This is a genomic window from Anaerolineaceae bacterium oral taxon 439, assembly GCA_001717545.1.
Classification (GTDB): domain Bacteria; phylum Chloroflexota; class Anaerolineae; order Anaerolineales; family Anaerolineaceae; genus Flexilinea.
In genome coordinates, this window is sequence record CP017039.1 from 2,131,320 (window position 1) to 2,188,990 (window position 57,671).

General features: G+C 56.5%; 45 protein-coding genes (2 of these 45 cut by a window edge). 31 read left to right on the forward strand and 14 right to left on the reverse strand.

Translation table 11 applies throughout. From position 1 onward, the window contains the following. The 23 genes from BEQ56_09500 to BEQ56_09610 form a co-directional block, all read left to right on the forward strand. A protein-coding gene (locus BEQ56_09500) for a trigger factor (GenBank protein ID AOH43687.1) crosses the window boundary here: on the forward strand, positions 1–1,236 show its 3' portion. It extends 204 nt beyond the left edge of the window; the window shows 1,236 of its 1,440 coding nt (coding positions 205–1,440); its start codon lies off the left edge, out of view; it ends in the stop codon at positions 1,234–1,236. A gap of 220 nt (positions 1,237–1,456) precedes the next feature. Further along, positions 1,457–2,059, forward strand: coding sequence for an ATP-dependent Clp protease proteolytic subunit (locus tag BEQ56_09505; protein AOH43688.1), 603 nt, complete (start codon positions 1,457–1,459; stop codon positions 2,057–2,059). A gap of 187 nt (positions 2,060–2,246) precedes the next feature. Further along, positions 2,247–3,056, forward strand: coding sequence for a hypothetical protein (locus tag BEQ56_09510; protein AOH43689.1), 810 nt, complete (start codon positions 2,247–2,249; stop codon positions 3,054–3,056). Positions 3,057–3,089: 33 nt separating this feature from the next. Then, entirely contained in the window at positions 3,090–4,130 is a 1,041-nt protein-coding gene (locus BEQ56_09515) for a 23S rRNA (adenine(2503)-C(2))-methyltransferase (protein AOH43690.1), read from the forward strand. A 32-nt stretch (positions 4,131–4,162) separates the two neighbouring features. After that, positions 4,163–5,080: a signal recognition particle-docking protein FtsY gene (locus tag BEQ56_09520; protein AOH43691.1), complete on the forward strand. Its 918-nt coding sequence runs from the start codon at positions 4,163–4,165 to the stop codon at positions 5,078–5,080. 20 nt (positions 5,081–5,100) lie between these two features. Further along, a complete protein-coding gene (locus BEQ56_09525) occupies positions 5,101–6,189 on the forward strand; it encodes a peptide chain release factor 2 (GenBank protein AOH43692.1) in 1,089 nt (362 codons plus the stop codon). 88 nt (positions 6,190–6,277) lie between these two features. After that, on the forward strand, positions 6,278–6,715 hold the full coding sequence (locus tag BEQ56_09530) for a large-conductance mechanosensitive channel protein (protein ID AOH43693.1): 438 nt from the start codon (positions 6,278–6,280) through the stop codon (positions 6,713–6,715). Positions 6,716–6,808: 93 nt separating this feature from the next. After that, the gene (locus tag BEQ56_09535) at positions 6,809–7,210 is read left to right on the forward strand and encodes a hypothetical protein (GenBank protein ID AOH43694.1); all 402 of its coding nucleotides are present in this window, start codon (positions 6,809–6,811) and stop codon (positions 7,208–7,210) included. Then, positions 7,200–9,239 (forward strand): hypothetical protein, encoded by a 2,040-nt coding sequence (locus BEQ56_09540; GenBank protein ID AOH43695.1) that lies wholly within the window; start codon positions 7,200–7,202, stop codon positions 9,237–9,239. The genes BEQ56_09535 and BEQ56_09540 overlap by 11 nt, the downstream gene beginning before the upstream one ends. 172 nt (positions 9,240–9,411) lie before the next feature. Further along, positions 9,412–10,458: a hypothetical protein gene (locus BEQ56_09545; protein ID AOH43696.1), complete on the forward strand. Its 1,047-nt coding sequence runs from the start codon at positions 9,412–9,414 to the stop codon at positions 10,456–10,458. A 99-nt stretch (positions 10,459–10,557) separates the two neighbouring features. After that, positions 10,558–12,981: a hypothetical protein gene (locus BEQ56_09550; GenBank protein ID AOH43697.1), complete on the forward strand. Its 2,424-nt coding sequence runs from the start codon at positions 10,558–10,560 to the stop codon at positions 12,979–12,981. A 9-nt stretch (positions 12,982–12,990) separates the two neighbouring features. Beyond that, complete coding sequence (locus tag BEQ56_09555; GenBank protein ID AOH43698.1) at positions 12,991–14,079, forward strand: ABC transporter; 1,089 nt, start codon at positions 12,991–12,993, stop codon at positions 14,077–14,079. Between the two features lie 56 nt (positions 14,080–14,135). Continuing rightward, a complete protein-coding gene (locus BEQ56_09560; GenBank protein AOH43699.1) occupies positions 14,136–15,410 on the forward strand; it encodes a hypothetical protein in 1,275 nt (424 codons plus the stop codon). Positions 15,411–15,441: 31 nt separating this feature from the next. Beyond that, on the forward strand, positions 15,442–16,755 hold the full coding sequence (locus tag BEQ56_09565; GenBank protein ID AOH43700.1) for a hypothetical protein: 1,314 nt from the start codon (positions 15,442–15,444) through the stop codon (positions 16,753–16,755). A gap of 276 nt (positions 16,756–17,031) precedes the next feature. Then, entirely contained in the window at positions 17,032–18,447 is a 1,416-nt protein-coding gene (locus BEQ56_09570; GenBank protein ID AOH44492.1) for a F0F1 ATP synthase subunit beta, read from the forward strand. Then, positions 18,444–18,698, forward strand: coding sequence for a hypothetical protein (locus BEQ56_09575; protein AOH43701.1), 255 nt, complete (start codon positions 18,444–18,446; stop codon positions 18,696–18,698). Before BEQ56_09570 ends, BEQ56_09575 begins: the two co-directional genes overlap by 4 nt. Before the next feature lie 13 nt (positions 18,699–18,711). Continuing rightward, the gene (locus tag BEQ56_09580; protein ID AOH43702.1) at positions 18,712–19,020 is read left to right on the forward strand and encodes a hypothetical protein; all 309 of its coding nucleotides are present in this window, start codon (positions 18,712–18,714) and stop codon (positions 19,018–19,020) included. Between the two features lie 333 nt (positions 19,021–19,353). Continuing rightward, a complete protein-coding gene (locus tag BEQ56_09585; GenBank protein ID AOH43703.1) occupies positions 19,354–20,052 on the forward strand; it encodes an ATP synthase F0 subunit A in 699 nt (232 codons plus the stop codon). Beyond that, entirely contained in the window at positions 20,045–20,329 is a 285-nt protein-coding gene (locus BEQ56_09590; protein AOH43704.1) for an ATP synthase F0 subunit C, read from the forward strand. The genes BEQ56_09585 and BEQ56_09590 overlap by 8 nt, the downstream gene beginning before the upstream one ends. A 3-nt stretch (positions 20,330–20,332) precedes the next feature. After that, positions 20,333–21,127 carry a hypothetical protein gene (locus BEQ56_09595; protein AOH43705.1) on the forward strand — a complete coding sequence of 265 codons (795 nt, stop codon included), beginning with the start codon at positions 20,333–20,335 and terminating at the stop codon, positions 21,125–21,127. A gap of 121 nt (positions 21,128–21,248) precedes the next feature. Continuing rightward, positions 21,249–22,805 (forward strand): F0F1 ATP synthase subunit alpha, encoded by a 1,557-nt coding sequence (locus BEQ56_09600; GenBank protein ID AOH44493.1) that lies wholly within the window; start codon positions 21,249–21,251, stop codon positions 22,803–22,805. Beyond that, positions 22,802–23,128: a hypothetical protein gene (locus BEQ56_09605; GenBank protein ID AOH43706.1), complete on the forward strand. Its 327-nt coding sequence runs from the start codon at positions 22,802–22,804 to the stop codon at positions 23,126–23,128. The genes BEQ56_09600 and BEQ56_09605 overlap by 4 nt, the downstream gene beginning before the upstream one ends. An 85-nt stretch (positions 23,129–23,213) precedes the next feature. Further along, entirely contained in the window at positions 23,214–24,191 is a 978-nt protein-coding gene (locus BEQ56_09610; GenBank protein ID AOH43707.1) for a hypothetical protein, read from the forward strand. A gap of 30 nt (positions 24,192–24,221) precedes the next feature. On the opposite strand, the gene BEQ56_09615 is transcribed toward BEQ56_09610, so the two are convergent. The 10 genes from BEQ56_09615 to BEQ56_09660 form a co-directional block, all read right to left on the reverse strand. Then, entirely contained in the window at positions 24,222–25,544 is a 1,323-nt protein-coding gene (locus tag BEQ56_09615) for a hypothetical protein (GenBank protein ID AOH43708.1), read from the reverse strand. Next, positions 25,534–26,328, reverse strand: a complete 795-nt coding sequence (locus BEQ56_09620; protein ID AOH43709.1) for a hypothetical protein — start codon at positions 26,326–26,328, stop codon at positions 25,534–25,536. The genes BEQ56_09615 and BEQ56_09620 overlap by 11 nt, the downstream gene beginning before the upstream one ends. A gap of 160 nt (positions 26,329–26,488) precedes the next feature. After that, a complete protein-coding gene (locus BEQ56_09625; protein AOH43710.1) occupies positions 26,489–27,700 on the reverse strand; it encodes a hypothetical protein in 1,212 nt (403 codons plus the stop codon). A 49-nt stretch (positions 27,701–27,749) separates the two neighbouring features. Continuing rightward, positions 27,750–28,811: a hypothetical protein gene (locus BEQ56_09630; GenBank protein ID AOH43711.1), complete on the reverse strand. Its 1,062-nt coding sequence runs from the start codon at positions 28,809–28,811 to the stop codon at positions 27,750–27,752. A 25-nt stretch (positions 28,812–28,836) separates the two neighbouring features. Beyond that, positions 28,837–29,655, reverse strand: a complete 819-nt coding sequence (locus BEQ56_09635; protein ID AOH43712.1) for a hypothetical protein — start codon at positions 29,653–29,655, stop codon at positions 28,837–28,839. 207 nt (positions 29,656–29,862) lie between these two features. Beyond that, positions 29,863–31,125 (reverse strand): hypothetical protein, encoded by a 1,263-nt coding sequence (locus BEQ56_09640; protein ID AOH43713.1) that lies wholly within the window; start codon positions 31,123–31,125, stop codon positions 29,863–29,865. A gap of 17 nt (positions 31,126–31,142) precedes the next feature. Further along, a complete protein-coding gene (locus BEQ56_09645; protein AOH43714.1) occupies positions 31,143–31,880 on the reverse strand; it encodes a hypothetical protein in 738 nt (245 codons plus the stop codon). Between the two features lie 55 nt (positions 31,881–31,935). Continuing rightward, positions 31,936–32,463, reverse strand: coding sequence for a hypothetical protein (locus tag BEQ56_09650; GenBank protein AOH43715.1), 528 nt, complete (start codon positions 32,461–32,463; stop codon positions 31,936–31,938). A 121-nt stretch (positions 32,464–32,584) separates the two neighbouring features. Then, positions 32,585–33,361 carry a hypothetical protein gene (locus BEQ56_09655; GenBank protein AOH43716.1) on the reverse strand — a complete coding sequence of 259 codons (777 nt, stop codon included), beginning with the start codon at positions 33,359–33,361 and terminating at the stop codon, positions 32,585–32,587. A gap of 132 nt (positions 33,362–33,493) precedes the next feature. Further along, the gene (locus BEQ56_09660) at positions 33,494–39,436 is read right to left on the reverse strand and encodes a hypothetical protein (GenBank protein ID AOH43717.1); all 5,943 of its coding nucleotides are present in this window, start codon (positions 39,434–39,436) and stop codon (positions 33,494–33,496) included. A gap of 220 nt (positions 39,437–39,656) precedes the next feature. Between BEQ56_09660 and BEQ56_09665 the strand changes: the two genes are divergently transcribed. Continuing rightward, positions 39,657–40,586, forward strand: coding sequence for an integrase (locus BEQ56_09665; GenBank protein AOH43718.1), 930 nt, complete (start codon positions 39,657–39,659; stop codon positions 40,584–40,586). A 402-nt stretch (positions 40,587–40,988) separates the two neighbouring features. Here the strand turns inward: BEQ56_09665 and BEQ56_09670 are convergent, their stop codons facing one another. After that, entirely contained in the window at positions 40,989–41,591 is a 603-nt protein-coding gene (locus tag BEQ56_09670; protein ID AOH43719.1) for a hypothetical protein, read from the reverse strand. A gap of 349 nt (positions 41,592–41,940) precedes the next feature. On the opposite strand from BEQ56_09670, the gene BEQ56_09675 reads away from it, so the two are divergent. The 7 genes from BEQ56_09675 to BEQ56_09705 all read left to right on the forward strand — a co-directional run bounded on the left by BEQ56_09675 (position 41,941) and on the right by BEQ56_09705 (position 53,444). Further along, the gene (locus BEQ56_09675; GenBank protein ID AOH43720.1) at positions 41,941–44,724 is read left to right on the forward strand and encodes a hypothetical protein; all 2,784 of its coding nucleotides are present in this window, start codon (positions 41,941–41,943) and stop codon (positions 44,722–44,724) included. A 400-nt stretch (positions 44,725–45,124) separates the two neighbouring features. After that, on the forward strand, positions 45,125–46,312 hold the full coding sequence (locus BEQ56_09680; GenBank protein AOH43721.1) for a BMP family ABC transporter substrate-binding protein: 1,188 nt from the start codon (positions 45,125–45,127) through the stop codon (positions 46,310–46,312). A 257-nt stretch (positions 46,313–46,569) separates the two neighbouring features. Then, positions 46,570–48,141: a heme ABC transporter ATP-binding protein gene (locus BEQ56_09685; protein AOH43722.1), complete on the forward strand. Its 1,572-nt coding sequence runs from the start codon at positions 46,570–46,572 to the stop codon at positions 48,139–48,141. A 14-nt stretch (positions 48,142–48,155) separates the two neighbouring features. Beyond that, the gene (locus tag BEQ56_09690; GenBank protein AOH43723.1) at positions 48,156–49,322 is read left to right on the forward strand and encodes an ABC transporter permease; all 1,167 of its coding nucleotides are present in this window, start codon (positions 48,156–48,158) and stop codon (positions 49,320–49,322) included. Beyond that, entirely contained in the window at positions 49,322–50,305 is a 984-nt protein-coding gene (locus tag BEQ56_09695) for an ABC transporter permease (GenBank protein ID AOH43724.1), read from the forward strand. The genes BEQ56_09690 and BEQ56_09695 overlap by 1 nt, the downstream gene beginning before the upstream one ends. A 3-nt stretch (positions 50,306–50,308) precedes the next feature. Further along, positions 50,309–52,144, forward strand: a complete 1,836-nt coding sequence (locus BEQ56_09700; protein AOH43725.1) for an adenosine deaminase — start codon at positions 50,309–50,311, stop codon at positions 52,142–52,144. Between the two features lie 268 nt (positions 52,145–52,412). Continuing rightward, entirely contained in the window at positions 52,413–53,444 is a 1,032-nt protein-coding gene (locus tag BEQ56_09705) for a hypothetical protein (protein ID AOH43726.1), read from the forward strand. A gap of 9 nt (positions 53,445–53,453) precedes the next feature. Here the strand turns inward: BEQ56_09705 and BEQ56_09710 are convergent, their stop codons facing one another. The 3 genes in view from BEQ56_09710 to BEQ56_09720 are tightly spaced (each overlapping or abutting the next) and all read right to left on the reverse strand, a layout consistent with a single transcriptional unit that may run on beyond the window. After that, complete coding sequence (locus BEQ56_09710) at positions 53,454–54,245, reverse strand: hypothetical protein (protein ID AOH43727.1); 792 nt, start codon at positions 54,243–54,245, stop codon at positions 53,454–53,456. Continuing rightward, on the reverse strand, positions 54,242–56,560 hold the full coding sequence (locus BEQ56_09715) for a hypothetical protein (protein AOH43728.1): 2,319 nt from the start codon (positions 56,558–56,560) through the stop codon (positions 54,242–54,244). Before BEQ56_09715 ends, BEQ56_09710 begins: the two co-directional genes overlap by 4 nt. Beyond that, positions 56,557–57,671, reverse strand: the 3' portion of a protein-coding gene (locus tag BEQ56_09720; GenBank protein AOH43729.1) for a hypothetical protein. It continues 1,096 nt past the right edge of the window; the window shows 1,115 of its 2,211 coding nt (coding positions 1,097–2,211); the start codon falls outside the window, past its right edge — the gene reads right to left on this strand; its stop codon occupies positions 56,557–56,559. The genes BEQ56_09715 and BEQ56_09720 overlap by 4 nt, the downstream gene beginning before the upstream one ends.

Consider the following 57,671-nt stretch of genomic DNA (forward strand, 5'->3'; position numbering starts at 1 on the left):
GACCTCTATCTCGAAAAAGAATACAGCCGGCTGATCGACGAAGCTGAAATCGAACCCGGCGGAATGGGGAATTTAACCAAAGTAGACGCGTTCGATCCGCCCGTCTTCACGGTCCGGATTCCGCTCGCGCCGACGGTCGATCTCGGCGAGTACCGCGAAATTCGTGAAGACTTTGAAGAAGCGGCCGTCGCCGACGACGAAGTTCAGGAGATGATCGAGAAGCTCAGGGACCAGAACGCGACGACCGAGCCGACCGACTCCGCCGCCGAAAACGGCGACCATGTCAGCGTCATGATCAAAGGGGACTATAAGGAAATCGATCCAGATACCGGAAAAACCGACTTCATAGCGGAAACGCCGCAGGATTTCGTCATTGGGCAGGACGCTGAAAACGGCGGCTGGCCGATCGCAGGTTTCACGAAAAATCTCCTCGGCGTCAAAGCCGGAGACGTCGTCACAACGGAGCATACCTATTCCGAAAAAGACGCGCCGGTCGAAAGTCTCGCCGGCCGGGAAGTCATTTTTACGACAACGGTCCAAAGCGTCAAGCGTTCCGTTAAGCCGGAAGTCGACGCTGAATTCATTAAAAATTTCGGCGAATACGAAACCGTCGAAGCGTTTACCGACTTCGTCAGGGAACAGATTCTGCATACCAAGCAGGCCGAATCGCAGAACGCGTATATCGAGAAATTAACCGATAAGCTCGTCGAAGGCGCAAAAATCGAATATGCGCCGGCGACGCTCGAAGCCGAGGCGCAGTCGATGCTGGACAACTTAAAAAAACGATTAGCGCATGACGGAATCGACTTCGAACTCTACTGTAAGCTTTCCAAGAGCGACCCGGAAACCTTCGTCGAAGAAAAACTCCAGCCCGACGCCGAGCGCCAGCTGAAACGCCGCCTCACGATTCAGGAATTCGCCCGAACCGAAAAAATCAAGCTCGATTTCGAAAAGTTCAAAACCCTCCTGGGGCAGGTCCAGAGCGAAGCAGCGGCCGAATACGCGCGAATTAAGCCTAAAAAAGAAAAGGATGCTTTCCTGAACGGACTGACCGACGTAGCGATGAACCAGGCGTTTTCCGACGCGATTTTCGACCGCCTGATCGCGATCGGGAAAGGCGAGAATCCGGAAATCGAACCTGCCGCCCCCGCCGCGGAAAGCGTCGTCGAAGGCTCGGCGGCACCGTCCGTCTCCGTCGATTCGAACGAGGTTCTCGACGCGAGCGCGGAGATTTAACCCGTTGAATGAAGTCCAGAGCGGGCGTCGAAAATTTCCGGCGCCCGTTTTTATTCACCCCTTCCATCAGACGCCGACGTGCCGGCCGTTCGCAGAGCTGGAAAAATTCTAACGCGATTCTATGAAAAATCCGCGCCGCTCCGTGATAAGATAAAACAGCGTTGTTAATTGACAGCGCCGGACTGACCGACGAATGACTAATTAAAGAAGGGTATGACTTATGATAAAACCGACAAATACGATCGTCCCAATGGTCGTTGAGGGCGGCGCATACGGCGAACGCTCCTATGATATTTATTCGCTCCTGCTGAAAGAGCGGATTATTTTCCTGGGAACCGCGATCGACGCGCAGGTCGCCAACCTGATCATCGCGCAGCTTTTATACCTGAGCCGCGAGGATTCCGAACGCGATATTCAATTCTATATCAACTCCCCTGGCGGCGTCGTGTACGCCGGTCTGGCGATTTACGACACGATGCAGATGATCCCCAATCGGATCAATACCGTCGCCTGCGGCGTGACCGCGTCCTTCGGGACCGTCCTCCTGACCGCCGGATCGAAGGGGCATCGTTTCGCGCTTCCAAACGCCACGATTCATATGCATCAGCCGCTCGGCGGCGCCGAAGGGCAAGCCTCCGACATTGAGATCCAGGCGAAAGAAATCCTGCGGCTGAAGACCGATCTGACCGCGATCATGTCCAGGCATACCGGGCAGACAACGGAAACGATCCTGCATGATACCGACCGCGACCGCTATTTCACCGCGGAACAGGCGGTTGAATACGGCCTGATCGATAAGGTACTGACGTCGAATAAATCTTAAGCGGGAAAAGCTCCCGGACCCGATCCGTGGATGAACCGAAACGTCCGAAAAGCGCCTGTCAGGGCGCTTTTCATTTCTAAAACCACCCCCGCTCCATAATAAACCGTGGAATCGGCGGAGTCTCCGGCGAAGAACGGTATAATATTCAAGTTAACTGCTTCAAGCGTTTCGAAAGGACACCCGCCGCATGGCACTTCAGGCATCGAAAATCAAAGCCCTGTTTCTCGATTTAGACGGCGTCGTCTGGCATGGCGCCAGCCCGATCGGCGATCTCGCCGCGACTTTTCGAAAAATCTATGCGTTGAACCTCCTTCCGCTCGTCGGGACGAATAACGCAACGCAGACGCCCGAAGCTTACTGCGAAAAGTTTGCATCTTTCGGCGTGGAGATGAAGCCCGAATATATTTTCAGCCCGGCGATCGGAAGCGCCGAACGCTTCCGCGAAGAATTTCCTTCCAACGTCCGGATCCATGTTCTGGGCTCGGACGCCCTCCGCGATTATTTACGCGGCGCCGGATTCGCGGTTGTCGACGAGAACGCCGACGTCGTCCTCGCCAGCCTCGATAAACGGCTCACCTACGATAAACTCGCCGCCGCGCAGCGGGAAGTCCTCAACGGAGCAAAATTCTACGCGACCAACCTCGATAACGTCCTGCTGACCGAAGCGGGGATCCGCCCGGGCGGGGGCGCCGTCGTCGCCGCGCTGTCGAGCTGCACCGGCGTCGCGCCGATCGTCATCGGGAAGCCCGAACCCTATATGATTCAAATAGCTATGCGCAAGTTTGGATTAATCGCGGAGGAAATCCTCGTCATCGGCGACCGCTACGATACCGATATTCTCGGCGGACTGAACGCCGGCTGCGCGTCCGTTCTGGTCTTGAGCGGCGTCGACAATCCGCAAACGATCGCGAAATATGATCGCGCGCCGGATTGGATCTGCGCAGATTTAGGCGCCGCAATCGACCGCCTCGGAATCGAAAAAGGCGAATCCGCCTGAAAAGCGCGTTTTATTATAGTAAGGAATGACCTGATGACGAAACTGTTCTTCGACGAAACTTTCGCCGGCTTCGCGCGAAACCTGACCGACTGGGGCGAACCTTCGTTCCGCGCCCGACAGATCTGGGCGGGCGTTTACCGGAACCTGATCTTCGATCCGAACGCAATCTCGAACCTTCCAAAAGGGCTTCGCGAAAAAATCGCCGCCGAGTATTCGTTCGAACCGCTGTCGACCGTTCGCAGGGTCGTTTCTTCATCCGGGCTGACCGAAAAATACCTTTTCGCGCTGAGCGATAAGGCGAAAATCGAGGCGGTCCTGATGCGCTACCGCAATCGGAATACGATCTGTATCTCGACGCAGTCCGGCTGCGCGATGAATTGCGCGTTCTGCGCAACCGGGCAGATGGGCCTGACGCGGAACCTGACCGCCGGCGAAATCGCCGGACAGGTTCTTTATTTCGCCGGACGCCTCAAGCGCGAAGAGAAGCAGTTGACCAACGTCGTCGTCATGGGGATGGGCGAGCCGTTCCATAATTACGAAAACGTCATGCGGGCCATGGACCTGATTAACGATCCGGACGGATTCCGCTTTGGCGAACGCCGCGTTACGATTTCGACCGTCGGGATTATCCCCATGATCGAAAAATTTACCAAAGCCAGGCGTCAGATTAACCTCGCGATCTCGCTCCACGCGCCGACGAACTTTCTCCGCGATCAGATTATCCCGGCCAATAAGAAATACCCGGTCCATGACCTCGTCGAAGCGGCGCGCCGGTACGCCGATTTTACGAAACGCCGCGTCAGTTTCGAATACGCGATGATCGACGGGTTCAACGATTCAATCGAACAGGCCGCCCAGCTCGCAAAGCTGCTGCGCGGGACGCTCTGTCATGTTAACCTGATTTCGCTCAACCCGACGCGAAAGTACGCCCGATCCGGATCCGGACGGGCGACGATTAACGACTTCCAAGCCGCGCTTGAAAAAGCCGGGATTCCCTGTACGATCCGGCTGTCGCGCGGCGTTGATATCGGAGCCGGATGCGGCCAGCTTTTAGCGGAATACAAAGAGAAATAATCCTATACGAAAAAGAATTCGGAGAGAAAACAATGCCTGATTTATTCGGAAACTGGTTTAAAGGGTTGGACAAAACCCGCCGGGCCGCGTTCTCGCAATTAGCAACGATCCTCGGAACGAACGAAATCGACGACGTCCTCTGGGAGGACCTCGAAGCGATCCTGATTCAAGCCGATCTCGGCGTCGAAACCTCGGAACGCATCCTGAATCACCTGCGACAGACTGTCCTTGACGAAAAAATTTACCGCGCGCGCGATTTAGTCAGATACCTGAAAGCCGACCTGATCGAGCTCCTCGACGAAGGAACCGACCCGCTCGCCGAAGTCAGGACCCGGAAACCGTACGTCATCCTGATGGTCGGCGTAAACGGGTCAGGGAAAACGACGTCAACCGCCAAGCTGGCGAAAAAATACAGCGACGCCGGGAAACGGGTCATGATCGCCGCGGGGGATACCTTCCGCGCCGCCGCGATCGACCAGCTCCAGATTTGGGGCGACCGACTGAACATTCCGGTCATCGCCGGGCGGGAAGGCGGAGACGCCGCCGCCGTGGCGTTCGACGCGGTTCAGTCCGCGCTCGCGCGCAATATCGATATCCTGATTATCGATACCGCCGGCCGGCTCCAATCGCGCTATAACCTGATGGAGGAGCTGAAAAAGGTGCATCGCGTCATCGGCAAAGCGCTCGACGGCGCGCCGCATGCCGTCTGGATCGTGCTGGACGCGACAACCGGGCAAAACGCGCTGACGCAGGCGCAGGCGTTCCAAAACACGGTCAGCGTCAACGGCGTCATCCTGGCCAAGCTCGACTCCTCCGCCAAAGGCGGAATGGCCTTCGCGGTGACGCAGTCGTTAAAACTGCCGATCCTGTACGCCGGGCTTGGCGAACGGGCGGAAGACCTCGTCCGATTCGATCGAGAAAAGTTCGTCGACGGAATCGTCGGCGAGTAAAAACGGGGGAAACGACGCGAATGCAGGAATATTTAGTCCGAATGACGGCCGCCCGTCAGAAAATCGACGAATTGGCGAAAAAAATCGACCTTCCCAGGCTTCAGGACGAACGCCTCCTGCTTGAAAAAGAAGCGGAGGCGCCGAATCTCTGGAACGACCGCGAAAAGGCGCAATCGCTCCTGAAACGACTCAACGACATCCGCAGCGAAATCGACGAATGGGAATCGCTGATCAAGCGCGCCCGCGATACGGTCGAGCTGCTCGAGATGGACGATGAATCGCTTCTCGGAGAATTAGAACCGGAGATCGGGGCGATCGAAGCCGCTGCCCGCGAAAAAGAGATTTCCGTCCTTTTCTCCGGAAAATACGACCGCGGGAACGCGATTTTAGCGATCCATGCCGGCGCGGGCGGAACCGAAGCGCATGACTGGGCAGCCATGCTGCAGCGCATGTACTTACGCTGGGCGGAAAATCACCGGTTCACGACCGAAATCGTCGACTTTACGCCAGGCGAAGAAGCCGGAACGAAAACGATTACGATCTCCGTTGCCGGTCGGTTTGCTTATGGATTCCTGAAATCCGAAAAAGGGACCCACCGCCTCGTTCGCCTCTCGCCGTTCGACGCGGCACACCGGCGCCATACGTCGTTCGCCATGGTCGAGATCCTTCCCGAAGCGTCGGCCGACGACTCGATCGAAATTCCTCCCGAGGACGTCCGGATCGACGTTTTTAAATCCTCCGGCGCGGGCGGCCAGAACGTTCAGAAGAACTCAACCGCCGTACGCCTGCTCCACCTGCCCACCGGAATTATCGTCACCTGCCAAAACGAGCGGTCACAGACGCAGAACCGGGAAACCGCGATGAAAGTCCTTCGTTCCCGGCTCCTCGATATCCGCGCGCAGGAGCAGAATCAGGAAATAGAAGAGCTCCGCGGCGAATACGTTAAAGCGGAATGGGGATCGCAGATCCGTTCCTACGTCCTCCATCCCTATCAGCTCGTCAAGGACAACCGGACCGACTTTGAAACCGGGAATACGCAGGCGGTCCTCGACGGCGACCTCGACGCATTCATGGAAGCGTACCTGAAACGGTTCGCGAAACCGTCATAAGATTTCACGAACCGTTTTATAAAAATCGTTAAAACGTATAATAAAGAGACGACAAATCGCGTTGCCATTACAGATGAGGAATCGCATTATGAAGAAACTCTGGTCAGAATTTTATGAATTTATTGCCAAAGGCAATGTCATCGGATTAGCCGTCGGTTTGATGATGGGCGCGGCCTTCAACAGCATCATCACCTCGATGATCGACGATATCCTGATGCCGATTATCAGCGTTATCACCTCGGGCATCTCGTTCAATCAGTGGTTCATCGCGCTGAACGGGCAGTCGTACGAAACCCTCGCGCTTGCGCAGGAAGCCGGCGCGCCGATCATGACGGTCGGGAACTTTATCGCCGCGGTTATTAACTTCCTGATCGTCGCTATCGTCCTCTTCCTGCTGATGAAGGGCATGACCAGCGCGATGAACGCGGCGAAGAAGAAGGAAGAAGCGGCCGTCGAAGAACCCGCCGAACCGTCCGACGACGTCAAGCTGCTGACCGAAATCCGCGACCTGCTGGCGAAGAAATAGGAAATTGCCAGTATCGGGAAAACTCCTGACAACCAATATATTCACATCCGCCAAATAATCGGCGCCAAGGGATCCCCGAAGCGGGGACCGCTCTTGAACGCCGATTTTCTTTATCCGGACGATCCACTCTTACGGACGGTTCATTCTGGATCGGCTGCCGTTCCTCTCTACGTTTTACCGGCCGAAGCCGCCGCCGAAATCCCCAAAAATTCCCATGATAAAATAAAAAACGGACGGGATCCGCTTCTTCTTCCGGATCCAGGGAAAAGGCCGACCGTTGAGAAAAAGTGGGAATGGAGAAAGATCACCGAATTCAAAAACGAAAATCAAACTGGAGGGAATATGCGGATCATTCTCGGAACAGCTTCAATCGTGATCAACAGCGTTTCTTTATTCACGAGAAAGAAATATCAATTCAGGAAAGAGAGAATGCAAATCCCCAATCGTGATATTTCCAAACCATCCGGTTCGATCGACACTGCGTATGAAGACTGAATCCGCCAATACAGCTCAATCCGTTTCATCTGACCCGTCCGGCTCGCTCCCTTGGCTCGGCGCGTTCGCAGCGACGATCGCCATGATTCATGGGATTTTTATCGGACGGATCGGTTTTTTCTGGGACGATTGGATGATCCTGCTTGTCCGGGAAAAGCTGACCCCCGCGGCGTATTTTCCCTATTACGCGGTCGACCGCCCGACCTCCGCCTGGGTCAACGCGCTTTTTTATGGGTTGCCCCGGGATAACCCGTCCCTTTGGCGGCTGACGAGCTGCGCGCTGACGTTCGCAATCGCTGCGCTCCTCTTCAGGCTTCTGAACAGTCTCTGGCGCGAGCGGAGGACCGCCAACGGCGTCGCAGTCCTCATTTTCCTCGCCGCGCCGCTCTTTTCCCAGACGTATATCACGATTACCTACACGCAGCACCACCTGCAATATATCCTGTTCCTGCTCTCGCTCCTCGCGACGCTCCGCGCCGGCTCGGCGCAGTGGCAAGCCGCGAAAAGCGGATGGACGGCCGCCGCGCTGGCGCTGATGACGGTCGGGCTGACGGTCACGGAGTTTTTCGCGTTCGCAGAGCTGGTACGGTTTCCGATCCTGCTGATCCTCGCCATGCGTCGAAACGAGGAAAAGCCCGCTCTGAAATCGCTTCCGTCCGCGCTGAAAAGCTTCCTGCCGTATGGGCTCGTGTGGGCGGGTTTTGTCCTCTACAGGATGAACTTTGCCCGTTGGTTCCCTATTCTTGAAGCCGACTCGCCGGAGCTGATCCGGCTTTTCCGGGACGATCCGGCCGACGCGATCCGGGCGGCTTTCGAGCTGCTCTTTACGACGCTTGCCGTTCCCTTTTTCAACTTTCCCGGGAAGATGCTGACGCTGGATCTCGTCCGTTTTTTTGAGAAAACGCGCCTCCTGCTGGCTGCGATCGCGGCGGGGGGCGGGTTCGCCCTGTTCCGTTTCCTGCGCGCCCACGAGGAGGAAGACAAGCCGGAAGCGAAGCGAAAAATCGAAACCGAGCGGATGATCTTCGCGGGATGCCTTCTCCTGACGGGCGTCGCGCCATTCGTACTGATCCTGAGCAGCGTATTCAAGCCAGACGACCCTTATCATATCGACCGGACGTACTACGTTGCCGCGCCCGCCGTCGCGATCATCTTTGAGTCCGCGGTCCGCGCGTTGGTCGAAAAGCCGCGGATGCGCGCCGTCCTCTTCGCCGCGGTTTTCGCGCTCTGCGCGTATCAGCATGAGCTGATCAACGACGAGGCAAGGCTCCTGACGCTTCGGCAGCAATCCTTCTACCGCCAGATCAAAACGCGCCTTCCCGCGCTCGAAAATCAGACCGCGCTGGTCGATACGAACGTCGTCTTCCCCGAACAGGGCGCCGCTTTCACCGCGTCTGCAATCAATATCCTTTACCCCAACCCCTTCACGATCGACGAAGAGATTCCGATCTGGGTCTACGCGGTCGGCGACAGGAGCTACGCGGACCACCCCGGGTTCCATACCCGGAAACGGATCTTCCGGTTCAACGCGCCGAAAGAAAACGCGATCCTGATCGATTATGATAACCCGTTCGCCAACTGCGTCTGGGTCTTCAACGCAGACGACGCCGACCATCCGCATATCAGCGAAATTCAACGCAGCTGGATCGAGCATACCGCGTTGAACCGTGTCCAGTCCGCGGCGCCGGGCAATCCGGGAACGATCGACGAAAAGTATTTCGGGAAAGAGGACCCCGACGCATGGTGCGGTTATTATCAACGCGCGGCGTACGCGCGTCAGGCCGGCGACCTCCGCGCGCTCGCGGAAATAACGAACGCGGCGCTGAGCGCCGGATACCGCCCGGGCCATCGCTCCGCGAATTCGCCGTATGAATGGATCCCGTTTATTGAAAGCCTCTACGAACAGGGAGAAACTGCGTTAGCCGACGAGCTTCGGCGGGAAGCGCTCGCGGTCGACCCGGCTTACCGTGCGTCGTTCGACGCCCGTTTCCCGCCTCGAAAAGACGGAGGAAATAAAATAACACAATAATCTTAAACCGTACTATAATAGGATAGCGTTTAGATTCGTTTAAGTTAGCTGACAGGCAATCATCATCCTGAAGAAAGCGTGACGCATGCCGACAGAATTGAATTTCAAATCAAATCGTACAAGACACAGCTCAATCCTGAGCTCGTGTTTAATTTATTTTGGAGGAAAACTGATGAAACGTAGTATTTTGCTCTTCTGCCTTCTGGCACTTATCGCGATCGTTCTTCCGGTCTCCGCTCAGAGCGGGACCCTGAATGTCCTCTGCACGCCGCAGGAAGTCTGGTGCGAAGGAATGGCGGCGGCGTTCGAAGCGAAGTATCCGGAAATTGACGTCGAATGGCTGCGAATGTCGTCCGGCGAAGCGCTCGCGAAAGTCATGAGCGAGAACGGCGCGCCGACGTACGATATCTGGTGGGGAGGCCCGATGGACAGCTTCGTCGCCGCGTCAGCCGCCGACCTTCTCGAGGTTTACGATTCTCCGAACTATGAGAATATCCTCGAAGATCAGAAAGACCTTTTTATTTCCCCGAAGAAAGATTACGTCGGGATTTACGTCGGTTCGCTTTCGTTCAACACGAATACCGAATTCCTCGCGGAATATGACGGGCTTGAAGCGCCGAAATCCTACGAAGACCTGCTGAAACCGGAATTCAAGGGACAGATCGTCATGGCGCACCCGTCGACGTCAGGGACGGCGTACACGTTCGTCTCGACCGTGCTGCAGATCATGGGCGAAGAAGCCGGCTGGGAATACCTGAAGAAATTCAACGATCAGGTTGCAATGTACACGAAATCCGGCGCCGGCGGCGGAAAATTCGTCGCCAATAACGAATTCGGCATGGTCATCATGTTCTCGCATGACGCCGTCAAGGAAATCGACGACAACGGCGCTCCGCTCGTTATCACCTTCCCGGAAGAAGGAACCGGATTCGAAATCGGTTCGCAGGCGATCCTCAAAGGCGCGAAGAATCTCGAAAACGCCAAACTCTGGTTCGACTGGGCGATCAGCGCCGAAGCGCAGCAGCTCGGCCCGGAATATCAGGCCTATCAGGCGCCGACGGTCAAAGGCGTCGAGCTTTCGCATCCGGAGCTCCTCGAAGTCAAGCTGATCGATTACGATTTCGAATGGTCCGGGGAACATCGGCAGGAATTCCAGGATAAGTTCGCGAACGAAATCCAGAACGCCGAAGCCGACGAAGAAGGCCTGATCAAGAAATAAAGCTCTATATATATAACCAATCTGATTCATACTGCACCCAAAAAGCGCAGTATGAATCTTCATCTCGCTCAACTCTATTCTATATCCCCGGAGGGTCATATGGATTCATCCGCCGGCTCGTTCGAATCCAAGCCAAAACTCAATAAGTTTCAGCAAAAACTCGAAGAATTCCGTCTTATCGGACAAGATCCGGTCATGATGATCGCGCTGATTTTTTCCGCAATCTTTGTCCTGGTTTTCGTCTTCCTTCCGATCTTCCGAACGATCGGCCGCGGCTTTTATACGGACGCGGGTCAATTCGACCTGACCAACTTTGCGCGTTACCTCGAAGGGACCCCGCTCGCCGGAATCAACGCGTATTTCCAGAAGATCGGGCTGATTCTCGGCGAGACGACGAATTACGGACGAACGTACCGGTCGACGCTTTTCGATACGCTCCTCATGGGGCTCCTGACCGCGACCGCGGGAACCGTCGTCGGCTTTATTTTCGCCTACGCGACCGTTCGCTGCAACATTCCTGGAAAGAAAATCGTTCACCTGTTAGCGCTGGTTCCAACGGTGTCGCCGCCGTTCGCGGTCGCGATCGCCATGATCCAGCTTTTCGGCCGCAGCGGGCTGATCACCAAGCAGCTCCTCGGAATAAAAGTTACTCCCGGAATGAACGATATTTATGGGCTGGACGGCCTGGTCATCGTTCAGACGCTGACGTTCTTCTCGGTCGCATACCTGATGCTGCGGTCGATGATGGAGCGGCTCGATTCGTCGATGGAGGAAGCGGCGGAAACGCTCGGCGCCTCCCGGTTCTACATCTTCCGAACGGTAACGCTTCCGCTCCTGACGCCCGGAATCGCCGCCTCGTTCATGCTCCTGTTCGTTGAATCGTTAGCCGACCTCGGCAACCCGCAATTTATTTCCGGACAGAAAACGGTTCTCTCGTCCCAGATCTACATGGCGATCATCGGCGAATTCAATTATCAGAAGGCATCCGCGCTTTCGCTTGTCCTGTTGATTCCGACGCTGATCGTATATATCTTCCAGCGGTATTATCTTACGAAAAAATCGTATGTTTCCGTAACCGGGAAACCGACGGTCGGACGCGTTTACGAAAAAAGTCCGGTCATTCGACGGATTTTCGCGGTTTTCGTCTATCTCGTCTGCTTTTTTATTCTCCTCGTCTACGTTACCGTCATCGCCAGCTCATTCGTTAAGAATTGGGGCGTTAATTACACGCCGTCGCTGAATAACTGGTCGATGATGTTCGCGCGCGGACTCGAAGCGATTTTAGATACGACGTTCCTGAGTCTCTACGCAACCCCGATCGCGGCGCTGTTGGGAATGATCATCGCGTATCTCGTCGTGCGGAAAAAGTTCGTCGGCAAAGATATTCTCGATTTCGGTTCAAATATCGGCGGCGCCGTCCCCGGAACGATCGTCGGCATGGGCTTTATCCTGATTTTCAACTTCCAAACCGTCTGGGTCCTTTGGGTCCTGCTGCTGATTGCGTCCTGGTTCTATCTTAGCTGCGTATCAAAATCGCCGCGGGAACGGCTTTTGATCCTGATCCCGGGAGTTGTCGTCGGGCTCTTCGCCGGGAGTCTTTCGAACGGCGGCGTTCTTTGGGGAACGGGAGGTCTTTTCGGCCCGAATTTTGCGAAGCTGACCGGAATAGCTCCGGACGCCGCGGCGCCGTTCGGGATCGGGCTGCCGGCGTTCTATTACATGATCGGCGCGGTCTACCTGATCACGGCGCTGATCCTGCGCGCCGACCCAGGCGCGAAATCGATCGCAAAAATCTCTTTCTGGGTCGGGCTGTACGTCTGCGCGAATCAGTGGATCCTCTACCTGACGAAGCCGCTCCGAATCTACGGGAAAACGCATTCAATCAAATGGCTGCGGACGCTGCTGGCGTCGCTCGCCGATTATCTTGAAGTCCCGTTTTCGCTTCCGCCCTTTTTCCTGGGCGTATGCCTGTTCTTTATCTCCGCGCTGATTATCTATACGTATCGCGGGAAGATGGCGACGGTCCTCAAAGCGGCGCTGATGATCGCGTCGGTCGCGATGCTGTTCGCGGGGGATCAGCTGAAAATGAACGGGACGGCGTATATTATTATCTTCGCGTTCCTCGTCCGGTCGCTTCCCGCCTCCGTCCGTTCCGGCGTCGCCTCGCTTCAGCAAATCGATCACTCAATCGAGGAAGCTTCGACGATCATGGGCGGCGACAGCCAGTACACGTTCCGAAAAGTTACGCTGCCGCTGATTCTTCCGGCGTTCATGACCGGGCTGATTTTCAGCTTCACGCGTCATATGACTTCGCTTTCGGCGATCATCTTCCTCGTCAGCTCCAAATGGCAGATTGTCACCGCGTCGATCATGAGCGGCTGGGAACAGGACGGGATCAGCTTTGCCGCGACGTATTCCTCCGTCATTATTTTCATCGTTCTGATCTTTATCGGCGTCATGGGCCTCGTGACGCGAAAGGTCCTGAAAATTGACTCGAATATCGATATTAACGCCGGAATTTAGTCCAGGAGAATGCAAATGTATTTAGAAATTGATGATGTTTCAAAAATCTTTCCGGCCCGAGGCGGCGGGAAAGAGGTCGTCGCCGTCAATCATGTCAGCCTGAACATTGAAAAAGGCGAATTCGTGACGATGCTGGGGCCGTCCGGCTGCGGAAAAACGACGATGCTGCGGATCGTCGCCGGCTTTGAGTTTCCAACGTCCGGAAATATTATCCTTGACGGAAGGAATTTGAATCAGGTCCCGACGCACAAGCGCGATATGTCGATGGTTTTCCAAAGCTACGCGATCTTTCCGCATCTCAACGTACATGATAATATCGCCTATGGGCTCAACGTTCAAAAGGTCCCGGCGGAAGCTCAGAAAAAACGGGTCCGGCGCGTTCTGGAAATGGTTCATCTCGAAGGCTACGAAAACCGCGCGCCGAACCAGCTCTCCGGCGGACAGCAGCAGCGCGTCGCGCTGGCCCGCGCCCTGATCATGGAGCCGAAGGTGCTGCTGATGGACGAGCCGCTGTCCAATCTGGATACAAAACTGCGGGAAGCAATGCGGTTTGAAATCCGTGAGCTCCAGCGAAACCTGGGCTTCACCTGCCTGTACGTTACCCATGATCAGCTTGAAGCGATGGTATTATCCGATAAGGCGCTGATTATGAACGCCGGCAGTATCGAGCAGTACGGATCGCCGCGGGAAATTTACCGCTACCCGAAAACGCGCTTCGTCGCAGACTTTATCGGACGCGCAAACTTCCTTCCCGGGAAAATCGCCGGTCATGACGGCGACACGGTCCACGCACGCATGGGCGAACTGACGATCGCGATTTCGGACCCGGTTTATCGCGATCTCGCCGTAGGCGAAGACGTCGACGTCGTGCTGCGCCCTGAGATTATCAAGGTGGACCGCAACGAGGGAAGCGCCGGCGCGGTCGTACTGCAGTCCGCATATCTGGGCGAATCGGTCGAATATATCCTCGAATACCTGGGGCAGAGGATTTCCGCGAAAGAAACCGATCCAACCCGGCTGACCGTGATCCCCGCCGGGACGGAAGTCCGGATCTCGTTCCCGGAAAGCTGTGTGCATCTGATTCGAAGAAAGGACTGAAAGCGGAAGCGTTCGGATCGGCGCAGCCTCTAAGGGATTAACGGTAAAATACCCGTATGACAACGCACGCGTTAGAAGGCGCCGTATTCGGAAATCCCAGGAGGCTTCTTTTCCTTCTCCTTTTCGCGCTCGCCGCCTTCCCCGTCAGCGCAGCGGCGCGGCAGACAAACACCGTCTCGGCATGGGACCTGATCGGGCTGATCAACGGGCAGCGCGGCGGATACGGATTAAGCCCGCTGGCGACCGATCAGGCCCTGATGAACTGCGCGCAGAGCACGGCGCAAACGATGGCGGATTATCGGATGAGCTGGCATATCGGCGACGTTTCCGGACGCGTCGCCCAATTCGGATACAACAACGGCGGCCGCGCCTACGCGACCGAGAATTTCGCGACCGGCCCGTCCACCCTCGACCAGATCGCCGCGGTCTGGAGCGACGCGACCCACCAGATCGCGTCCTCCGGCGGGAAATACTGCCATATCGGCGCGGGCGTCGCCGAAGCGAACGGCGTCACCTACTACGTTATCCAGGCCGCATACCCGGCGACGGGAACCGGATGCGGCTACTCTGGATCCGGATCGGCTTCCGGCGGAAGCCCGGGCGCAGGATCCGGCGGAACCGGCGCTGGCGGCACGGGAACGCTCCCGGTATTCGACATGTCGCAGATCATCGCCAGTATCAAAATCGCGGAGCCAGACGCCGACGGAAATACGTACCATGTCGTTCAGAACGGCCAGAGCCTCTGGAGCATTGCGTCGGCGTACGGCGTAAAAATCGAAGACGTCGCCGCGTGGAACAATATCAAAGATCCGGCCGCTATTGCGCTGAATCAGAAGCTGTTGATCCCCAGCGCAGAGATGATCGCTAATCGAACGCTGCCGACGACCCCGGCGGTCGTTCTGCCGACGATGAGCGCGGATGGAAAATTCCGGCATGAAATCTCCGCCGGAGAAACGCTCTGGTCGATCGCGGAATCCTGGAGCGCCGATTTCGCCGAATTGAAACGAATCAATGGCCTGACCGACGAGACCGCGTTAGGGATCGGGTGGAAACTGTTCATCCCCGTCACGCCGACGGCAACTTCCGAGCCGACGCTGACCGCGCTTCCGACGCTCGTTCCAACAATGACCGCGACCGCCGATCCGCTCGCCAGTACCGAAACCGCGGCTGAATTCATTCGGGCTGGAACCGCCGCGCCGACCTTGAAGCCAACGCCCGAACCGTCGCACCTGCCGAAAGCGTCGATGCGCACCTTCATGATCTTAGGGATCGTCGCGTCGATCGTCGTCGGCGCTGGAATTATTTCTTACGCGCTAACGAAACAGCGTTAGCCGCCAGGAGAACGGTCGAACGGGAGGAAACATGACAGCAAAGCGTCGTCCGGATCATCAGCAGGCAGCCGTTTTCAGCTCCGCTCGCCGTCTCAGCCGGGTCGTTTTTACTCTGGTCCTCCTGTTCTTCATGAAGTTCAGCGCGACCGTCTTCGCGCGGCAGGCGACGCCGACGCTTTCGATTCCGACGCTGACGATAACCCCGACGCAGCTCTACATCGTCACGAAAGATGACCTGATCCGCTGGGTCAACGAATCCCGTTCCAAACTCGGTTACCGTGGGCTGAAAGCCGACCCGTACCTGATGATCAGCGCTCAGGACTCGGCGCAGATCATGGCCGATCAGGCCATCGGCCATCTCGGCGGTCTCAAGGACCGGATTCCGCTTTACGGTTACAACAACGGAATGGAAGTCTTCGCGACCGAAAACTACATGACCGGCCCGTTGCCGCTGGAATCGATCCTCGCTAACTGGACCGACTGGGAACATCAGCGCATCATCGAGAACCCGCTGTACTGCCATATTGGCGTCGGGATCGCGGAAGGCGCGGACGGAACGGTCTACTATGTCGTTCAGGCTGCGTACCCCGCTTTTCAGAACAGCTGTGCCTATGCGAAGCCGCCGGCCGGCTCCACACCGCTTCCCGGGATCACGGCGGTTCCAGGCGGCGTCAGCGCTCCGATCGTCAGCGTCTCACAATACATCGCCGCGGTCCGGATCGCTACCCCGAACGCCGAAGGGCAAACGATCCACGTCGTAAAAAACGGCCAGAGCCTCTGGAGCATCGCGGCTGCCTACGGTGTCAATTTTGACGACCTGGTCCGCTGGAACCATCTCACCGAATCATCCAAACTAGATCTGGATCAGAAGCTTCTCATTCCTGATCCGGCGACCGTCAGGGATCAGGCGATCCCGACCGCGATTCCGACGATCCTGCCGACGATGTTTCCCGACGGGAAATTTCGCCACGTTATTCAGCCCGGCGAGACGCTCTGGTCGATCGCCGATCTCTGGAAGGTCGATCTGGAATCGCTGAAACTGGTGAACGGGCTGACGGACGACGTCTCGCTGGGCGTCGGATGGCGACTGTTCATCCCGGTTACGCCGACGGCGACTCCGCTTCCGACGCTGACCGCAACGGCAGACCAGCCGGCAACGATCAGCGCCATAATCGAAACCGCGGCCGCGCTGACGCTGACCCCCGCGACCGCGTCGTCGATTCCCGAGACGCCGCATGATTCGAGCAAAGGAAGCCAAACCGTCCGCATCTTCGTTATGATCGGCCTTGGCCTGGCGCTCCTCGCCTGCGGCGCGCTGGTCGGGTACAGCCTTAAGCGCAGGTAAAATTCATCCGGCCCTGCGCGAATCGTTCTAATGATGATAATTCTTTAACCTTGACAGAAACGCAGTTTTCAATCATAATATTTTTGTATACATAAATATTTGTTCCAGCCTGGAGCAGGCTCCAGCTTTCGGTCCGAATAAGAACGATTCAATCATAACCTTTCGTTTTTACGGCGTTTGATTCAAAACCGGGCGCGCTATCGTATCGGCGCAGCAAAAACTCATCATCCAGGCAGGCAAGGCGGTACTTTGGACACAAAATCAGCAGATCATCACCTGAACGGTTATATCGTCCGCGTCGCCGGCGTCGTCGTCGACGTCGAATTTCCGACCGGCCGGATACCCGGAATTCATACAGCGCTGACCGTCGAACGGAACAACGCCGAACCGCTTACGCTCGAAATCCAGGAGCACGTCGGGAAAACGACGGTCCGGACAATCGCGATGAGCGCAACCGCGGGACTGAGCCGCGGCATGACCGTTATTAATACCGGCCGGCCGATTCGCGTTCCCGTCGGACGGAAAACGCTGGGGCGCATGTTCAACGTATTGGGGAACCCGATCGACGGAGAGCTGGCGCCAGTTTTCGAAGAGAAACGTCCGATTCACGCGCCTTCGCTCCCAATCGCGCATCAGGTCGTGTCCCGCGATATCGTCGTCACCGGGATAAAAACGCTCGACCTGCTGACGCCGTACCCGCGCGGAGGGAAGATCGGCCTTTTCGGCGGTGCGGGCGTTGGGAAATCGGTCCTCATGATCGAGCTGATGCGCAATACGATCCGGCAGCATAAAGGGATCGTCCTTTTCGCCGGCGTCGGCGAACGCAGCCGGGAAGGAAACGACCTGTGGCTGGAGTTGAACCAGCAGGGCCTGATGGATTCGACGATCCTGACCTTTGGCCAGATGAACGAGCCGCCGGGGGCGCGCCTTCGGATCCCGTACACGGCGCTGACGATGGCCGAGTATTTCCGCGATCAGGAAAACCGTCCCGTCCTCGTTTTTATCGATAATATCTACCGTTTTATCCAGGCCGGAATGGAAGTCTCCGCGCTGCTGGGACGACTTCCCAGCGAAATGGGGTATCAGGCGACGCTCGACTCTGAAATCGGTTCGCTCCAGGAACGGATCGCTTCAACGTCGAGCGGATCGCTGACCTCGATCCAGGCGGTTTACATCCCGGCGGACGATCTGACCGATCCGTCGGTCGCCTCCACATTCTCGCACCTGGACGCGACGACGGTCTTATCCCGGCGGTTGGCGAGCGCCGGCGTTTATCCCTCGATCGACCCGCTCCAATCGACCTCGATCCTGCTGAATCCGTATATCGTCGGCGAACGGCACTATCGAATCGCGGAAAACGTCAAAGCGACGCTCGCCCGTTATCAGGAGCTTCAGGACCTGATCGCGATTTTAGGCGTCGACGAGCTTTCGGAAGAGGACCGGAACGTCGTCGCCCGCTCCCGCCGTCTCCAGCGATTCATGACGCAGCCGTTTTTTTCCGCCGAAATCTATTCCGGGAAGTCGGGACGCATGGTCCCGTTGTCGGAGACGCTCCGCGGATTCGAGGAAATCCTCGAAGGGCGGTATGATGCCCTCCCGGAACAGGCTTTTTACATGGTCGGGACGATCGACGAAGCCGTCGAAAAAGCCGAAGCGCTGGAAATCGCGGCAAAGGAGGGAAACGGATCGTGAGCGAGGGATTGCGCCTGATCGTGTATTCGGTCGACGGATCGAATACGCAGGAAACGGATATCGAGTCGCTCAACGTCCGATTAATCGACGGATCGCTGATCGGGATTCGTCCGGGACACGACCGTTTAATCGCGATGACCGACGGGAGCGAACTCTTTTTTCAGCGAAACGGCGAAACGATCGAGCTTGACGCAGAAGCCGGGCTGCTGGCGGTCGAGAAAAACGTCGTGAAAATTTTTACGACGATGTAATCGGGAGCGGAGAATGACGAACGAAACGTTCAGGTACCGAAAGCGGAGAAAACCCGAATCAGTCGAGAAAACGAAACGCCGCGTTTCGACGAAAATTACCGGGCATGAATTTCGCGCGGTTTCGTTAGGCTGGGATATCGCCCTCCCGATCTTCGCCGGGCCGCTCTTCGGCGTCTGGCTCGATCATAAACTCGGCTATGAGGGCGTGTTCGTGCTGATCCTGTTAGGAGTCGGCATATTCCTGGCGGTTGTGCAGGTCTGCCGCGCGATTCATCGAGAATCGGTTTGGACAAGAGAGGAAGAGAGGGAAAATCGAGAATGAGCGGCTGGGCTGTCTGGGGACTGTACGCGGCGCTTTGGGTTCTTGCAGGCGCCGTCGTCGGCTATTTCTTTATCATCATCATCGAGCTGTCGACGCGCCTGAACGACGGACGGAAGTTTTCATGGGCGGCGATGACTGGCGGATGGCTGGTGCGGACGATCGGGATCGGCGTTCTGCTGTTTTTCGCAGTGCGCCAGGACGCCGTATACGCGATTCTTTTCGTCGCCGCGTTTACGATCGTGAACAGCGTCCAGGTAGCCAGAATGCGCCGGTTGGCCGACAGAATGGATCGGGCAAAACGGGAAGCGGCGCCGATTTCGGAAATGGAGAACGATGGAAGTAACGCATAAGATCGTCTTTTCGGTTTTCGGTATCGGGATCCGCGATACGGTCGTCATGACCTGGATTATGATGGCGCTGATTTCAGCGCTGGTCCTGATCCTGCGCCGCCGAATGCCGGCGATGATCGACTGGATTTTCAAGATGATCAACGGGATGGTCGGTGGAATCCTCGAAGGCGACGAGATTTCGTCTTATTTGCCGCTGCTTGGGAGCCTGTTTATTTTTATTCTCTGCGCGAATTTATTATCCGTGATTCCCGGCCTGACGTCGCCGACCGCGGACGTCAACACGACGTTCGCATTAGCGCTCGTCGTCTTCTTCGCGGTTCATTTTTACGGGATCCGGCGAAAGGGACTCTGGGTTTACCTGAAGACCTTTGCGAATCCGCCGCTCCTGTTTCCGCTGGAGCTCCTGAGCCATTTTTCCCGGACGCTGGCGCTGACGCTCCGTCTTTTCGGGAATATCCTGAGCGGGGACATGATCGTCGCGATCACGTTTTCGCTGGTCCCGCTGATCGTTCCGATTCCAATGATCGCGCTGAGCATGATGTCCGGCGTGATTCAGGCGTTTATCCTGACGACGCTGGCCTCATTGTATATTTCATCCGCGATTGAAATCGAAAAGGATGAGGAAAAAATAAAAAATATAGAGCTCGAAGAGAAGACCGGAAAGGAAAAAATTCATGTTTGAAATTTTAAATGCAGGACAAATCGCTTCACTTGTGTCGATTATCGCGGTCGCGTTCGTTATGGTCGGGGGGACGGTCGCGCCTACGATCATGGAGGGAAAGATCGCGGTCAAGGCGATCGAAGGGATCTCGCGTCAGCCGGACGCGGCGGGAACGATCCGAATGAGCATGATTATCGGAATGGCGCTGACGGAAACGACGAATATTTATTCGTTGCTGATCGCGCTGATCCTGATTTTCGCGAACCCGTTGCTGGGCCGATTCTTCGTCGGAGGATAACGCATGCTTGAATTTGACGGCGTGACGATCCTGCTGGAAATCATCAATTTCTTAATTATCGCCGCAGCGTTGAATTTCCTGCTCTTTAAACCGGTCGTAAAACGCGCCGAGGCGCAGCGGATCGAACGGGAACGGCTTGAAGCCGAATTAAAACGAGACCGGGAGGAAGCGGCGGAAAAGCTGGCGGCGATTAACGAACGGATCGCGAATTTCGAAACCGAACTGGAAGCGATTGCGGACGAAATGTATAATCGCGGGAAACAGGTCCAGGAGGACCTGCTGGAAAGCGTCCGCGCCCATGCCGAAACGGTTATCCACGAAGAAGCGATCAAAGCCCGCTACGACGTCATGATCGACCGGAAGGAAAACCAGGTCGAAATCGTCGACACGGTCATCTCCATAACCAGCAGCACGCTCCGGAAAGTCCTCCCAGCGAATACGCAGAGCGAATTGATCGGACGGTTGGTCAAACAGGTCTGGGACCTGGGGAAATCGGATATCAACCAGGTTTACGCCATCCGCGATTCGATCAAAGAGGAAGAACCGATTATCCGGATCGAAACGGCGGAAGAAATGTCGATCGAAGATAAGGGGAGCCTGGTCCGGACGTTCAGCGCGCTGGCGGATAAGGACGTCGTTCTGGAAATGGGGCTCGATCCATCGCTGATCGCCGGGATCAAGGTTCGGATCGGCGATATCATTTTAGAAAACTCGATCCAAAAGCATTTGTCAAACGTCCAGAAGGACGTCGTCCGTTCCGTAGAAAGGATGTTCGCGGATGAATCGGATGAAAGCTGAAGACGGGAGACGCGACGTCGGGCTCCTCGCGGCGTATCGCGATCGTTTATCCGCTGGAGACCTTTTTCATTTAGACCCGCAGCGCCTGTTTTCCGACGTCTACGCCGAGGTTCAGCGGTACCTGGCGATTAAGCGTCCCTACCCGGAACAGGGCGATTTTTTCAAGTCGCTTTCGGAAGCGGCGGAATCGTTCGACTGCGCGACGTCTGCGACAAGTATCGGAACGGTCTCGTATATCGGGAACGGCGTCGCGACGATTTCCGGGCTGCCGCAGGTTAAATCAGAGGAGCTCGTCGAATTCCCCGGCGGCGTTCAGGGAATGGTCCTGAGCCTGGACCGGGATCACGCCGACGTGATCCTGTTGGGTCGGGATCAGGGGATCCGAGGCGGCGATATCGCGTACGGGACGGGGAAACGCCTTCGGGTCCCGGTCGGCGTCCACTTTTCAGGCAGGACGATCGACCCGTTAGGACGGCCGCTCGACGGCGGAAAAGCGATCGTCGCTTCGGAAAACCGCATAATCGAACGGGTCGCGCCGGGAATCGTTGACCGCGCGCCGATTGACGAACCGATTTACAGTGGAACCAAAGTCATCGACGCGCTGATCCCGATTGGGAAAGGCCAGCGCGAACTGATTCTGGGCGACCGGCAAACGGGAAAGACAACGCTGGCGATCGACATGATCTTAAGTCAGAAAAATACGGATGTTAAATGCATCTATGTTTCCATCGCGCAAAAGAAAACGTCGGTCTTATCCGCGATCGAGGCTTTTCGCGCCGGCGGAGTTCTCGACCAGACGATCGTGATCGTGGCGGGAGCGGACGACGCCCCCGCGCTGCGCTATATCGCGCCGTATTGCGGCGTAACGATGGCGGAGTTCTTCCTGGATCAGGGAATGGACGTCCTGATCGTATATGACGATCTTTCGAAACACGCGGATTCCTATCGCGAATTAAGCCTGCTGCTGCGCCGGCCTCCCGGACGGGAAGCCTACCCGGGAGATATTTTTTATCTTCATTCCCGCCTGCTGGAGCGGGCCTGCCGCCTGAACCATGCGAACGGAGGCGGTTCGATTACCGCGATCCCGATCGCGACGACGCAGGGCGGCAATATTTCCGCGTACATTCCGACGAACCTGATCTCGATTACAGACGGGCAGATCATGCTGGACGCGGATCGGTTCAATAAGGGACAGAAACCGGCGATCGATATCGGACGGTCGGTTTCGCGCGTCGGCGGTGCGGCGCAGGTCCGCCTGATGAAGCGGATCGTCGGATCGCTGAAGCTCGAGCTGTCGCAGTATGACGAAATCGCCCGCTTCGCCAAATTCGGGACAGACGTTAACGAAACGACGAAACGTCAGCTGCGCCGCGGTGAACAGATCATGGCGCTTTTTACGCAGGGTCCGAATCGCCCGGTTCCGCCGGAGATTCAGATCATCGGATATTACGCGCTGCTGAACGATTTTCTTGAAGAGATTGAGCCTGAAAACGTCCAGGAATTCGTTCAGGACCTGGTCTCGACGATTAATCGTTACGACCGCCAGATTCTCGACGAAATCGCCAATACCGGCGAACTCAGCGATCCGTCGGAAGACCAGCTTCAGCTGATTCTGGAACAATTCTGTCAGGAGCGGGAACAGGCGCGCGCCATAAGCGGCGGGACGGGAGCTGGATGATGAAAATGATGATGGCGGTAATCTCGAAACATTCGGGCGAAAAGGTCCTGGAAAAGCTGGTCAGCGAAGGCTACATGGCGACGTTTAATGAAACTCGCGGCGGCATGCTCCGACAGAGCCAGCTCTCGATTTTTCTCGGGGTCCAGGACGAGGACGTCGCGAACGTCCTGGCGATGATCAAGGCGCACTGCAAGCTTCAGAAAACGATCCATAAGGTTTCGAACGACGAGGCCGAGCCGGCGCTGGTACCCGAAACCGGCCGGTTCCAGCTGGGCGGCGCGGTCGTTTTCGTCTGGCAGCTCGATCAGATCGAAAAGTATTGATCTCCGGGGAAAAAGCGCGCCCAACCGCCAGTGAGACAGGGCGGCGAATCAGGATTTTCAGAGAAAGGGAGGGAAACGGCGATCCATGGCGGATGGGTTAGAACGCACGCTTCAGCGGCTGGATAATTTACAGAAACTGGAACCGCTGATCGCCGCGATGCGAATATTGGCGCTGCGGACGGTTCAATCTTCTTTGAACCGGCTGGAACGGTTAGCGGATTACCGGTCCGGCTTTACCGATTCGCTGGCCGCGGTCGAAGCGGTATCAGAGCGTTCGCGGAAAAGAGCTGAAAAAAGCGAGGAGGAAAACGCAACCACAATCGGGAGCGCCGTGTCGAGGCCAACGCTGCTGGTCGTTTTCGGGAGCGAATCGGGACTCTGCGGCGGGTATGACCGCGCGTTATCAGAGGTCCTGAACCGACGGCTCCAAACCGAAAGCGCGGGGCAGGTCGAAATCGAGGTTTTCGGGACCAGGATGCTGACGAGGCTGAAATCGGCCTCATTCGCCTTTCGCGCGATGGGCGCGCTGAGCCAGAATGGCACGCCAATCTATCGCGCGCTGCATGAACGCGTCCAGGACTGGTCAGCGCGGTTCGAAAAGCGCGACGTTCGCACGGTCGAGCTGATTTCCTATCGCCGAACAAGTTCCGGCGCCTATCGTCCGGAGATCACGCCGTACCTGAGCCGCGCAAACGAACCGGAATCGTCTCCGCCCCCGCCGTTTGAAATTGAGCCCGCGCCGGAGGGATCCACGCGCGATCGGGAAAGCGCGGAAGGCTCGGAAAAGCCGAAAAATTCAGGCTGGCTCCCGCTGATCGAAGGCGACCCGGAACGGATCGCGGAAGAGCTCCGACGGGACCTGACGACGATCGAGGCGTACCAGTACCTACTGGAATCGATCGCAGCCGAAAATCAGGCGCGTTTCCGGCTGCTCGACGAAGCGCGAGAAAATACCTCCGCGCTGATCGACGAGCTCAAGGTCCAGGCGCAGCTGGAAAAACGCCAGATCATGACGCAGCAGATTCAGGAACTGGCCGTCAGCGCAGGACTGGTCCGATCCTGAGCCGCCCGGCGCTTCCCGGTTCGCAAGGATTCACCGGATCAGGTTTTCCAGATTCTGTTCGGAGACCATGGCTTCGAGAATCCGCGTCGTCAGCGCTTTCGGACGTTCGATCGGTTTATTGACCGCGCGCGCCCAAACGATATGGCAGGTAAACCCCATCAAGCGGCTCAATCCAAATAGAACGGTATAGAAACTTGAATGCGTCAGCCCAAAATGGTTGAAGAGAACGCCAGTCAGGGCGTCGACGTTTGGCCATGGATTTTTGACTTTCCCGGTCGCTTTTAAGATCGCCGGTGCAGTTTTAAAAATCGCTTTGGCGGTTTGGAAGTATGGATCGTCGGCGGCCGTCGCTTTCCCGAATTTATATTCGACGGCGAACCGCGGATCAATACTGCGAAGGACCGCGTGCCCATAGCCCGGAATGACCCGCCCGGACGAAAGCGTTTGCTGAAGATACGCGGTCAGCGAATCCTCATCGGGAACCCCCTGGAACCGGTCGCAGACCTCCTGAATATATTTAAAGCATTCCTGATTCGCCAGTCCATGCAGCGGGCCGGCCAACCCGTTCAGCCCCGCGGAACACGCTAAATAAATATCCGACAGCGCCGAACCGACGAGATGGGCTGTGTGCGCCGAGACATTGGCGTTTTCATGATCGGCCAGCAGCAACAGCGTCATCCGCAGCAGGTCGTAAACCTGCGGATCATCCAGCCCGACCATATGCGCAAAGTTGGCGGCATAATCCAACCCGGGGTCCGGTTTGATATGCTCATGGTTCCGGTATTTTTTATTGTAAATATAAGCACAAATTTCCGGCGCGCGGGCGATCAGGTCCATGCTGTCGTCCAGCATGGGAATCCAATGCTCCTTTTTATCCATACCGTCGGCGTACTGCGCCGCGAACTTTGACCCGGACGACATCGACAACAGCGCCGCGGAAAACATCGCCATCGCAGCGGCCCCGTCCGGGAACGCGTCGATAACGTTAAAAACGACGTCGGGGACCTCGGAACGCGCCCGCCAATCCTCCTCGATTTCGACCGCTCGCGCCACGGTCGAAAGCTCCCCGGTCATCAGTAAATAATATAACCCGCCGATATAGGGAAACCGTGAGTCTTCCGGATTGGGGAGCAGGTTGATACATTCGTCGACGGTATAGCCCTGATAGCGAACACCCTTTTCCGGGTCAACGTAAGAAATATCGCTGACCTGGATCGGAACGCCGCGGATTCCGGAATAAATCTGCTCAACGGTAACGTTCGAGATAACAAAATCGCCGTGTTCGCGCTTAAGACAATCGATCCGTTCGCGACGGAGCTGGATTTTTTCCCTGATTTTAGCTTCAAGCGTCATTTTGTATTTCTCCTTTTCCTGAGTGAATCATCCGGAGTACCGGCTGGCCGCTGCATGGAGACAGGTCGCGACGGACTTTTTCGAGCGCTTTAACGATTTCGTTCAGCCGTGCGGCGTTTTCGAAACGGCTCGTCGGACCAGAGACAGAGATCGAGCCGATCGGTTCGCCGTTATCGCCGAAAACGGGAATCGCGACGCCTGAAGCGTCCGCCGTCGACTCGCCATGACTGACGGCGTATCCATGGTCCCGAACCGATTGAAGCTGCCGCCGGAGTCTCTCCCGATCGACCGATACGCCGGTCCGTCCTTCCACGCTTCGCAGGATCGATTCTGCCCGGTCCTCGGGTAAATAAGCCAGAATCGCCCGCCCACCCGATCCGATATAGAGCTCGAACGCCTGTCCGACGGATTCAACGATCCGGACGCTGCGCCCGCTTTCGAGCTGATGGATGCAGATACGATGGTCCGCTTCAAGCCGGTAAAGCGAGACGGTCTCGTCCGTCTGTTCAAAAAGCGTCCGCATGTACGGCAGCGCCAGATCGTTCAGCGGGGAACCGGATCGATACGAATTCGCCCAGTGCAGAACTCTTCCGGAGAGCCGGTACTGTTTGGAAAAGGGATCCTGTTTAAGGACGCCTTCGTCCCGGAGAATCGAAAAAAGCCGGCCGCAGGTACTCGGCGAAAGATCGATCAGGCGCGCAGCCTCGCGCACACCGATTTCCGGCTTAGCGGCGGAAAAAATATCGAGAATAGAAAATATCCTTCGAACAAACGAATGATCCATGCGGCCTCCGGTCGAGCCGATCGTTCCGATTTATAGGACATCGTATCAGATAGCGGAACATTTTTAATTATAAGCAGATTCAAAAAAACCACAAGGGCAAATTTCGTTCGGATATAAAAAAAGGCGGATCAAACGACCCGCCCTTACGATAAGCTGATCCTCAATGGCGGCTGATCAGATAAAGCGCCAGACAGCCGCACAGCATCGCCAGAACCAGCAGCGCCGCAGCAGCCAGAATCCAGATCATCGGCTTATTATCGGAGTCCCCAGGCCTTTTTTCGAGAAACGACGGGCTCGCTTCGTCCGTCCGGTCGGGAATTGCGTACGAAATTCGCTCAAGATTAGGCGTATATTTCGGGATCGACGATTCAGCGCGACTGGCTTCGGGAACCGAAGCGTTTCCGGCGTCCGCTCGCCCGGTTTCTTTCGTCGAAAGACGAACGATATCGAGCGTTCCGCGTTCAGAAGCGGCGGCGTCAAACGGCCCAGCCGCGCCATAAACAACCGTCGGATCGAAGCGTTCAGGATCGATCGTTCCGTCCCAGGGACCGTGTTTCTCCTGCTTCATCGTAGTTACGATTCCGGCGATCCGCGCCGCCTCAGCCGGCGAATGGGTCAGCCGCGCGCCGACGTATGACGTGATGCAGGTGTCGCCGCGGCCGGTTCTTCCGTCCAGCGAGCGCGGGGTAAACGGACCGCGATAGAATTGCCCGTCGGCGTAAACGAGGACGCCGTCCGACTGCGTCAGGATAATTTCTTTGGGCCCATATCCGGCGAGAATACGTGCAGCCTCTTCGAGGTCGGTCTGTCCGGTAAGATGCTCCGCTTCAGCGCGGTCGACCTTAAGATACGTGACATGTTTTAAGCCTTCGACCATGTCGGGCCACGGACGGAAATTCAGGTCTTTTCCTTCGGGAACGCGGACGAATCCCTGAACGTCGAGCGCGATCGGCGCGCGTTTCGCCAGCTCAATCAGCGTCGGAAGCGTGATTTCGCCCGCGATGATCGGCGTGATCATGATAACTTTCGCCGATAAATCTTCCGGAATCGATTCGAGCGGAATTTCGCCGGCGAACCCGTTCAGCTTGCAGATACGCCGTTCCATGTCCGCGGACTGATAAATATTGACGCAGCCGGAGGATTCATCCGCAGCCTGCGCCGTGATATCGATCCCCAGATCGAGGAGCTCGTCTAAATAATGAAAATCCTCTTCAGCCCCGCGCGTGAAGACGCCGACGGATAAGCCCAGGCGGCGAAGGACGGCGCTTCCATAGTAGACCGCCCCGCCGGGACTTTCGCGCTCGTTATCGTCAACGATCAGGATATCCTTGGCGAAATGCCCAAACATGAGTACGTCATAGAATTTTTTCATGATCACCTTTTCTGTATAATGCGTTTCTGTATTGACACGTGCCGACGGCCTATCCGCCGGAGCTTCCGGGATCCGGTTCCGACGGTTCCGCTGGCGTTGGTTCCGGCGGATCCGTTGGCATTGGTTCCGACGGTTCCGTTGGCGTTGGTTCCGGCGGATCCGTTGGCATTGGTTCCGGCGTATCTATTGGCGTTGGTTCCAGCGTATTCGTTGGCGGCACCGTGGTTGGTGTCGCAGGAACCGGCGTCGGGGTCGCCGCGATCGTCGACGTCGCGGTCGGGTTCAGGACGCCCATCACGTAACAGTTCAGCCGCTGCGGGAACGACACCTGACAAAACGTATCGCAGCCCTGACCCTGCTGAATTGAACGGGCAGGATCGCTGCACATATATTCGAAATGCCCCATCGGAGTGCCGGTCCGCGTCACCGTAATCGTCGGCGTCAGCGTCCCGATCTGCGGAATGGTTCCTGAATCGCCCGCGACGATCGTCAGGCTCAGCGGCAGGATCACCGCGTTCCAGGGATCGATGAAGTTGAAATTCTGCGTATAGGTCCCTTTATCCTTCGGCGCGGTCATGTAGAACGTCGCCGTCCCGGTCTGCCCGTTACCAACGTTTCCATTAAGCGGCGCGGCGTCCGTCGCCGACATTTTCGTTCCGCCGACATGCACGACCTTATAATTCGGCGTCCAGACGGTCGTCCCGGTATTTTTCAGCGTAAACGTCAATTGGAAAGCCTGACTGACACGCGCGGTCTGCTGATTGTTCGGGACCATAGAGATCAGCTCAGCCCTGTTCCCCGACCCGCCAGCCGCAGGCGCTACCGCCGCGACCGTCGCCGCAGCGGTAGCGGTCGGAGCCGGGTAACGAAGCTGCGTTGGGAGAACGCGGACGGTCGCGGTAAACTCCGCCGTGGGAGGAAGCTCGGTAAACGTTTCGGTGGGCGGGATCGAAAGCGCCGTCGACGTTTGATTCAGCATGTCAACAAACGCGGTTTCGGATTCGCGGACGCTCACGCCGTCCGGCGTATTCGCGCACCCGGCCAGATTCAGAATCGTTACGAACGCGACCAGACAGACAATCCATCGGGTTTTATGAGTTGGTATGATCATAAGTGAGTCTCTTTCTCCATTCATATTAAGGCAGGATTTGAACGCCGTAGGAATAACAGTTTTTATTCCGCAGCGACATCGTGTACGCGTTATTACGGCAGTATTCGTCGCAGCCCGATCGCTGAATATTCGAACGGTCGGGATCCGAGCACATCCATTCAAGCGTATTCGGCGTCGAGGTTGCGCTGCTTCCCGGTTCTGTCGTAATAAACGTCTTGTCTCCAACAATAGCGTTGTAATAGATATAGAAGAAGGCGACGCCGTCGGGACGCGAGAACTTCCATTCCGACTTATGCGTCCCGTATTCGTTCGGCGCAGTCGCGGGAATACTCAGCGTCATAACCCCGCCCGGAGCGGTCACCGTATCGATCGCGACGCTGCTCTGGTTGGCCAGCTGGATACCGCTGCTATAAGAAAGCGAATATTTCCCAGACCAGGTTGCGGTCCCGATATTTTTCAGCGAAATCGTCCAGGTAAAATGCTGTCCCGGAAGAAACTGGTTCGGACTGGGCCCGATCGCGACAACTTCGGCTTTATACGGATTCTCAACCGGATCGGACTGGGCTGGCGGCGCGGCCGCCGCTTCCGTCGGGGGAAGAACGATCGACAGCGTCGGCAAAACCATCGGCGCTTCGGTCGGCGCCAGTGTCTCGGTCGGCAGCGGCGTCATCGTCGGTTCCGGCGTCGGAGAGAAAGCCGCGGACGTCTGCGTCAGCTGCGCTGCGATCGTTATGGCGGCTTCGGTATAGATGAGCTGATTGTTCGGCCGATGGGTACATCCGCCAATCAGAAACAGCGGCACGACGGCGATCAACAGCATAAATCCGAAAGAATAGCGTCTCATAGTCCCTCCGTAAATATTTCCGGTTGATTAATTATAGTCTATCATGAGAGGTTAGATTTCTATCTCCTATAAGAGTCAGACGCATTCCGAAACGAAAAAGTTCCGGCGACTGACGGGTATAACGTAAGATATCGGCCGCCCGCTGCGACCATGCAGCCAGATCAAAACCAACTCCGGAGATCGCGTTCGCAAAACCGCGAACGGTTTCTATCTCGGCGGAATATCCGTCAGACGCGGATTCATGAAAATAATCAAATCGTCCGAAGTCACGCCGCCGTTCGCCTGCACTTCGAAAATAATCGTCAGATCCTGATCATGATAACCGAAATCGCTCAGATTCGTATTCCATTCCGACGTCAGCCCATCGTTCGTTTCATGCGTCTCCGCGACAAACTGCTCCGTTCCGCCGTTCGGAGCGATCAGGAGACGGACAAACGCGTCGCAGTGCGGCGAGTTGGGCGGGCAGGAAACGGCAGAGCGCAGCCACGTTCCGCGCGTCACGCGAACCGGACCGAACGAAACCCGCGTCGTTCCGTTTTCGGCCGCCGGCGGCGCGATCAGGATCGACGGTCCTCCCGCGTAATTACTCTCCATCGTTGGCGAGGCGTTGTAATAAGCCGCTCCGCGCCCAGAACTCCGATCGCTGCTGCCGCAGAAGAACAACCCGATATCATCCCGGCAGATCGCCCCGCTCAGATTCTCGTAGAAATTATATTGACTTCCGACCTGAAAAACCGACGTCAGGTAAACGTTCCCGGCGCTTCCCGAACCGTAAATCTTCCCTCCCGGATTTTTCAGCCCCCAGGTCGTCGAATACTTGCCCTTGGTTTCCGGCGCGGTTAACGGAACGGAAATCGGCGTGGATTCGCCGGGACGAAGGAGCTTGTCCTCCGTGAAAAGCGGGAATTCTTTCGCCGCCGCGACCTCGCTCCCGCTGATATAGATAATTTTGTATTGCCTCGTCATGTCGCAGGTCCCGCTGTTGCGAATGTACCAGGTTTTATCGAAGCGCGTATTCGGAAGCGTCATCGTTCCGTCCGGGAACGTCACATCCGATAAAAACTCAAACCGATCCACGCACTCCCCGGAAACGGCCGTTGCGCCCGAAATGCCGCCGGACCCAACCGTTGGGATCGGCTGGCTTGCGGACAGGCCAGCGCTGAGCGAGAGCGTCGGCGTCGCGATCCAATACGGCGCGGTCGGCTCAAGTATCCCGGATATCGCGTCGTCCCCTGCGGAGGACGGTCCTCCCGCCGAAGACAGATCTGATCGCAGCTGATCCAGCTGTATGATGAACTCTCCAGCGATCTGCGTTAAAAGAATGTCCCGGTCCGCCGCAGCCTTCGTTTCGAGTTGCGTTTCTTTTTCGAGAACCGCCGCGTCGACCGTTGCCTGCATATCCCGCTCCGTCGGCGGATTCGCAATACATCCGCAGACCGCCGCCGAAACCGCCGTCGCCATCAGAACCAACCATCGTGCCTGTCGATTCATTCCACCTCCACTTTCACCCAGAGCGCCTTGCTGCTGTCCGTTCCAGTTCCGAAACGCCGCCCGGTGCTGTCTTCTAATTTCCAATATCCCGCGTACTCGCCGCGCTTTTCCGGCGCGGTCATGTACACAGATAATTCAATCGTCTCGCCCGGCGGAACGACCGTTCCTGAAGGAAGATTCGTCCGCTCCGCCGCCGCCATACTGTCGCCCATATCAAAAACGATCGCGTATCCCTCGTTCCATTCGCAAGTCCCCGTATTACGGACGCGCCAGGTTTTCGTAAACGGTTTTCCCAACCTGACAGCGGTAAAATCCGGAACCGTCACGTCCGCGACAAACGTCATCTGGTTCTCGCAATCCAACCCGGTATCGATTCCACGGCTGGCCGCCGCCTGCTTCGTGCGGATCGCGTCGGGGACGGACGTCACGTCGATTTTCATCTCATGCGTCCCCGCGTCATCCCCAGCCGTTGAGAGCGGCGTCTCCGCAGCTCGAACGCCGCCGAGCGACGCGATCGCCGTTTCAAATCGCCGGTCCAGCCCATACGCCAGCTGCGTCGACATTCGCATCGTCGCGTCGTCGACCAGCCAGTACATCGTTTCCGAAAAATCCGGCGTGGGAGCGATCGCCGGCGCGCCCGTCAGATCAGAAATGATCCTCGAACAGCCGCTCAACCCAATCGCCAGCGCCAACATGAAAACGACGCGCTGGTAAAAAAACGGTCTGCGTTTCATTTAATCCCGGAGCCCATGCGCGCCGTCAGGCCACAGATAATCATTATACCGGCACTCAATCAGCAGCTTCGCTGTAGACAATATTCGGATCCACCATACGGCAGAAATCCAGCTCGTACGTATCATAATCGCTGGAAATCATCTCGTTATCCTTCAGCGACGCAATCGGTTCAAAATCGCTGCGGCACTTAATCCGGAAACGATACCCCGGTTCAATCGCCATGATTTTCAAATCAGTCGTCTTCAAAACAACGTCGGTATCCGGCTGAATATACTTCAACGACGGGGAAATACTGTTGACATGAACCAATACAAGCCCTTTTCCGTCCTGCCACAGGCGCATATTCCCATACCCGTAGATATCGCTGTATTGACGTTCGGTCGAGACGGCGTTCGTTTCCAAATTGCTCTGAGGATTCCCCAGCATCGTGACATCCAGGTTATAAATTTTATTATCAATATTTGTTCCAAACGTCATTTGCGTACGTCCGGAGTCCGAGACGCGCGACTGGCAGCCGGTCAAAACGAAAACGCTCAGAATAAAAAGCGACGCTAAAATAAACGATATGCTTCGATTTTTCATGCAGCTTCCTTTCCATCACGGGTATACAAAGGTACATCCGTTGAGATTATATCGTATTTTTTTGAGCGCGATTTGGCCTGCGAACGGGTCGCACGACGAAAAAGGAGCGGTATTTTCTGAATCATCTTTCGTCTAAGAATCCCAGCGCCTGGTCAACGAATTCCTGTGGATGAATCAGGACAAATTCACCATGCATCATGCGCGGAATTTTTACGACCTCCAGCTGCGGAAGATATTTCTTCGTCCAATCCAGATCTCTGTACCTGGAACCCCATTCATCCGTGCCAACCCAGAACTGGATCTTCGTATCCATCTCCGGCGCTGTCTTCGGCACCTCATAGTTATTCGCGGACCAGAAAATGTTCCAGATGGTTTTGTCGCTGTAGGTCTTCAAATAAGCTTGCAGCTCCCGATACTCTTTCCCGGCGTCATGCCCCGGCATCGTAAACCGTTCCGGCGGGAACATCATCTCCATGAATTTTATCGAGGCGATACACAGCTTCATCATCAGGAAATCCCGCACGCAGATCAGTTTGCAGATCCACTTCGGATACCGATACGGCGCTGTTCCCGCGTCAATAATCGCCTTATCCACAGGCATCGCCCGCGTCGCCAGCATCCGGATCACCATGCCGCCGCCAAAGCTGAGGCCGTAAACCGCGTCCAGATGATCGATCCGACGCTCCTTCATCCACGCGATCGCCTGATCAACTGTCTTTTCCACGGAAATGAAATCGCCCGGATATTCCGGATCGTGTCCGTCCGGGATCAACAGCATCACATGGAACCGCGCCGCCAGCAGCTCCACGGAAGGACGAAAATAGATCCACGGCTCCGCGCTCCCCGGAAAGAAAAGCAGATGCCGCGGGTGCTCCTGTCCAAATTCACGAATGACCATATCGTCTTGAGACTCCTAATCTATCCCTGAACCAGGCTTTTCGCCGTCAGTCCCGAGAGACTGCGCGCCCGCATGAATCCAGTTTCTCCGCCTGAACCCGTCATCGCGCGAAAAAAGACCCATCCCATTTTCTCAGGGAACGCCGAGGAACGTCCGCCCGGAACGATCGGTCCCAAGCCATCGGCAATCCGGCGCAATCGCACCGTCGGCCTCGATTTTCAGCGCCGAATCCGCCAACGGCAGCGGCGCTTCCAGCCCCCAGCACTCAGCTTCCACCCCGTCCACACGACAGCGCATCGACATGTCCGGCTGATCACAGTAAACCGTCAGCGATTCCCAATCGGCGGTCGGATCGATCGCGAGCTCAAAACCGTCAACGGTTAACGACGTTTCGCTCATGACGATATCCGCCGTCGGAAGCGGTTCGTCCAGGAACGCCAGTTCGAACGGGACGAAGCATGCGTCGCCGGCGAACCGAAGCGTCAGCGATACCAGCGACCGAACCGTCTCCGGATCGAGCTCCGCCGCCGAAAGCCAATCGCTTTCGCACGTAATCCCATCCGTTAACACGGCTCCTCCTTCGCAGGGAAACGATAAGCGCCGTTCGCCCGCGCCCGTCTCCAGGATCGCTTCAAGAACGAATCCTTCGTCCTGCGCCCCCAGGCAGCTCCCACTCAAGTCAGCATCCGAAAGCAGCAGCGCGTCCCAAATCTGGAATGCATCGAAAAAAGTCCGATCCAGAAAAGCGCGTCCGATTTCCGCCGAAACGGGAACCCCATCTTCGGGGGGAAGGTCCGGCAAAATAATTATATACGGCGCAAGATTGTCCATTCCGTCAATCGTTTTTTCCGCGGACAACGGGTATCGCTGCTGAACGATCGGGGGACTCACGATCGCCACATCCGAATAAAGATCGCCCCCGGAGAACTCAGCGCGAAGCTGAACCGAATCGCCGGGGACCGCCTCTTCCAGAACGCAGCCCACCCAGCCCGGTTCCGCCTCCGCTTCACAATCGAACGGGACTGTTTTGTTCGCAATCGCCCGAATCGTTCCGGATAGAAGAGGTTGCCCTTCGCTCGCGATATAAATCCGCCAGCGAAGTGGTTCACCGCTGAATCGAACCGATGGAAGCGTTCCGTCCGACGTCAGCGTCACCGGCCTTCGAGCGATTTCGGCGGGAAGATGAAAAACCGCGGAAGACACGTCTTCGCCGTCCGCCGAAATAAACCGCGCGTCCCGGATCGTCATCCGAATCTCACGCTCGCCGTCCGATAACGCGCGGATACCTGTCCAGCGCACTCCGCAGCTTTTTTCCCACGTACCTTCTCCGGCCGCCGTCCACGGCATGCCGTCCAGATCGGAACAGGTCCCCTCTGCGTCAGCCGCCTGAAATCCCGGCGCATGGATCGAAACGATCTCGCTCAGGCCTTCGCTGATTCCGAGCTGCGGCGGAACTGCGCTGACGCGGAACGTAAAGAGCGCGTCGGATCCAACTGAAATCGGGTCGCCGAGTCCGGTCGCGCTGATTTCTTGCGAAAGCGCGATCGCTTCCACCGGCGGCAACGCCAGCGCCGTCACCGGCTCATCCCAACCGTCCACTGCAAAATCCGTCGGCTCCACGCCTGTTTCGACCGCGGCCCCCTGGTCCCGTCCGGATACGAATTCGGTCTGCGCTTCGAGCTGCGTCTCGGATTCGGCGATCCTGAATCGGAGTGCCCCGACCTGCTCGAACCGCAGCTGGCAAAAATCAGACCGGATACCGATCTGCTTATATTCGTTATTCTCGCAGAGATGCCCACCGAACAGCTTTCCGTCCGGCTGAAGAATTCGGACCGCTCCGCCCTCCTCGGCGCATCCTTCATTCACGATCCAGTCAAAATCCATCATCACCTTGGGCGTACACGATCCGCAAACGCCCTGATACGTATCCAGATATTCCCACCCGGTTCCATTTCCAGATTCAAGCGAAAGCGCTCCATCCGCACCGGCCAATTCAAGGTCTGTCGACCGCGCCCGCGAAAGCAGCTTCGCCCGGACCGTCAGGCGCCGATTCTCAGGGATCCGCGTGTTGGAAGTCTGGTACCCGCGCGTCGTCGGATCGTCGCAGTCGCGCCCGGCCCAAACGTTGAAATCCGCGCCCGCGGCGTTAAGCCAATAAACCTCGCCCGGCGCCAACGCGTTCCAGCCCGCCGACGGGATAATCGTCACGACATACTTCTTCAAGCCAACGTCGATCGGAAATTTAGCCTCCGCGGACGCCTGATAATTCGGATCGTCAATCCCACCTGAAAACGTCAGCCGGCTGGGCTCGGTCAGCCCCACCTGCTGGCAGTCAATCCGCCATGAACCGTCCGCGATCGCCGCGTGACAGCGGTCGCCATACCAATTCATCCGGTTCGGCTGCATACGGCGCAAATCGTTCTCAGGAACGCCTTGATCGCGAATCGCCGCCTGCCATGCTGCGTCCGGGCCAGCCGCGCCGGGGACGCCCTCGGAAACGGATATATCGATCGTCTGAAACGAAGGCGCCGGGAACGATTCGTCGAGCGGGACCGCGCAGCGGTTCAATCGATCGCGAACCAGAAACAGGTCAAAGCGGAAAGTCTGGTCCCTGTCCGGCGCGGCGATCCTGGCGTCCCACCGGACCCGATTTCCAGTCCAATCGATAACGCCCTCCGCCGGAACGAGAATCAGGTTCCCAGGCTGAATCGCGTCGACTTCCGCGCGCGTTCGGATCCGCCCCAGCGCGGAGTCAGACGCGATAAACGTTACGGTCAGCTCGTAGCGTCCGGCGAGTTTCAGCGCCGGAAGTTTCAGCCGCGCCGTGAGCCGGTTTTCCCCCGTTCCGTCCGGCAGCGCAGAGACATCGGCCGAATCGACGCACTGATCCGGTGCAATCGAGGGACAAAGTCTGGCGCTGAACGTTCCCCATGGCGCGGAGAAAAGCCCTGACAGATGCTCAACCACGGCGTCGACGTAGAGGCCCCGCCCGATCTGAAAACGTTCGTCTAAAATGAACCCCTGCGTAACTGTTTCTCCAGTCTGGATCGGACGCATCGGAACCGGCAACGAAAGGTCGACCGTCCCCTGATCGCAGCCGCCGCCATAGCCTTCCGCGAGCAGTTCCAACGCCATTTCCATTATGCGCAAACGAATCGGATGGGGAATGGATTCGGACGATTCAAAATCATTGTCGCCGCTGTAAACCGCGATTATTTCGGTCGTATTCGGGTCGCTGAGCGTCAACGCGCAGCCAGACTGCGCCGGAAGCGTCAGTTCGCAACGCTGATTCCCGGCATGCAAAGAGACCGTACCGGAAAGCGATTTTCCTCCGGACGGGGCGAGCGGACGAACGGAAACGGAAACGAAAACGGTTTCATTCAGTTCATACGCGTCCTTAGCCGGATCGATCGTCAGGATCTGCGTCTGCGTCTGAATTTTCGCCGCCGGATGGACGCTGATTTCACGGTCGGCAGACGACGGCAGGAACCGATCGTCGCCCGGAAAAGCGGCGGTCAGCCGTCCCTCTCCCACGGCAATCAGCCGCAGAGAACAATGATTCGTCGTATTCGGCTGCACGGTGCAGTCGGAAATACCGTCGCTGACCCGGATCCGACGCACGGTTGAATCGTCGAGGCCTGCCGCGTTGGTCAGCGAAATATAAACCTCGACCGTGTCGCCGACGGTGTAAGCGCTCCGATCGGGATACAGCCGGGTAATCGCCAGCGATGTCGCGATTTTCGCCGGGCCTTCCTGCGTTGCCGTCGGCATGGATCCCGCGCGCACCGTTATCGGCAGCGGCGCTGAAATTGCGGAAGAAAACGTCTCGTCCCCGCCGTACGCCGCCGTCAACTCGCCGAGCTGCGCCCGGATCAATCGCAGCGAGCAATGGTTCGTCGTATTGGGAAGAAAGGTGCATTCAGAAACGCCGTCGCTGACCCTGACCCGGTTCCGGTACGCTCCTTCGCGTCCGGCGTCGTTCGTCAGCGAGACCGTCACGTCGACCGTGTCGCCGACGAAATATTCGCTCTTTTCGGGGAAAAGCTGACGAATCGTCAGCGCGGTCCGAATCGGCAGCGCCGTCGCGCTCGGCTCGATCGGCGAGCTGATCAGCGTCATTTCCTGACGCGCGTTCAGGTATACGTCGTCGCCGCTGTACTGGACGCTGACGGTCACGCTCCCGGGATCGGGCGCGACCAATTCACATGTATTTCTCGGCAGCGTCGCCAGACAATTCCGCGCCCCGTCGCTGAAAAAAAGCGTTCCCGTCACCTCGGCAGGCTGAACTTCGGCCTGAAGACGGATTTTCTCGCCAGGGGTAAAAACCGTCTGACCTCGATACGTCGACAGCGTCAACCGAACCGGCTTCCGCTCGAACGGAAGAACGTTAAGATTAAAATCTGCGGATGTCGGATGGTAGATCCGATCGCCGCTGTAACGAATCGTGAAATCGCGTTCGCCGTCCGCGCGAAGCAATAGCTCGCAGCTCTCCCGAGGCAGCGTCATCACGCAGAACGAAACCCCGTCGCTGATCAGGATCGACCCCGTCGGCGGGGACTGATTAACAGCGACGCCTTGAAACGCGACGCCGACCAGAATCCGGTCGCCGACGGTATAAGCCGGGCGATCCGGAAAAATCGTCCGAAGACTGAGCGTCGCCGTCCGCATCCCGTCGTCATTCGCCCGGACCCGAACCGTTTCTGTTTTCGCCGCCGTCTCGCTCCCGTTTTCAACCTGCAGCATCAGCGTCGTAGTTTCCGAAATCGACAGCCTCCGCAACCCCACCGCCGGCAAATCGAACGCCAACAGCCGCTGATCCTGATCAATAATTCGAATCTGAGTATACGGACCGCTGACGGACCATGCCACGGTCGTTTCACCACTTTGATCGAGCATTGCCGGATTCGCGCTGAAAAAATCGATTTTCATCTTCGCCGAAGCCGGCGTCCGCTGGGGTGATTGCGTAGACTGAGCCCCGCTCCACGACGAGACACCGACCGTCGTTCCCATGCGAATTGGAATCGACGCGTCGATCCGGTTCCCGTCGCTGAACGCGGTCAAATTGAAATTAACCGGCTGCGTCGGGAGATAAGAAAAAGCCCCTGCATGAGGCAGAAGCCGGTCCGAAAGCGGCGAGATCGTAACTGAATCCGCGTCCCGTACGTCCCATTCGATTAATAATCGCGAACCCGCCGGCAACGCAGCATTTCGATACTCCTGAACGCGATACGCGTCCTCGATCCTCCGATCCGGAAAGAGCTCGGCGATTTTTTCAGAAGCCGTCCCATCCGGCTTCTGAAGCCAGACGATGAACTTCACAATCCGCGGGTCGCGCTTCCGATAATTCAGGCGAAGACGCTCCGATCTCTCGACCGCGCCGTCCTCCGCGGTCAACTCAATTTCCGTATCAGCGGTAAGCCGAAGCGTTTCTTCGCTCCGGAACCGCGCTGGATCGAGAGGCTGCGTTTCCGAACCGATAATCAGAAGGACGCGCGCGTCCTTCGGGGCGTCAACCTCCCATTTTAACAGATAAGTATTCGGCCCCGTCTCCTCGCTGTCGAGTCGAAGCGAAATTGGCCGCCGCGTCGCCGCGACGGTCGCGGTTGCAGGAACCGTCTTCGAAAACGAAGGGACTGCCGTTGCGGATACCAAAGCTGAAACCGGCGCGTCGTTTGGAGAACGGTGATCCCTGAGAAAAAGCGCCCAAACGCCGCCAAACAGGAGCAGGATCGCCGGAATCACCGCAATTAAAGAAAAACGCCGCCCGATAGCGGCCTTTTCAGCTTCAAGATAAAGCTGCGTATTGTCGACCTGAAGCGTATCGCCGGGACAAAGCGGTATTTCACGATGTGGAGCGAAAGGAAGCGCTTTTCCGGAACGCGTCACGCTGAGTCGATCTGAAAACGGGATCAGGGAGAATCGTCCGTCCTGATTTTTTATCTGGAAATGAAGCGGAAGAATATCCGGTCCTGCTAACGGAACGTCGCACCCCACATGGGTTCCGAATGAAGTCAGGGGCTGCGTCAGGCGGATTTCTTTCTCCCACCCATTCTCCAAACGAATACGGAGATTCATGCGTCCCTACCTTTCTATAAATCCATATGATTGTTTCCTATAAGGAATCATAGTATAGCAGGACTGCAGCGTTTTGGCAAGGGTATTCGTGGAATGAAATTTAAACTTTTGTAGGATTACCATAGATGCGTTACAAATTAGAGAAAAAGAAAAGCGAATGAAGAAATCTCGTTTATAGTTGAGTCTGCGAAAACCAAAGAAAAGGAGATACCCATTCGCTATGAAGACGATAACACAAATTCTTAGATTCAGGGAGTCCATAGTAAAGTATTGTGAAAAGCATGGAGTTAGTGAAACAGCAAGAAAATACAAGGTCAGCCGCCCAACTGTATACAGATGGATGAAACGGTATGACGGGACACAAGATTCTTTGCGGGATTTCTCTCATAAACCTAAAAGTCATCCGAATCAGCATACAGAAGAAGAGCTCAAGCTGATTCATAACATGCGAAAACGGAATCCGCATGCCGGATTAGTCGTATTCTGGGTAAAACTGCGCCAGCGAGGATATACCCGCACCATAACAGGTTTGTACCGCATCCTCTGTAAAAGTGGAAAAATGGCGATCAAGGTCAAAAATCCAAAATATATTCCTAAGACATACGAAGCGATGCAATATCCGGGACAACGCGTTCAAATTGATGTCAAGCACGTTCCTCCCGCTTGTATTGCTTCTAATTCATTCGGAAGTAAGAAATACTACCAATATACTGCTATCGATGAATATTCTCGCTTTCGTTACGTTGAAGGCTTCGATGAGCTGAGTACCTTTTCCTCTGCTGCCTTCCTGGAGAATATGCTTAAAGCCTTCAAATTCAAGGTTGAATGCGTTCAAACCGATAACGGTTCCGAATTCACAAACCGATTTACCTCGAATCGCGATCGCCCCACGCTGTTTGAGCAGCTGCTCAAACAGCGTGGTATCGTCCACAAACTCATTCGTCCCTATACCCCTCGTCATAACGGTAAGGTCGAACGTTCACACCGTAAAGATAATGAGTACTTTTACGCAACTCATCGCTTCTATTCGCTAAACGATTTTAAGAAACAACTGAAGGTTCATAACCATTGGTACAACAATTTCCCGATGCGTCCTCTCGCCTGGCTTTCACCTTCTCAGTTCCTTAAGATTCATCTTTCAAACTTGTAACGCATCATTGATAAACCAACAATTCGTGGAATGAAATTTAAACTTTGTGATTAGTTTGTGGTATTGTCTTAGAGAAGTTTTTTGGAGCCTTCTGTCGATGATCGTTTTCTTGCGCTGCACGAGGTACAAAAGAATGCTTCTTCTCCGCCTGGATTTGATTTCCCTGCTCCGCCTATGAACCATCCATGGCGCTATTCTTCTTTTTTCCAGTGCTCAGGATAAAGCCCATCGTCACTTCAGGATTTCTTAATCTACCTGGGGCTTTCTTTCTCACTGATGCCCCCCTTATTTTTAGGTCACTTCCCCTTGTTATTGACAGGATATTCGCTGAATAAAATTAAAAATCATGTAAGATTACCATAATTCGCGGGCCAATTCTGAAGGCAAGATTTCCGCCTGTCCTCAGCGGATATCGATAATCTCACGGACATGCGACGCGAGCGCCTGCTTCAGGGCATACTTCTCCACCCCGTCGACCTTCACCGTAACCAGCTGGTAGTCCTTCTGGTCCGGAGTAAAGGTACTCAGCGAGCGGACGCTCCCGTTCAGGTCCATAACCGTCAGCAGCAGATTTTTGATCACATTCGGATCGTTATCCACCGTATACGTCACGCGCACGCCGTCCGATCGCGAACTCGTCATTTCCATCACCATCCGCAGGATCGCGCTATCGTCAATCATCCCGACGACAAACCCGCCGCGAACGACCGGGAGCGACGAAATCCCATAATCGACAATAATCCGCGCAGCCTCTTCGATCGGCGTATTCTCCGTTACCGTCAGTACATCCCGCTCCATGACCTCTTCAACGACCGAATCGTCGACAACCGCCGAATTTTCTGAATGCCGCTCGACAAACTGCTCAAGGTCTTCATCCGTCGTAATTCCCAGGAGCCGGCCCTGACGATCAACGACGGGTAAAGTTCGGATCGCTTCCGCCCCGATCAGGTCGATCGCAGTCCGGATGGACGCGCGCGCGTTGACGGTAATCGCAGGATGAACCATTCTCATACAAACCAGCATTTTCCCCCTCAGCGTTACATTCAAAATTCGGTCTATTGAACCTTTGAAATGTAAAAGCTCCCGTAACCATAGTGCATTTAATCATGAAGCCACATGACAAATATCATTCTAACACAAGCTCATTTCACAATTTATCGGTTATGACAGAAAAATATGTAACAAATTTACCTATTTGAGCATAAACTGCTTTCGGCACATCGAACCGCAGGGAAAAATGAAACGCCGACCGACGGGACATGTATAATAAAACGAAATCCACGGATTCAGGCGAACTCAGACTTCGGCTCAATCCGACGGCAGCGCAGCGGAAAGCAGGATAACGCGAACGGACATGATCGCGATTGATATTGAAACGACGGGATTAAACCCGAAAGAAGATAAGATTACCGAAATCGCGGGCGTCCGATTCGAAGGGAACGTCGTTCTCGACGAATTCCAATCGCTCGTAAACCCCAACCGTCCCATTCCTCAAAACGTTATTCACCTGACGCATATTACCAACGACATGGTCCGCGGCGCACCGCAGGTCCTCGAAGTCATTGAGAAATTCGGCGCATTCGTCGGCCGCGAACCGGTCGTCGGTCATAACATTGCTTTCGACCTCTCTTTCCTGCGGCAGGGCGGAATCCTGCGCGGCAATCCCGCTTACGATACCTACGCGCTGGCGTCCGTCCTGATTCCCGACGCCCCAAGATATAACTTAGCCGCTCTGGCCCAGCAGCTCGAAATTCCCGTTTCCACAGCCCATCGCGCACTGGCGGACTGCCAGACGACATTTCGCGTCTTCAATAAGCTTATTGAAAGAGCGTACGACCTCCCGCTGACGCTGCTGATGGTCCTGATACGTCTCGGCGATCGGATCGGATGGAACGAAGCCACGCTCCTGAACCAGGTCGCGGCGGCGCGGATCAAAGCCGGGGAAAAGACCGGAAAAAGATACGTAATCCCCTTCCCCTCGTTCGATGACACGTTTTCAAGCGACATCCCGATTCTCGAGCCGAACGAAATCACGCTGCCGCTCGACGTCAACGAAGCCGCTTCGCTGATCGAATCCGGCGGCGCGCTGAACCGCGGCATCGACCATTTTGAAACCCGTCCGCAGCAGATCGAGATGCTCCATGCCGTCGCCAACGGCTTCACCAGGGGCCATCACCAACTGATCGAGGCCGGAACCGGAACGGGAAAATCGTTCGCGTACCTGATCCCGGCGGCAAAATGGGCCCTCCTGAACGGCGAACGCGTCGTCATTTCGACCAACACGATCAATCTCCAGGATCAGCTGATCCAAAAAGATATCCCTGCGCTGAAACGCATGCTCGACGAAGAAATCCGCGCCGTCGTTCTTAAAGGGAAAATCAATTTTCTCTGCCCGCGGAATGTATTACGGCTGCAAACGCGCGGAGCCGACGCTCCGGATGAATTCCGCGTCCTGGCGAAAATCCTCGTCTGGCTGAGCCAGGGCGGAACCGGCGACCGCGGCGGAATTACGCTGATCGGGCCCTGCGAACGCGATATCTGGCGGAAGCTCAGCGCCGAAACCGAAGGCTGCCGGCCGAAAGCCTGCCCATTTTTCCGGGATCACCGCTGCGCCTATTTCGCGCGACAGGCCGAAGCGCTCCGGGCTCACCTGATCGTCGTGAATCATTCGCTCCTGCTCTCGGACATGGCGATCGGCAACCGCATCCTTCCCGACTATCGCTACCTGATCATCGACGAAGGTCATCATCTCGAAAACGCCGCGACGAACGCGTTTTCAAAACGCCTCACGAAATTTGACCTCCTCCGACTTGAAAACGAAATCGGCGGTCCAAACAGCGGCGCGCTCGGACGGCTTCTCATCGCGCTCGTCAACCGGACGACCCCGGACCAGTCCGCCGACTTCGCCGAAAAGGTTCAAACCGCGTCCGAAACCGCCGCCAAACTGAAGCTTCGAATCCAAACGCTCTTCGACGTATTCGACGAATATCTCCGAAACGAACGGGATGGCGCGGAGCTTACCGTATACGGTCAGCAGCAACGCCTGACCCCCGCCTCGCGGACAGCGTCGAACTGGACCAACGTCGAAATCGTCTGGGACGAAACCGAATCCGTTTTCCGCGAATGGCTTTCCGAACTAAAAAAAATCCATCAGGCGCTCGAAGACCTCGGCGAAACGGACGACGACCTCGCCGAAATCTCCGATATCCTGAACGAATTAACCCGGAATATTGACGAAGCGAAATCGCTGCTCGAAGAACTGATCATGAAACCGAAGCCGGATTATATTTACTGGCTCGAAATTACGGCGGTCCAGAATTACCTCTCGCTCAACGCCGCCCCGCTTCAGGTCGGGGACATGATCGACCGCTTTTTTTGGATGGAAAAAGAATGCGTTATCCTGACCTCCGCGACGCTGACCGCGGATAACAGCTTCGATTACATCCGCGACCGCCTCGGCGCGCGCGAAGCGGAAGAACTCGTCGTCGGCTCGCCGTTTGACTACGAAAAATCCGTCCTGCTGTACCTGCCGACCGATATCCCTGAACCCAACCAGGGCGCGGCGCAGCACATGGTCGAAACCAGTATCACCCGCCTCGCGCAGGCGACGCACGGACGCATGCTCGTCCTGTTTACGTCCTATGCGCAATTAAAACGGACGTCAAGCGCGCTGACCGCCGCGCTGAAAACTGAGGGCTTTTCAATCTTCGAACAGGGCGAAGGCGCGTCGCCGACCGCGCTCCTCGAAACCTTCCGGAAGTCCGAAAAAGCGATCCTGCTCGGAACCCGCTCGTTCTGGGAAGGCGTCGATATCCAGGGAGAAAAATTATCCTGCGTCGTTATCGTCAAGCTTCCTTTCGACGTTCCTTCCGATCCGATTATCGCCGCTCGATCCGAAATCTTCGATAACCCCTTCGCGCAATACAGCTTACCGGAAGCGATCCTGAAATTCCGTCAGGGATTCGGCCGGTTGATCCGCGCGTCGGGCGACCGCGGGATCGTCGCCGTTCTCGATTCCCGCCTGCTGACGAAACGCTATGGGCAGGATTTCATCAACTCAATTCCCAGATGCACCGAAAAACGCGGCTCGATCCGCGACCTCGCGCGCGAATCCGCCGCCTGGCTCCAAAAGAAATAATCAGCTCACAATCAACGAGCGCGAAACGTTCATCGCGAAAAATCCCGCGAACATTTAGTCAATCACAGGATTTTTCGAGGAACGGATTGAAGATCGGGAACTGCTCATTTAATGAGTAATAATTGTCTATACTGAATCCTCCTCATCAGAGCGGCTGATGTCTGACAACTATGTGACTAATTGCACTTTTCCCAAAATCGGGACCTGAAAACTCTGATGTTATCAGACAATTACGCTTATAATTTTCATATTGAATCAAACGGGCCGGTCATTCCCCGGAACGGAGGAGGTTTGATTAGTCTTCGTTTTTTATCCCCCTGAAGGAGTAATATTCATATGTTGACACTTCGGCTCCGGCCGGATGCATAATCAATCCCAATCTGGAAGTAAGGAGTAAATTATGGTACGTAAGTTTTCAGTTTTGTTGGTCTTTGTTGCGCTTCTTGTCGCTATCGTTCCCGCTTTCGCTCAGGGTGGCGTTCAGATCCCGGAGGTCGTTGAAGGGAAAACGAACGTCGCGGTCGTCCTGATCGGCCCGATCAACGATGGCGGTTGGTCGCAGGCCCATTACGACGGCGCCGTTTACATGAAAGAAAACCTTGAAAACGCCAACGTTGTCTACCTTGAAAACGTTGAAGAAGGAACCAACAGCGAGCAAGTCTTCCGTTCGCTGGCGCAGAAAGGTTTCGACGTTATTTTCGGCACCTCGTTCGGTTTCATGGATCCAATGGAAGCCGTAGCGGAAGAATTCGAAGACACGTATTTCATTCACGTCTCCGGCTATAAATCCAACGGAACCAACTTCGGCAACCTTATGGGCGCCATGGAACACATGAAATACCTCTCCGGCTACCTCTCCGGTCAGCGCGCGGCGATGGACGGTGAAACTGTCCTCGGTTACATGTACACGTTCCCGATTCCGGAAGAACTCCGCCTGGGCAACGCCTTCATGCTCGGCGCGAAGAAAACCTGCCCGGAATGTACGATGATCGTCACTCCGATCAACAGCTGGCACGATCCGATCGCCGAAAAGGAAGCCGCGAAGGCGCTCTTCGATAAAGGCGCGTACGTCGTCTTCACCGGCGCCGATACGCCCGCTCCGGCCGACATGGCTAAAGACTACACGGACGGCAACGGCAAATGGGGGATCCCATACGACTGGTCCGGCTCCTGCGTCTCCGAACGCTGCTTAACGCTGCCCTATTGGAACTGGGGCCCGATCTACGCTTCGATCGTCGAAGGGATCGTCGAAGGAACCTACGTTCCGGGACGCCATTATTTTGACGGCGACGCCAGAGGCTTAGGCCTCGTCGGTTTCATGGAAGGCGAGGAACTTCCGAAGGGCCTTCAGGACATGCCGGAAGAAGCGCTCGAATACGTCCGCAATTACATCGCCGATCTCGAAGCCGGAAAGATCGACCGCTTCGATCTCTTCGCCGGTCCGATCGTTGACAACAAAGGCAACACCGTCATCGCCGAAGGCGAAAAGATGGAAGACTCCGACCTCGATACCTTCGATTGCAGCGAAATGGGCTGCAAATATGGTATGCACTGGTGGGCTGACGGAATTCAGGCCGAACTCCCGTAAAGACCCGAGATCAGGTTAAACCGAACCGGCGGGCCGGCCGAATAAGCCGGCCCGCCGTCCGGGAAAGGACTCATTGCGAGAAGGGCCCGGCGCGCTTCTCAGGCAGAGACAAGGTTTATTATAGATTTCCATCAACTTTCACCAGAAACTTGATTTCATGCTGCGCCGCGCCGCTTTGAAAGTTGATTCGAATCACCAATAAACGTAGCAATAAAAAGCAGGACCTTTACATATTCTTTTGTACTGGGAGTAAATCTATGGAGAATGAACGTCCTTATGTCGTTGAAATGAAGGGCATCCGGAAAGAATTCCCCGGCATGGTCGCGAACGACAACGTCAATTTTTCGCTTCGACAAGGCGAAATCCATACGCTGTTAGGGGAAAATGGCGCAGGGAAAAGCACGTTGATGAACATCCTCGCTGGATTGTATCAGCCAGAAGCCGGCTCGATTAAAATCCATGGCAAGCCGGTCCTCCTGAAATCGCCGAAGCTGGCGATGCAGGAAGGGATCGGCATGATCCACCAGCATTTCATGCTCGTTCGGACGCAGACCGTAACCGAGAACATCCTTCTTGGGCTGGACGATCCGAAATTCGTCATGAATATTCATAAATACGAAAAACAGGTTCGCGCGCTGGGAAAAGAAAACAACCTCGAAGTCGATCCCGCCGCATTCATCTGGCAGCTGACCGTCGGGGAACAGCAGCGCGTCGAAATCCTGAAGATGCTCTATCGCGGCTGCGATATCCTGATCATGGACGAACCGACGGCCGTTCTCGCGCCACAGGAAATCGAAGTCCTGTTTAATACGCTGCGGACGATGACCGCGAACGGGAAATCGATTATTTTTATCAGCCACAAGCTGAACGAAATTCTCGAAATTGCCGACCGCGTAACCGTCCTGCGGCATGGAAAAATCACGGCGGAAGACGTCTCGACCAGAGATATCACGCGCGAAGATCTGGCGTCGCTGATGGTCGGGAGGAAGGTTATCTTCTCGTTCGATAAAAACCCATGTCGCTGCGGCGGTCCGGTCCTTGATATCCGTAATATCTCTGCGCTGAACGACAAGGGACTCCCGGCGCTCCGCAACGTATCGCTGCACGTTTGCAGCGGAGAAATCGTCGGAATTGCCGGCGTCGCCGGCAACGGCCAGACAATCCTGGCGGAGTGCGCCGCCGGAATGCGTCCCACGACCGAAGGAACGATCCATACCGACCGGCTGGATATCGGGAAAGCTACGATCAAGCAGACCATTCAGGACGGGATCGCTTATATTCCGGAAGACCGTCATCACGTCGCAACCGCCGGGAACATGAGCGTCGCCAACAACGTCATCATGAAAAGCTACGATCGAAAACCGATTTCGACCGGCTGGAAGCTTAACCAGCCTGCGGTCCGGACCTACGCCGAACGGCTTAAGGACGATTACCAGATCTCGATCCCGACGATCGATAAGCCGATGCGGCTCCTCTCCGGAGGGAATATTCAGCGCGCAATCCTCGCCCGCGAGCTGGATAACATGAAACAGCTCCTCATCGCCGTTCAGCCAACCCGAGGGCTCGACGTCGGCGCGATCGAAGGGATCCAGCGCATGATCCTCGCCCAGCGCGACGCCGGCGCAGGCGTACTCCTGATATCCGAAGAGCTCGAAGAACTGGTCACACTGAGCGACCGGATCTACGTTATGTTTGAAGGTCAGATCATGGGCGAAATTCTCGACGGCGACATCCGGAAAATCGGTCTGATGATGACCGGGACTCGTCTCGAAGATATTCCTGATGAAGACCCTGCCGCCGTTTCTCAGGCCGAAACTCCCGAAAAATAAGGATATAACGGAATATGACTAACAAATCAACCTTTTCAAACCGCTTCAGGTTTCCGTACCATATCAATATCGAGGAGAGGACGGACGAATCGCCGAAATGGCTTTCGCCGATCCTGACCCTTATTTCCGTGATCGCCGCGCTGATTTTCTCGGGGATCCTGATCGCGTCGGTCGGCGGCGATCCGCTGTACACGTATTCACGCATGTGGAACGCGGCATTCGGGTCCTGGTTCGCGCTTTCCGACTCGTTTACGAAAGCGATTCCGCTGATTCTCTGCGGGACGGCCTGCGCGCTGGCGTTTCAGATGAAAATCTGGAATATCGGCGCGGAAGGGCAGTTCTTCCTTGGGGCGTTCGGCGCCAGCCTCGTCGTCCTCGCCCCGATCGTCCCCGAAGGCTCTCCATCCTGGGTTTATATTCCGGTCATGATGCTTTCCGGGATGGTCTTCGGCGCGCTCTGGGGCGTCATTCCCGGCCTGCTGAAAGCCAGATTAAACGTCAACGAGATCATCTCAACTTTGATGCTGAACTATATCGCGATCGCCTGGAACAACTTCTTCCTGTTCGGGATGTGGTCCGATAAGGGGTTCCAGATGTCGAAAAAGTTTCCGAAGGAAGCGCTCCTGACGCGGCTCTCGGACATCGCGAAAACCTACGATATTAAAGCGCTGCGCGGCATGACGCTGCACCTGGGGCTCTTTTTCGCGATCTTCATGGCGATCATGATTTACATCATGATTTACAAAAGCAAATGGGGCTATGAGATTAAGCTCCTCGGCGAAAGCCGCGAAGTCGCGCGCTACGCCGGGATCAATATTTCCCGCAATATCGTGCTGATCATGGTCGTTTCCGGCGCAATCGCCGGTCTCGCCGGCGCGACCGAAATCTCCGGCGTTGTTAAGCGTTTCCAGGGCTCAATCTCCGATGGCTACGGCTACACCGGGATTATTATTGCCTGGCTGGCGAAGCTGAACCCGCTGCTGACGATCCCCGTATCGCTCTTTTTCGGCGGATTGATTATCGCCGGACGCGAAATCCAGCCTTCCGGAATACCGACGATGATTCAGGGGATTATCCTCGTCTGCCTGATTGCGTTCGATTTCTTCCTGAACTATCGAATCCGGATCACGTCCGTCAGTTCCAGCCAATCTATGATAGAAGAACAAAAGGAGACAGCCTGATGCAGCTCTTTCAACTCTTAGCCGCCGCTCTTTCCGGCGGGACCGTCCTGTTATTCGGAATGCTCGGCGGAATTTTCACCGAAACCTCCGGCGTCATGAACCTGGCGATCGAAGGATACATGCTTCTTGGCGCGACGATCAGCTACTCCGTCTCCGCTTCGACCGGGAATCCCTGGATCGGCCTGCTGATGGGCGCGGTTTCCGCCGCGATTCTGGGAATCCTGCATGCGATCATCTGCGTCACGCTGAAAGCCGATCAAGTCGTCAGCGGTCTCGCGACCAATTTTGTCGGAACCGGCGTCAGCCTCGTTCTCGGCGCGAACCTGTCGAGTCTGGTCGGAAAAGTTCCGCTCCTCCCCGGTATCGAATTCCCGGGCCTGCTGAATTACGGTTGGTTCGGCGAAGGCTTGTATCACCTGACCAAACAGAACGTCATGGTCTACATCGGGATCCTGATTATCCCTATCGCGCAATGGTACCTGAAGAAGACGCGGCCGGGGATGCACCTGCGCGCAATCGGTGAAAACCCGGAAGCGGCCGACGCGATGGGCGTTAATGTCAACGGACTGCGCTACGTGTACGCGATTTTCGGCGCGGCGCTCGCCGGAATCGGCGGCGCGGCGATCTCGATCGCGATCTACTCCGGCTGGTTCTCCGAACTGACGGTCAACGGGCGCGGATGGATCTGCGTCGGGCTGGTCATCTTCGCGCAGTGGGACCCGGTTCGCGGAGCGCTCGGCGCGTACTTTTTCGGAATCCTGTCGCGCCTCGTTCTCGACTTGAAAATTCCCTCGAAGCTTTTCGGCGGCTTAGTTGCCAACCCCTTCTTCCTTCATCCGAACTACACGTTCTTTTTGGAGATGCTCCCGTATATCTTTACGCTGGTCGTAATGATTATTGGCGCCAACAGCGCCAGGAAAAAACATATCGGTACCCCCTCCGCCCTCGGAAGACCTTACTCCCGCGGAGAGAAAGGAAAATAACTTATGAAAGCGGAATCCACTTTCCGTAGAATACCGATCGGAGAGGTCACGCGGGATCTCGTCGCCGTCGCGATGGGGCGCATGCCCGCCGATCTGATGATCATCAACGGACGACTCGTCAACGTCAATATCGGCCAGATTCAGCCGGACATGGACGTCGTCGTCAAGCATGGATATGTCGTCTATATCGGTAAAGACGCCTTATCTAAAATCCAGCGCGACGATCGAACCGTCGTCGTCGACGCCGCCGGACGCTGGGTCGCGCCGGGCCTGATCGATTCGCACGTGCATATCGAATCGTCGATGGTCGACCCGGTTCATTTCGCCGCCGGCTGCCTCGCGCACGGGACGACAACGATCTGCCCGGATAATCATGAAATTACCAACGTCCTCGGCCTCGAAGCTGTTCGGCTCTTTCATGACGTGCTTAAGGACTTACCGATCAAGTCGTTCCTGGCAATGCCGGTCTGCGTTCCCGCCGTCGCCGGGCTCGAAAATACCGGCGCCGAAATTCACGGGAAAGAAGTCGCCGAAGCCTACCGGAACGGCTGGGCTCAGCTCCAGGGCGAAGAAATGAACTTTCCCGGCGTTATCTACGGCGATCCGGGGACGCATGAAATCCTGAAAGCGTCGCATGACGCCGGCGTCGTCATGACGGGGCACTACTCCTCGATGGAGTTGGACCAGGGGCTGAACGCGTTCGCCGCCGCTGGAATGAACGCCTGCCACGAGGTTCGCAGCGCCGAAGAGGTCCTGAAGCGCAGCGAAATCGGCTTTTACAGCCAGCTCCGCTACGGATCGGCTTGGCTCGACGTCCCCAATACGATCCGCGCCTATACGGATAATCCCAACGCGGATACGCGCTTCCTGACGCTCTGTACCGACGACGTCAACGCTGCGACGATTGCCCGCGAAGGGCAGATGGACCGCTGCGTCCGCGTTGCAATCCGCAACGGCGTCCCGCCGGTAACCGCGATCCAGATGGCGACGCTCAACAACGCGCAGCTGATCGAAAAGGCGCGGCGGATCGGCTCGATCGCGCCCGGCCGAAGCGCGGATATCCTGATCCTCAGCGATCTCGTCAATTTCAAAGTCGATCAAGTCTATTCGGACGGCGTCCTCGTCGCAGAAAACGGAAAGATGACGGTCGAACTGACACCGTATTCGTATCCGGAAGCTGCGCTGAAAACGATGAAGCTCAACCCGCGAAAAAAATCCGATTTCGCGATTCCCGCGCCCTCGAACGATCCGCAGAAAATCCGCGTCATCGAAATCCGCCCCGGCGACGTCGTCGCTAAGGAACTCCAGCTTATCGTTGAACCGAAGGACGGATTCTTCGTCGCCGACGCTGACAACGATATCGCCAAAGGCGTGATCTTCTATCGGCATGAACCCGATCCGTCGATCCCGCCGCGCGGAGCCGGCTTTATCCGCGGAACGAAATTCCGCCCCGGCTGCGCCTATGCGTCAACGATTTCGCATGATTGCCATAACCTGCTCGTCGTGGGAACCGACGACGACGCGATGACGCTGGCGGCGAACGCCGTGATCGAAGCGAACGGCGGAATTGCGATCGTCGTCGACGGGAAAATCGACGCGGTCCTGCCGCTTCCGCTGGCAGGATTGATGAGCCTTGAACCGATCGGGGAAACCGCTCTGAAACTGAACGCGATCGAAAAGGCGCTCGGGAAAGCCGGCGCGGTCAGCGAATCGATCGAAATGACGATGAGCCTGATCGGATTGATCGTTATCCCCGAACTCAGGATCAGCAACCATGGGCTGGTTGAACTGAAGGGCAGCAACCCGCTGAAGCTCGTCGACCTCGTCGTAACCGATTAGTTCCCGGAAATTTCCCGAGACCTCCACCTCCTTCCAGATCACCTGCTCGGGGAAACCGGAACGGGAGAAAGAGACCGTACGTTCTTTCTCCCGTTTCACGTTAAACCGTCGGGATCATTTCAGGGAATTCAGAAAACCCCGCCCCCGCGTTTCCCGCTATCTATTTTCAGGGGACAATCGCCCTTGTTTGTCATAATCCGAGCCAGGAACGCTGAAATCCGGTTTATTTTCAGGCATATAATAGGAGCTTCTGTGAAAGGAAACGTTGATGCTTATCTTACCTGATTCATTATTCCTTGCTGTTGCCGTCGGATCCATTGCGCTCGCGGTCATGATACTCGCCAGCAACCACGCCGTTACCAAGCTCATCGGCATCGCCTCCTATTTCGATTTGTCCAGTACGTTCATGGGCATGACCGTCGTTTCAATCGCGACGTCCCTTCCGGAAATCGTCGCGCATTTCACCGCGTCGGTCAGAATCCTGGCCGGTCGAATGGATTATAAAACCGGCTCCGCGATCGTCCTCGGATCGAATATCGGCTCCGACGTCGTTCAGCAGACGCTTATTTTCGGACTCGTCGTCTTTCTCGCCGGATCGCTGACCTACCGCCGCTACTTCGTCTGGAAAAATATGATTCCCATGGTCGGGACGACAGTTCTCTGTATCCTGCTCGGGCTGGACGGAACCTATTCCCGGATCGACGGCGCGATCCTGTTCGGCTGCTTTATCCTGTACAGCTTCTATCTTTATCAGGACGAGCGGAAATTTTATAATAAGGACGCAAATCAGATTCAAGACGAAGACGTCGCCGCCGGCGTCCCGACCAACGGAAAAGAAGTCGTCCGCGATATCCTGATCGCAATCCTGATGCTACTGTTGACGATCGCGGGCGCGTCCGTCGTTCTTCAGCTTACCGAACGCATCGTTAACGAAACCGGGATCGCCGGGTCGCTGATCGGGGTCGTAACGCTCGGACTCGCTTCCGCTTTACCCGAACTCACGACGGCTATCGTCGGAATCCAGAAAAAAGAAGCCGGAATCTCGCTCGGGACGCTCGTCGGTTCAAATATCGTCAACCCGCTCCTCGCGATCGGCGGCGGCGCGCTGATTTCCGGATACGCCGTCCCGCTCCCGCTCGTCCGCTGGGACCTGCCGTGGGAAACGCTGACCGGCGCGATCCTCTGGCTGATCCTCCTGAAAGCGAACGGAAAAATCGGGAAGAAAGTCGCGGTCTACCTGATGATCATCTATTTCATGTATATCGTTTCGCGCGCCTTCCTCTTCCGGGCCGATTTCTGACCACCGCCGTTAAAAGTTATCCGGCGGAAAGAGAAAATCGTCCGGTTCCGGCTCGAAATCCGCCTCGTCGAACGCGCCCGGCGGTCCTTCCGGGCGGCAGTACGTCCGATAGCGGCACCAGGAACACGTCTTCAAATCCTGCGTCCGCGGATAATCGGCCTCATCCTCCGACCGCATCAGCGCCGCGTACGCTTCCAGCCGGCGCAGGTCCTCCCGGTACGCCGCCTCCGAATAATCATCGAACTCGATCGGGCGATCCGGGAAATTCGCGAACCAGTACGCCATCCGAAGCCGGGGAAAAACGTCCGCCGGCAGCCCCAGATCGACACGGTTTTCCACTGCCAGCGCGCGGTAAAGTCCTGTCTGCGGCGCGGCGGCGTAGGCTTCGCGCCGGGCAGCCTTCCGCGCCGTTTTCCAATCATAAATCGTCAGCCCGCCGCCGTCGACGGTCAATAAATCGATTTTCCCGTTCCAAAGAACGTCCGCCTGACGCATCGTCAACCGCATCTCAGCGTAGACGGTCCCTTCCGCCGGAAGCCGAACCGTATCGCGGAACCGCTGAAGCCAAAGCTGGATTTCGCCGTCCGCATTGCTGATCGCGCGCTCGATCGGTAAAAGCCCCTGCGCAACGCGCTGAACCGTGAGATGAAACTCGGAGCCCATCCGCGTCAGCTGGTCCGCCTTAAGATAATCGCGGTCAAACGGTTCCGGCCAATCCAGCCGCTGCACAGAACTATAATAATACTTCCGGCGACAGCTCAACAACGCCGAAACCTGCGACGCGCTGAATTCCAACGTCATTTCGCTTTCCCCTCCCGATCCGCCCCGCCGAAGCTTTCCCTGAGCGCGCGGACCGCGACCGCCTCGCACATCGGCGTCCGCATTTTCCCCAGGTTTCGCGACCCGTACAGACCTTTCTTCGCCCGGGTAATCCCAACGTACAGCAGCCGCAGCCGCTCCGCCGCGTAGGCGTCGGCGCTCCGCCGCGTCGCCTCCCCTTCGATATAGGTCCGGGGCGGCTCGGAACAGAGGCAGACCATCTGCTCGATCGTTTCCGACTGCAAATCCAAACGCCCGCGCGCGTAATAGACCTCGGACCGATAAAACTCCGTATAGCCGTTTTCTTTATATCCTTTTCCGATCGGAAAATCATAATTATTCAGCGAAGTCAGGTATACCTGGTCCCATTCCAGGCCTTTCGCCTTATGATACGTCGTGACGACGATCTTCCCGCGATAAAGCCCGGGATCAAACTCGCCTTCGTCGCCGCCCTGTCCCGCGACGACCTCGGGACGCTTCGAAGCTTCGATGATCTGCTCCGCCATGGTATCGAAATTCGCGAACGGGTCAGCCTGCGTCGCGCGCAGCACCGCGCCGGCCAGCCGGTTGGCAATACTCAGGTCGACCGGATCGATAAAAACGTCCTGCGCGATCAGGAGGACCAGCTGATCGATCCGGATCCCGCGCGCTTCGAGCCATTTCCGAGCCAGTTCCCGGATCCGGACGATCGTCTGGAATACGATCTCGTCCCCGCCGATCGACCGGAGGCACGTCTCGAAATCGTCCTCCGAAGCCGGATAGAAGAAATCGACAACTTTTTCCTGCCGGAACTGCGTCAGAATTCGGAAAACCTGTTCCCGTTCCGGCTCAGTCAGGTAAAAATCGAGCTCCCGCGGACGGGCCAATAAAACCTTGACAACGTCGATAAACTCGTTCTTCATCACCCGCGGACGCGCCAGCCATTTAAAAATTGTCGATAAAATCTTCCCGGCGTCCCGGTCCTGCGGCGAACTTTGCAGGAATTCGACAACCTCGATCTCGGAACTCCGCAGATAATCGGAAAACCTGACCCCGCGATCGTTCGTCGGCGCCAGGATCGCGATCGTCTCGTCCGGATACAGCTGCGTATGGCGAACGGCCAGATTCCCAATCACGGCGACTTCCTGATCCGCCGTGTATCCCTTCGGATCAAAGACGACCCGAAGCGGCTCATCGCGCGGGTTCGGGCTCGAATCGTTCCCGGGCGTCAGGTGAATATACGGCTCCGTCAGCGCGGCGCGCATCATCGGGATCGGATGATCCCCGATTGTCCAGCGAATCAGCCGGTTCGCGCAGCTCAGGATCGACTTCGTCGACCGCCCGGAACAATCCAGGTCGACCGTCCGGTCCGCCTCCGCCAAAAAGTTTTTCAGGTACGCCGGATTCGACGTCGTAAACGAAACGTTAATCGCCTGATTCGGGTCGCCGACGCGAACCCAGTTCCCCCGCTCGCCGACCAGCAGCCGCAGCACGTTTTCCTGAATCGCCGAACTGTCCTGCGCCTCGTCCTCAAGGATAAAAGGCCAGCGCTCACGCGCGCGCTTCAGGCTGACGCCGTCCGAGCTCAGGATCCGATACGCGTACGTCATTAAATCCTCATAATCCATCCCCGGATACGCCGCCAGCTTCGCCTGATACTCGGTGTAAACGTCCGCGGTCAGCGAAAGCAGCCGATAATCCCCGAGTTCGTCGTCCTCCGCTTCCGCCAGCGCGCCATGCAGCTGACGCGCGCTGATCCCCAGGTCCTTCGCCCGTTTGATCACGTTTTGACAGATCGATAAAACCTTATCCTTCCAGGAATCCTGAAAAACCTGTTCCAGGTAATTCGCCTTCATCGAATCGGACCGGACCGCGTCGAAGGCTTCCCGAAGCCGCGCGGTCGGGAGCCGGTCGATAATCTTTTCTAAGATATACGACGAAGTCAGCGCGTCAATAATCGTCGCTTCCGGGTCCAGCCCCAGATTCGCGCCGCCGCCGCGAACGATATCCGCGGCCATCGAATGCAGCGTGCGAACCTCGTACCCCACCCCGGGAACCAAACCCCGCTCGCTCATCAGCCCGGCAATCCGCGCCTTGAAGTTATTGACCGCCGAATTCGAAAACGTCACGACGAGAACGACAGGTTCCGTTCCAGGAATAAACGGACTGCTATACGAATGAATAATCGCTTCCGCCAGCTTCGCCGCCAGCATCGCAAGCGTATGCGTCTTTCCGCTTCCGGGAACGGCGGAAACGCCCAGCGTCCCGCTTTCGTAAGTCAGGATTTCAGCCTGCGCCTTGCGCGGAATAAATTTCATTCGCCCTCCGCTTCGCTTTCCGACCCATCCTGAGCGAGCGTTTCGAACCAGTTCTCGTCCCAAAGCCCGGCCTCCGCCGGATCGTTGCCCGCGATCGGAGGCATGTATTCGATCGGGAGCTTCGGCTGGAGCCGCGCGCTCAGGTCGGCGAACAGGTACAGCAGGTTTGACTTCTGATCCAGGCCCGACTCGTTCAGCTCGCTCGCGTAAACGTAAATCCGCTCGCCGCAGCGCGCCAACAACGACTGCACCAACCGCTGCATTTCAACCTGGTTCCGCTCGTATTTCCGATAATCGTCCCAAACGTCGCCCTCGCGCCATCCCGTCGAGAGGACGGCGTCGTTCGTCAGCGTCCCCATGATCCGTTCCCACCAGCGCGGAGACCCGGCGTTCAGCCAAACCTGATAACGGAACGGCCGGTTCAGACCGATAAACCCGCCAGCCAGCGTCATCAGGATCGAATTTTCCGGAAATATCGCCGCGTTATCGCGAACCGTCGCCGAAACCATGCCGTCGGCAACCGCGCGCATGTACATTCGCCAGGTCAGCCGGCCTTCCGGAAGCGCATCCATCGCTTTCCGATACTTCTTGAGCGAATCGATCAACTTGATAAAACAAAGCGGAAACGATTCGGCGACCGACCCATGCGCGGCAAAACCCGGCTGTGTCAGGACGTTATGAAAAAAATCGGAGACGGCCTGATCCGGGGGCGTTTCGTCGTCACGACGCGCTAAGATCCATTCGCTCATGCGGTCGAACGCGCTCAGAAACACGGGGGAACATTCCCTCGTATCTTTCTCGGCCATCTCTTTCAACCGCTTCGGCGTAAAACGGACCGTTCCGTCCGGCTCGGCCGCCGTTTCAAACGCTTTGACGACGAAAAGCTGAAGCCGAAGCGGATCGATTCCCGGGATAAAAAACCGGAGCGTCTGGACCAGGTCCAGGTTCCGGATCGGATATCCCCAGCCGGGCCGCAGCAGCGCCAAAAACGTCAACAGGCAGCGCGACTCGATTTCCACCGCCAGGCCGCGCGACGCCCGAAACGCGAACGCGCGCAGGTTTTTCAGCCGCAGTTCCCGCTCGAACATCGTATACGTCACATCCGAAAGCA

Excerpts from the sequence above, each read along its gene's own strand:
- BEQ56_09650 (AOH43715.1), bottom strand. The coding sequence starts at position 32,463 with ATGAAAAATCGAAGCATATCGTTTATTTTAGCGTCGCTTTTTATTCTG.
- BEQ56_09665 (AOH43718.1), top strand. The coding sequence starts at position 39,657 with ATGAAGACGATAACACAAATTCTTAGATTCAGGGAGTCCATAGTAAAG.
- BEQ56_09560 (AOH43699.1), top strand. The coding sequence starts at position 14,136 with ATGACAACGCACGCGTTAGAAGGCGCCGTATTCGGAAATCCCAGGAGG.
- BEQ56_09585 (AOH43703.1), top strand. The coding sequence starts at position 19,354 with ATGGAAGTAACGCATAAGATCGTCTTTTCGGTTTTCGGTATCGGGATC.
- BEQ56_09675 (AOH43720.1), top strand. The coding sequence starts at position 41,941 with ATGATCGCGATTGATATTGAAACGACGGGATTAAACCCGAAAGAAGAT.
- BEQ56_09610 (AOH43707.1), top strand. The coding sequence starts at position 23,214 with ATGGCGGATGGGTTAGAACGCACGCTTCAGCGGCTGGATAATTTACAG.
- BEQ56_09645 (AOH43714.1), bottom strand. The coding sequence starts at position 31,880 with ATGAAACGCAGACCGTTTTTTTACCAGCGCGTCGTTTTCATGTTGGCG.
- BEQ56_09605 (AOH43706.1), top strand. The coding sequence starts at position 22,802 with ATGATGAAAATGATGATGGCGGTAATCTCGAAACATTCGGGCGAAAAG.
- BEQ56_09710 (AOH43727.1), bottom strand. The coding sequence starts at position 54,245 with ATGACGTTGGAATTCAGCGCGTCGCAGGTTTCGGCGTTGTTGAGCTGT.
- BEQ56_09685 (AOH43722.1), top strand. The coding sequence starts at position 46,570 with ATGGAGAATGAACGTCCTTATGTCGTTGAAATGAAGGGCATCCGGAAA.
- BEQ56_09540 (AOH43695.1), top strand. The coding sequence starts at position 7,200 with ATGAAGACTGAATCCGCCAATACAGCTCAATCCGTTTCATCTGACCCG.
- BEQ56_09630 (AOH43711.1), bottom strand. The coding sequence starts at position 28,811 with ATGATCATACCAACTCATAAAACCCGATGGATTGTCTGTCTGGTCGCG.
- BEQ56_09670 (AOH43719.1), bottom strand. The coding sequence starts at position 41,591 with ATGGTTCATCCTGCGATTACCGTCAACGCGCGCGCGTCCATCCGGACT.
- BEQ56_09515 (AOH43690.1), top strand. The coding sequence starts at position 3,090 with ATGACGAAACTGTTCTTCGACGAAACTTTCGCCGGCTTCGCGCGAAAC.
- BEQ56_09530 (AOH43693.1), top strand. The coding sequence starts at position 6,278 with ATGAAGAAACTCTGGTCAGAATTTTATGAATTTATTGCCAAAGGCAAT.
- BEQ56_09700 (AOH43725.1), top strand. The coding sequence starts at position 50,309 with ATGAAAGCGGAATCCACTTTCCGTAGAATACCGATCGGAGAGGTCACG.
- BEQ56_09715 (AOH43728.1), bottom strand. The coding sequence starts at position 56,560 with ATGAAATTTATTCCGCGCAAGGCGCAGGCTGAAATCCTGACTTACGAA.
- BEQ56_09620 (AOH43709.1), bottom strand. The coding sequence starts at position 26,328 with ATGGATCATTCGTTTGTTCGAAGGATATTTTCTATTCTCGATATTTTT.
- BEQ56_09555 (AOH43698.1), top strand. The coding sequence starts at position 12,991 with ATGCAAATGTATTTAGAAATTGATGATGTTTCAAAAATCTTTCCGGCC.
- BEQ56_09695 (AOH43724.1), top strand. The coding sequence starts at position 49,322 with ATGCAGCTCTTTCAACTCTTAGCCGCCGCTCTTTCCGGCGGGACCGTC.
- BEQ56_09660 (AOH43717.1), bottom strand. The coding sequence starts at position 39,436 with ATGAATCTCCGTATTCGTTTGGAGAATGGGTGGGAGAAAGAAATCCGC.
- BEQ56_09550 (AOH43697.1), top strand. The coding sequence starts at position 10,558 with ATGGATTCATCCGCCGGCTCGTTCGAATCCAAGCCAAAACTCAATAAG.
- BEQ56_09655 (AOH43716.1), bottom strand. The coding sequence starts at position 33,361 with ATGGTCATTCGTGAATTTGGACAGGAGCACCCGCGGCATCTGCTTTTC.
- BEQ56_09680 (AOH43721.1), top strand. The coding sequence starts at position 45,125 with ATGGTACGTAAGTTTTCAGTTTTGTTGGTCTTTGTTGCGCTTCTTGTC.
- BEQ56_09595 (AOH43705.1), top strand. The coding sequence starts at position 20,333 with ATGCTTGAATTTGACGGCGTGACGATCCTGCTGGAAATCATCAATTTC.
- BEQ56_09545 (AOH43696.1), top strand. The coding sequence starts at position 9,412 with ATGAAACGTAGTATTTTGCTCTTCTGCCTTCTGGCACTTATCGCGATC.
- BEQ56_09510 (AOH43689.1), top strand. The coding sequence starts at position 2,247 with ATGGCACTTCAGGCATCGAAAATCAAAGCCCTGTTTCTCGATTTAGAC.
- BEQ56_09520 (AOH43691.1), top strand. The coding sequence starts at position 4,163 with ATGCCTGATTTATTCGGAAACTGGTTTAAAGGGTTGGACAAAACCCGC.
- BEQ56_09525 (AOH43692.1), top strand. The coding sequence starts at position 5,101 with ATGCAGGAATATTTAGTCCGAATGACGGCCGCCCGTCAGAAAATCGAC.
- BEQ56_09565 (AOH43700.1), top strand. The coding sequence starts at position 15,442 with ATGACAGCAAAGCGTCGTCCGGATCATCAGCAGGCAGCCGTTTTCAGC.
- BEQ56_09625 (AOH43710.1), bottom strand. The coding sequence starts at position 27,700 with ATGAAAAAATTCTATGACGTACTCATGTTTGGGCATTTCGCCAAGGAT.
- BEQ56_09580 (AOH43702.1), top strand. The coding sequence starts at position 18,712 with ATGACGAACGAAACGTTCAGGTACCGAAAGCGGAGAAAACCCGAATCA.
- BEQ56_09590 (AOH43704.1), top strand. The coding sequence starts at position 20,045 with ATGTTTGAAATTTTAAATGCAGGACAAATCGCTTCACTTGTGTCGATT.
- BEQ56_09615 (AOH43708.1), bottom strand. The coding sequence starts at position 25,544 with ATGACGCTTGAAGCTAAAATCAGGGAAAAAATCCAGCTCCGTCGCGAA.
- BEQ56_09690 (AOH43723.1), top strand. The coding sequence starts at position 48,156 with ATGACTAACAAATCAACCTTTTCAAACCGCTTCAGGTTTCCGTACCAT.
- BEQ56_09705 (AOH43726.1), top strand. The coding sequence starts at position 52,413 with ATGCTTATCTTACCTGATTCATTATTCCTTGCTGTTGCCGTCGGATCC.
- BEQ56_09635 (AOH43712.1), bottom strand. The coding sequence starts at position 29,655 with ATGAGACGCTATTCTTTCGGATTTATGCTGTTGATCGCCGTCGTGCCG.
- BEQ56_09505 (AOH43688.1), top strand. The coding sequence starts at position 1,457 with ATGATAAAACCGACAAATACGATCGTCCCAATGGTCGTTGAGGGCGGC.